Origin of the sequence: Actinophytocola sp. (assembly GCF_050699915.1) — a bacterium.
GTDB lineage: Bacteria > Actinomycetota > Actinomycetes > Mycobacteriales > Pseudonocardiaceae > Actinophytocola.
The window spans coordinates 1-53,760 of the sequence record NZ_JBOHGA010000015.1; the positions used below are offsets into that span (position 1 = coordinate 1).

Here is a 53,760-nt window from a genome sequence, read left to right on the forward strand (position 1 = left end):
GGCTTGTCCGTCTCGCGGACGATCCGGACCGCACCCTCACGGAACTCCCGGTCAAACTGCCTTCGCTTCTCCGACATGACACATGATCCTCATAGTCCATGCCTCCACGATCTTGGGGGAACCTCAGGGCAGTCCCTTGTCGGTGTGCTTGTCGGTGTCCTTGTCGGTGTGCTTGTCGGTGTCCTTGTCGGTGTGCTTGTCGGTGTGCTTGTCGGTGTGCTTGTCGGTGCTTGTCGGTGTGCTTGTCGGTGTGCTTGTCGGTGTGCTTGTCCGCGAAGTGGATCCAGGTTGCCATGCGGACCGTGGTGTTGCCCCACGACGTCGAGCCCGGCACCTCCGGTGTGTCAGACAGCCAGAAGTGCCCGGACGCCAACGGTTCCAGCCGCCGGGTGTCGAAGAAGACGGCGACGAACTCATCTCGGTGTCCGCCGCCGCGGCCCTGCCCGATCCAGTCGTAGTAGGCGGGCAGGTCGTGCTCCACGTCGCGCAGCTGTGGGTAGAGCCCTTCCTGGGTGCCCAGGATCGTGGGCCGCTCGCGGCGCAACAGCTCGGCCAGCACCGGACGCCTCCGCGACCAGGAATGCGGGCCGGTGTTCGGGCCAGTGTTCGAGGCGAAGCGCAGGTTGTAGGACATGACATGCAACCCGTCGCCTCCCGCCGGGCCGAACAACGACCTGGCCGGCCCACGATCGGCGGATGCCGGCATCGCGAACGGCAGACACAGCACGACGGCTAGGACGACGACGGCACCAACCGGCCGAGACAGTCCACAGTGGAGGACACGGTGTGCGGCTCGGCGACGATGCTGCGACATGGGGCTGCTTCGGAGGCCGACCGGTGAAGGCTTGGCGGACTGCGCCCGAAATCGGTCAGCGTCACCCGATCGTGACGCGCGACTCGAACGCGCATCGCTTCGCACCGCCCGACCAATCCAGGACACCTGCGGCGACGAACCGTGAGGGGGCCACGCTGGCCTCAACAGGCACGATCCGGCCGTGGAGGAAGCACATGCAGACAGGTGACGTCGTCGCGGATTTCGAGCTCATCGACGACAGCGGCGATCCACGCACCCTGTCCGGGCTGCTGGCGTTGGGGCCGGTCGTGCTGTTCTTCTACCCGGCCGCGATGACCGCCGGGTGCACCGCGGAGAGCTGCTACTTCCGCGACCTCACCGCCGAGTTCGCGGCGCTACGCGCGCAGCGGGTAGGGATCAGCCCGGACTCCAGCACCACGCAGTCACAGTTCTCGCTGATCAACGATCTCGACTACCCGTTGCTGTCCGACCCCGACGGCGCGGTCGCCACCCGGTTCGGCGTCCGCCGCGCCTTCGGGCCGCTGCGCACCCGCCGCCGCACCTTCGTCATCGGCACCGACCGGCGGATCCTCGCGGTCATCAAGAGCGAGTTCCGGGTGGCCGTGCACGCCGACCGGGCGCTCGCCGTCCTACGCACCCACGCGCCGACCTGACCGGACCGGTTCGACGCGGCCGGCGGTGTCAGGTGAATGACGCGGTCAGGTGAGTGACGCGGTGATGACGGGCCGATCTGTCGGGCGGCTGGAACCACCGACGGGTTCGACGGTGATCGCAATCCGCTCGGTGTCGGCGATGCCGGGAATCTCGACAGCCGCGTTCCCACCGGGAAGCAGCCCGGCCGAGCGGTAGTCGAGGGTGACCTTCCAGATCTGGTAGGCCCGCCCCGGCGGCGGCTGCGGCACGCCCTCGGTGAGCAGAACGAGCCGGTCCTGCCGGCGGGACACGACGAGCGTGACCCGACCCGCCGACGAGTCGGCCCGCACAAGCCGGACGTCGTCCGCACCCATGACCGCCGACAGCGCCGACACCGGCCTGCCCTCCTCGAGATGCGGGTAGCGGGCCAGCGCGACACCAAGCGAGGTCGCGACGACCAGCAACACCGCCGCCGCGGCCGCGAACACACGCACCAGCCGATCCGACCGGCCGACACGCACCCGACCGCCCTGACGCACCGCCCGGATCCGTGCGAGCACGCGCGCCTTCACCGCCGGTGGTGGCGGCATGGCCACCGCGCTACCCAAGCGGGTCGCGGTTGCCCGGAACTCGCGCACCTCCCGGCCACAGGACTCACACCCGTTCAAGTGAAACTCGAACGCGCGCCGCTCGTCGTCGGGGACGGCGTCGAGTACGTAGGCACCGGTCAAGCTGTGCAGGTCAGCGGTCACGTGCCGATCCCGGTCATGCGCACACACCTGTGTGGCTCCTGTGTGGACCGTCAGAGGTACGCGGCGAGCCGGTCGACGATCGTCGAACGCGACGGGGCGCCCGGGATGGACACTGCGGGCTCGCCGCGCACGAACAACGTCATCGTCGGAATCGACATCACCCGGTAGTCGGCGGCGATCTCCGGGTTCTCGTCGATGTCGACCTTCACGACGGTGACCTGCCCGGCGTGCTCCTCGGCGATGCCGGCCAGCACCGGCGCGAGCGCCTTGCACGGACCACACCACGGCGCCCAGAAATCGACCAGCACCGGCAGGTCACTGTTCAACACATCGGCCACGAACGTGTCCGTCGTGACGGGCTTGATCTCCACGAGCTCTCCTCAGGTCGCATCGGTCATCCCGTATTCGCAGGTGAACCGGCCGCGGATGGGTGCGCCTTGCCACAAGCCGCACCGGGCCGGCCAGATGAGCCATCGGATAACAGGTCGGTCACGGCGAATTATTCGCCCCATCCGGCTCGACCACGGCTCCGAACCCTCGGACATCGCGCCCCAGATCAACTGAGGACGCACGACCGGTCGGGCCGACGCGGCCCGGCATGCCAACACACAGGAGAGTTCACCAGCATGAAGCGCATGATTCGTCGCGGGACGCTGGCAGTCGGTGTCGCGTTCATCGCATTCCTCGGCACCGCCTGCAGCAGCTCCGACGAAGGAGCCTCGAACGACAGCGGCAACGCCGACACGGCGACCGAGGCGCCCGCGCCCGCTGAGTCCACCTCGGACAGTCCCGACATGGCCGACCCCGCCGCCGACCTCGTCGGCCCGGGCTGTGCGGGCTACGCAGAGCAGGTGCCCGACGGCGCCGGCTCGGTCGCCGGCATGGCCCAGGACCCGGTCGCCGTCGCCGCCAGCAACAACCCACTGCTCAAGACCCTCGTGCAAGCGGTGTCCGGCAAGCTGAACCCGAAGGTGAACCTGGTCGACACCCTCAACGGCGGCGAGTTCACCGTCTTCGCGCCGGTCGACGCCGCGTTCGCCAAGATCCCGCCCGCCACCATCAACACCCTCAAGACCGACGACGCGCTGCTGACCAAGATCCTCACCTACCACGTGGTGCCCGGCCAGCTCGCGCCCGACCAGGTCGTCGGCCAGCAGGCCACCGTCGAGAAGGGCATGGTCGACGTCACCGGCTCCGGCGACAACCTGAAAGTCAACGACGCCAACGTGATCTGCGGCGGCGTACACACCGCCAACGCCACCGTCTACCTCATCGACTCGGTGCTCATGCCGACGAGCTGACACCGAAGGTGTCACCCGAATGCCGTGGCCGCCGGACCCGAAGACGGGTCCGGCGGCCACACCTTGTACAGCGGTTCACACAACCTGCGACCGCCTTCACGCCCATAGTCACCACCAATAGGCACCCGGCACATGTCGACCATCGCGCGCGGAACCACTGAAGGGGATAATCGGCGAATGCTTGCCGAGCCACCGCTCGCTGACCAGCCGCTGGGGTACGGTCCGTCCGGTATCGCCGCAGTGGAGTCACACCGCGACGCCATCGTCTTGAAACTCACCGGTGACCTGGACGCGGTGAAGGCACGCCAGGTGGCCCAGGTGATCGACGCCATCCTCGACCGGAGACCACGAACCCTGATCTTGGACCTGAGCACGGTGACGTTCGTGGCATCGGCGGGGACACACCTCCTGGTCGACGCACATCAGCAAACCGGCGCGGCAATACGGCTACAGATCGTCGCAACCGACGACGCTCGGGTCTCGAGAACGGTTCCGACCGATTCCACCGGCGCGATCACGTTCCATTCCACCCTTGACGACGCACTCGCCACCGACTGAACCCAACTGACCAGCGTCTGACCAGCGTCCGGAGACCGACTCCGAGCCGTTCGCGCACACGTCGTAGGGCCAAGGATGGCACCGTGCTCTCCAGCGAGGGGTTTCTACCTCGCGGACACTGATACGCACGGTTGACCGGCGGCGTCAGGAGCGATCGCGACCGCTCAGCACCACGTGTGACCCGAGGCGTCGCGTCCCTAGCGATCGCCGCTCTTGACCGGTGATCGAACGGCGGCGACGTCGAAGATCAGGTCGGGGCGGTTCCAGGTGACCGCCACGCCCCCGCTCAACCCCCGACACCGCGCTGCGTGACCGCGATCGATCTTTACCAGGAACGTCTGTGTCGCGGTCTACTCCGTCGACGGCAACGGCTCCGGGTCGTCGCTGCGCGTCTGTCCGACAGGGTGGACAGGGCCGACGAGACCCCACGGGTACCTTCATCACGGTGCGCCGTGCTCACGGCTTTCGGATGAAAGAGTTGAATGTCTGAGTCTGACTCAACGCCCGGCGACGTGGTGCTGTCCGTCCGCCTGTTGCGTGACGAGCGAGGGTCGGTCCTGGCCGTCGACGGCGAGGTCGACCTGGTGAGTGCGGACCGGTTCCGAACCGCGCTGGACGAGGCTCGCCTGGCTCGGCCGGCCGTCCTCGTCGTCGACCTGAGTGGTGTCACCTTTCCTCGGGTCCGTCGGGTTGAGTCACCTGGTCGATGCCAAGTTGGCCGCGGGTCCGGGGGTGCTGCGTGTCGTGGCAAGGAACGGACCGCGGCGGGCGATCGAGATCACCAGTCTGGATGAGATGCTGAGCGTCGCTGACACGGTCGACGACGCCTTCGACGTGCACTGATAGGCCATCCGGGCCGCCGTCGATTGTTCGATCGCATGTGAGTGCCGCCGGGTGGGGCATGATGCCGAGTATGGATACCTCGCCGTCCGCCGGTGGACACTCGGCCAAGCCGAACTCCGGCATCGTCAAGGACACGCGGCGGCTCGGGGACGCCGTCGTGGTGGACTTGGCCGGCGACGTCGACGCGCTCGCCGCCCGGGAACTGACCGCGGCCGTGGCCGCCGCGTTGGAGCATCGCCCCCGAACCATCGTCGTCGACCTGAGCAAGGTCGATTTCCTCACCTCCCCAGGTCTGGCCGCGTTGGTCGAGTCGCACCAGATGGCCGGTCAGGACACCCGGCTCCGGATCGTCGCGACCGGATCGGCGACCCTCCGTCGGTTGACGATCACCGGACTCACCGACGAGCTCGCCGTGTTCCCCACGCTCGAGGAAGCGTTGACCGCCTGACCGCCGACCGGAACGGCACACGATTTCTGGGGCTAGGTGATCGAGGTGACGGGCACATCGAGTGGCCGGATCGCGGACTTTCGCTACCGCGGCGACGCGTCGATCGACCAGCTGTCGTCGCTACGTCGCGACCTGATCGACTGGTCACGCCGGGCCGGCCTGGCCCAGGAACAGGTGCAGGCCGTCGCGCTCGCCGGGTACGAAGCGCTGGCGAACGCCGTCGAGCACGCCTTTCCCGACCGTCCTGACGGCGTGATCGAGCTACACGCGACGATGGGTGTTGAGCGACTGACGGTCACGGTCACCGACTGGGGCCGTTGGCGCGAACCACCGGCCGATCCCGGCGTTCGTGGCCGCGGGCTCGTCCTGATCCGCAACCTCTGCACCAACGCCGAGATCGTGGCCACTGACGCGGGCACGACGGTGACGATGAACTGGGATCTCGAGGTATAGACATCGGCGAGCCAGGCAACCCCGTCGGGACGCCGATGTCTACCCGCAGGAGACAGGTATCCGTCCCAATCGCCGGCCGGTCATCGCGCACCCTCCAGATCAAGTGACGACGCGCTGTCCGCCGGGATGGTCCGCCGCGGGGATTCGGCCATGTTCGCGCCACTGCCGTAGCACAGTGCGTCCGTAGTTGTTGGTACCCGCGACCCGGTCCAGCTCGGCACCGGTCGGCATGCGTCCACCAGCCACCTCACGCCTGTAATGCGTCCACATGACCTCCTGGGCGGTGACTGGCTCGGCCGTTTCTTCAGAGGTCGGCGCACCGTTCGCGAGAGTGATCACCTGCCCGATCTCCCGGCCACCTCCATCGCCACTCTCGCTGTCGACCAGGGCGACGCCCTCGCTACCTCGGACCGTCTCGGCAGTGGTCAACTCACTCTCGCCCGCGGTCGCGTCGGTCTCGGTGCGCCCCTGGGAGCGCGGGCCATGGGCCAAGAGCTCGACAGCCAGGAGCAGCGCAACCGGCGGCCACCCGGCCACCAAGACCGGCCGCCACTCCAGCGCGGGCGCAGCCGCGATGTTCGCCGCCAACGACATCACGATGCCCAGCCAGAACGACAACCACACCGCCACCCGACCCCGACCACTGGCCTGCTCGCCGACCCTGAGCACCCCCACAGTCGCCAACACCAACAGACCATCAACCGACAGCGGCCACAACACCGCACCAACCGGATCGGAACCCCCGCCCAAGGCGAACTCCCGCTGATGCTGAAACGACGCATACGCAGCCACACCCGCCACCAGCAAGGTGCACCCGCGCCGCACCCACTCATCCAGACCCGCCCGCCCACGCGACCGGACCACCTCGCCCGTCGCAGTCATCAGGCCCCACCCTGACCACGCCGACGACGCGACACCGCCACCGTCGCAGAAACCAGCAGCTCACGACGGGTACGGATTCGTGCGGATGCTGTTCGAATCGCGCCGGGGGCACCCTCTCCCACCAGCTCTGAGCAGCCCTCTGTCCGGTCGTCACCAGGGCTTCGTCCCCGAGTTATGCCACTTCCCAGGTTACTGGGAGGTGTTGTGCGCCATAGATGCCTTGGTGGGGTGCTCGGAGCGGCACGTCCTCCGGTGGGGCGGACAAGCGCAGTGTCGGGAAGCGAGTGAACAGGGCGGGGTAGGCGACGTTCATCTCGACTCGGGCCAGTTGTTGGCCCAGGCACTGGTGGATGCCGTGGCCGAAGGCCAGGTGGCCGGTGGCCTTTCGGTGAAGGTCGAGGGTGTCGGGGTTGGCGAATCTGGCCGGGTCGCGGTTTGCGGACTGGATCGAGATGGTTATCGACTCGCCTGCCTTGATCTGGTGGCCCGCCAGCTCTACGTCCTCCAGCGCCGCCCGGATTCCGGTGTGGGCTATGGACAGGTACCGCAGCAGTTCTTCCACCGCGGCGGCCGGGTCGGCTTGCAAGGCGGCGATCTGCGCCGGATTTCGCAGTAGGGCGAAGGTTCCCAGGGCGAGCATGTTGGCTGTGGTGTCCAGGCCGGCGGCCAACAGGAACGTGCCTACGCCGGCTAGTTCCTCGTCCGTGAGGTCACTCGTCGTCAGGTCGCTCAGCACGTCATCGGTCGGCCTGGTCCGCTTGGCTTGGACCAGCTCCTCCACATACGACTGCAGCGCGCTGTACCCGGTGAACTGCTCGTGCGGTGTGGAGTCCGGGTTGGACATCGTCGCCATGTAGCCCCGGAACGTCTCTCGGTCGGCGTACGGGACACCCAGCAGCTCACAGATCATCACGGCCGGCACAGGGTGCGCGAAGGCCTCGACCAGGTCCACCGGCGGGCCCTGCCGCCGCATCTCATCCAGGTGCTCGGTGGTGACCTGCTCGGCGCGTTCGGTTAGCTGCCGCATCCGGCGGACGGTGAACTTGCTGGTCAGCAGCCTGCGGTAGCGGGTGTGCTCGGGCGGGTCCATGCCGGTCATGTCCCCGACCGGCGCGGGAGGCAGCTCGTCGATGCCCAGCCCCGGGATCGGGTAGTGCGCCAACTCGTACCGTGAGCTGAACCGCCGATCGGCCAGCACCGCTCTGGCCAGCTCGTGGCTGGTGACCAACCACCCCACATGGCCGTCGGGGTAGGTCAGGCGGGCCAACGGGCGCTGCGAACTGAGTCGGGCCAGGTCTGTGGGCGGGTCGAACGGGCAGCCCGCCGGACGCGTCAGTGGCAGCTCTGCCAAGGGGTCCTTCATCATGGCTCCCAATCAATCGGTGCGGTTGAACAGCTTCTTCGACCACAGGTATCCACCGAGCGCGATGACGGCGCACCAGCCGAGCGCGAGCCATGCGTTGTCGCCCAACGGCTTGTCCATCAGCAACCCTCGCAGGGTCTCGATGATCGGCGTGAACGGCTGGTACTCGGCGAACCAGCGCAGCCCGGCGGGCAGCGAGTCGGTTGGCACGAACCCGCTGCCGAAGAAGGGCAGCAGCACCAACGGCATCGGCAGGTTGCTCGCCGACTCGACGCTCTTGCTCACCTGTCCGAGCGCGACGGCCAGCCAGACGAGCGCGAACGTCACCACGACCAGGAATCCGGTCGCGGCCAGCCACTCCCCCGGGCCCGCGGCGGGTCGGAAGCCGACCAGCAGCGCCACCCCGATCACGAGCGCCACGCTGAACATCGCCTGGATCACGCTGCCGATGACGTGCCCGGTCAGCACCGAGACACGGGCGATGTGCATGGTGCGGAACCGGGCGATGACGCCTTCGGTCAGGTCCATCGCGACCGAGATCGCCGTCCCCTGGACGGTGGCCGTCACGGTCATCAGGATGATCGCCGGCGCCACGTAGTTCGCGTACTCCGCGCGCCCGCCGGACGCGCCCGCGAGCCCCGCGCCCATCGTGCCGCCGAGCACGTAGACGAACAGCAGCAGGAAGACGATGGGCATCCCGACGAGCAGCACCGTCATCGACGGGTACCGCACGATGTGCTTGAGGTTGCGGCGCAACATCGTCGCCGAGTCGCGCAGTGGGTAGAACCGGAGGGCCGGGCGGTCGAGAACGCTCATCGTGCGCTCACCTTCTCGTTCGTGGAGTTTCCGGTCAGGGCGAGGAAGACGTCGTCGAGGTCCGGCGTGTGCACGGACAGCTCGCTGACCTCGACGGCCCGGTCCTCGAGCCGGTCGAGCAGGTCCTTCAGCGCGCGGACGCTGCCGTCGCTGGGCACCCGCAGGGCGAACGAGCCGTTGTCGCGGGACAGCTGACCCAGGTCGCCCACGGCGGCCTCGACGCCGGGCGCGTCGGCGAGCCGCAGCAGCACGTGGCCACCGGGGATCCGGCGCTTCAGCTCGGCCGCGGTTCCCTCGGCGACCAGCCGCCCGTGGTCGAGGACCGCGATCCGGTCGGCGAGCTCGTCGGCCTCCTCGAGGTACTGGGTGGTGAGGAAGATCGTGACCCCGCCGGCCACCAGGTCGCGGACGATCTGCCACATGCCGCGCCGGCTGCGCGGGTCCAGGCCCGCGGTCGGCTCGTCGAGGAAGATCACTCGCGGGCTGCCGACCAGGGTCATCGCGAGGTCGAGCCGCCTGCGCATGCCGCCTGAGTAGGTCGAGGCCGACTTCCCGGCGGCGTCCGCCAGGTCGAACTGGTCGAGCAGGTCGGCGGCACGGCGGCGGCCTTCGGCCCGGCCGAGGTGGTTCAGGTCCGCCATCAGACGCAGGTTCTCCTCGCCGGTGAGCAGGTTGTCCACCGCCGAGAACTGACCGGTGACGCCGATCGCGGCCCGCACCGCGTCGGGCTCGGCCGCGATGTCGTGGCCGTCCACCCGCGCGCTGCCACCGTCGGCCTTGACCAAAGTGGACAGAATCTTGACCGTGGTGGTCTTCCCGGCACCGTTCGCGCCGAGCAGCGAGAAGACAGTTCCCGGTGGCACGTTCAGGTCGAGACCGTCGAGCACGACGTGGTCGCCGAACGACTTGCGCAGCCCGGTGGCCGCGATCGCCGAGTGTGTAGTCATGGCTGTTTCCCTTTCAGCGCAAGGAGAACGGGTCAGGAGCGGCGGATCGTGATGTCGCCGAATGAGGTGTGGGCGCGCACTTCGACGGTCTCGCCGGCTTCCTCCGGCTTGCGGTCGGCGCTGCTGAGCAGGTTGCGCATCTTCCCGAACTTGGTGTCCGCCTCGAGCCAGGCGGCGGTGCCCTCGGCGATGCCGACCTCGAGATCGCCCATCGAGGTGGCGAGCACGACCGAACCGCGGGCCACCTCGCCGAGGCGAACGCTGCCGTTGGCCGTCTTGGCCTCGACTCCCGCACCCGCGCGGTCGACGGAGATGGCGCCGTTGGCCGAACGCACCCGCACGTCGCCGGTGACCGCGTCGATCTCGGTGTCGCCGTTGGAGTTCTTGACGACCGCGGTGCCGTCGACCTCGCCGACGGTGACCTTCCCGGATCCGGTGTGGATCTCGGCGTTGCCCGCGACGCGGTCCACGACGACGTGACCGGCCGAGGTGTCCAGGCGCAGTGCACCGGTCTGCTCGAGCCGGACATCCCCGGCGGAGGTCTTGAACCTGCACTCGCCGAGCCGGCCTGTGCAGCGGAAGTCGCCCACCTGCACCTCGCCGGACACCCGCGAGCCGCTGGGCAGTTCGACGGACACGTCGACCGACCGCGTCTTGCGGGAGAAGTCGAAGGGCCGCGCCTTCGGCCCGGTGACCAGCAGGGTGCCGTTCGCGTACTCGGCGCGGACCTGGCTCGCGGCCTTGACGTCGGACTCGTCGGACTCGTCGCTCGGGCGGACCTCGACGACCGTGTCGGTTCGGTCGCTCGCGCTGATCCACACGTCGCCGACGACGCCGAGCTCGAGCGTGACGGAGATCGGTTCGGGTGTTTCGAAAGTAGGCATGGGTGTCCCCTCATCTTGTGTCTGGTTGGCGTCCTCGCAGGTCGAGGACGTGTGGTGCTCGGCGCGGGTTAGTGCACCCAGCCGGTCAAGCGCTGCCGGCCCCTGTTGCCGCCGTGCTCCGGACGCTGGTCGCGGTCCGGCTGCCGCAGCGCGGTCGAAGCCGCGCGGACCAGCCAGGCGTTGACCGAGCGCCCCTCGTTGGTGGCGGCCTCCTCGATCGCGGTCTTGAGCTGTTCCGGGAGGCGGACGTTGATGCGCGCGCTCGGGCCGTCCTCGGCGAACAGCGCACGGTCTTCCGTGCTCGCCGGTTCGGCCGTGTCGCCGAGCGGCTCGTTCGACGGCGTGGTCACGACGAAGTCGGGATCGCGGCCACGCAGCCGCAGCTCCACCGAACCGGGCGCCAGGTCACTGGTGATCTCGTCCGCGGCGGCCGACAACGCCTCCAGCAGCGTCATCCGGATCGCCGACTCGAGCGGCCCGGTCAGGCGCTCGACCAGCGCGCGCGCCTCGTCGCCGCCGGCTTCGGCAAGAGTGGCGAACTCCTGCCCGAGCTTGTTCACGTACGAGGTCAAGTCCATGGTGCCACTATGGCACACGAGTGGCACCGTTGCAAGGAGACTTGGCTCAGAGTGCTGCCACACGTGGCACCAGTCAGCGTCTCAGCCGCCGAGCTCCTAGCGGCTACTCCCCCGTCGGGCCGTCGGACAGCTCCGCCACGATGTCCAGCTGGCCCAGATGCCGGGCGTACTCCTGCAGCAGATGGAACAGCACCCGCTCCAAGGTGGCCGGCTCGCCAGTGCCCGGCCAGCCGGGTCCGGGAGCCCCGATGGTCGACAAGTCGGTCGACGAGACGACCGCGCTGGTGTGCTCCGCCTGGGTCTCCAGAGCGGCCACCAGCTCGGCGAGCGGCTCGGGGGCGTGCCAGCGGCCGGACTCCTCGTCGCCCCAAGGGGAATCCACGGAGCGGCCCTCGAAGCGCCACTCGATCCAGCGGAACTCCACATACCGCAGGTGCTTCAGCAGCTCCACCGGCCTCCAGCCGGACGGCAGGCGGCTCGTGCGTTGGGAACTCGCGGGCAAGGCGCGCACCTTCTCGATCACTCGCGTGCGCAGGAAGTCCAGGTAGCCCAGGAAGACCTCGGCCCGGGACGACGCCGGTGCGTTCGGCTCAGGGAACGGTGTCATCGGCGAACCTTGTCGGTGAGCTCGACCAGCACGCGATCCAGCTCGGCCGGGCTCATCGGCTTCGGGAGGTACGCGTCGAAGCCCGCGGCCAGCGCCCGCCGCTTGTCGTCCTCCTGGATGAACCCGGACACCGCGACGAGCACGAGTCCCTGCGTCTCGGGCTGGGCGCGCAGGTGCCGGGCGACCTGCAGCCCGTCGATGTCCGGCAGCCCGATGTCACAGAGCACTACGTCGAACGGCGTCGACGCCGCCGTCTCGAGACCGTCCAGGCCGGTCGTGACGACCGTGACCGTGTCGCCCCGGCGCTCCAGCAGCGCCCGGTACGTGTACCCGAGGTCCGCGTTGTCCTCGATCACCAGGATCCGCAACGGTTCCCGGTGCACGGGGACCACCGGGGCGGGACCATCCACATCGGACGAAACGGCCAGCGGCAGCCGGACCCGGAACTCCGCGCCCATGCCCTGGCCATCGCTGTGCGCGGTCACCGTGCCACCGTGCAGCTCGCAGATCGTGCGGACGATCGCCAGCCCGAGGCCCAGCCCGCTGACGGCGGTCGTGCCGACCGGGGCCACCCGGGTGAACACCTCGAACAGCGAGTCGGTCAGCGCCGGGGCGAAGCCGATGCCGTCGTCCGACACCGTCAGCAGCGCCGAACCGTCCTCGGCGGCGAGGGAGACGACGATGGTCGCGCCCGGCTCGGTGTACTTGCCGGCGTTGCTCACCAGGTTGCCAAGCAACTGAGCGAGCCGCATCCGGTCGCCGTCGACGGGCACCGGCAGGGGTGGCACCAGGATCCGCAGCGTGCGGCTGCCGGCGGCGAACTCGGCACCGACATCCGCGGCGGTGTCTTCGACGACCTCTCGGAGGTCTACCCGCCGCCGGTCGAGCTCGAGCCGGCCGGTCAGCGCCCGGGTGGCGTCGAGCAGGTCGTCGGTCATCCGGGTCAGCGTGGCCGTCTGCCGCTCCAGCACTCCCAGCGACGGGTGGCCGGCCGGCACGTCGAAGCCCAGCAGCTCGACCGCCGCATGGATGGCCGCGAGCGGGTTGCGCAGCTCGTGGGACAGCGTCGCGATGAACCGGTCCTTCGCCTCCTGCTGCGCACGCAGCTCGGCGGTGGTCGTGGCGAGCTCGCTGTTGGCCTCGCGCAGCCGCCGGTTCATGTCCTGGACCTCGCGGGCGCGGGCGAACAGGTCGGCCTCGAGCTCGGAGACCCGCGCCAGCGCGCCAGGCGGTGCCCGGCCCGCGGAGCGGACGAACTCGGTGACGTCCAGCACCCGGTGGATGATGTGGGTGATCGTGCCGTCGTCGGCCCGGATCGGCGTGTTGATCGGGCTCCAGTACCGCTCCTCGAACCGCCCGTCCGACCCGACCGGAATGTCGTAGCGCTGCAGGGCCATGGTGTCCGGCTCGCCCGTCGCGAGCGCCGTCTCCAGCGACCGGCGCAGGTTGCGCACCCCGTCGGCGGACCCGTCGTCCGGGTTGTCCGGGAACGCCGAGAAGATCGGCTGGCCGACGAGGGTCTCCCGGCGGGTCTTCGTCGCGGTCAGGTACGCCTGGTTGACCGCGACGATCGTCAGGTCCGGCGCGAGCACCAGGTAAGGCGTGGGCGCGGCGTCGAACAGTCCGCGGAAGTCGATGGACGACTCGGTCAAGCCGTCACCTCTCAGGTGTCGAGGCGGTACCCGAAGCCGCGCACGGTGGTGATTCTGGGCGCCTGGACGTCGGCGCCGGCGAGCTTGCGGCGGATCCGGTACACGTGCTCGTCGACGGTCGCCGGCGCCTGCCACTCCACCGAGGACTCCCAGACGTCGGCCAGCAGCTGCTCGCGGGAGTACACCCGGCCGGGCGTGGTGGCGAGGAACTCCAGCAGCGAGTACTCCCGCGGCGTCAGCTCGATCTGCTCGCCGGCGGCGCGGATCACGTGCGCACCGGTGTCGATCACCAGCCCGCCCAGGTGGATGACCGGCGGAGACGCCGCGTCGGCGCCGGACCGTCGCAGCACCGCGCGGATCCGGGCGACGAGCTCGCGCAGCGAGAAGGGCTTGACGAGGTAGTCGTCCGCACCGAGCTCGAGTCCGACGACGCGGTCGGTCTCCTCGCCTCGCCCGGTCACGACGATCACCGGGAGCATGTCGCGCTGCCGCAGCGTCCGCAGCAGGTCCAGCCCGTCCCCGTCGGGCAACCCGAGGTCCAGCACGACCAGCTCGAAGTGCTGCTCCCCCAGGCAACGCAGCGCCGACCGTGAGTCGCCGGCGTGCGTGAACTCGAAGCCGGTCCGGGCCAGGTAGGCAGCACACATGGCCACCAGGTCCTGGTCGTCCTCGATCATCATGATCGTCGGACGCCGACCGGCTGCTGTCCCGACCGTGCCGTCGCTGGGTTCCACGTTGATCCGATGTTGAGGTGTCAACGGACGAAAAGACCAGGTTGGCACGCTATCAAGGAGGTAGTGCAACCGGGACGTTCGTGACCCGATCGCCACTCACGCCACGAGGAGACCCGGCCAATGTCCACATTCGACGCCGACCTCCGGGAACCCGCGCCGCATGGCGTGGTAGACCTCGCGGTGAACCGTCTTTTCCAGGTCGGCCTCGACCTGCACCAGGCGCTGGCGCAGGTGCACCCGCAGCACAACGCCCAGGCGGGGCAGCGGATCCGCACGGCGATCGGCCGGGTCGACGAGACCATCGACGAGCTCCGGCACGCCGCCATGCTCACGGGCGGCGCGCACCCGTGACCGTGCGTGTCCTGCTGGTCGACGCTCCCGAACCGGCTCGGGCGGTCGCCGAGCGCCTCGCGGACGAGGCCAGCCTGGAGGTCGTCGAGCAGGCCGGCTCGGTCGCCGAGGCGCTGGACTCGGTGTCCCGGCACGCCGCGGATGTCGCGCTGCTGGCCACCCGGCTGCCGGACGGGAACGGCCTGGAGCTGTGCCGCGAGCTGCGCAGCCAGGCGCCCGGTCTGCGCTGCCTGCTGCTGACCTCACGGGCCGACGACGACACGCTGTTCGACGCGATCATGGCCGGCGCGGCCGGCGTCGCGCCGCGGTACGGCGCCGATCTCGCGGAAAGCCTGCGACTCGCCGCGTCCGGCGGACCCGTCCTCGACCGGCGCACCACCTTCGCGCTGCTGGGCCGGCTGCGCCGCGAGCGCGAGACCCGCGACCCGCTCGCCGGGCTCACCTACCAGGAGCGGGCCGTGCTCGGGCTGATCGGCGAGGGGCTGTCGAACCGCCGGATCGCCGCGGCGCTGCGTATCGCCGACAAGGTGGTGAAGACACACGTGTCGCACCTGATGGGCAAGCTCGGTCTGAGCCGGCGCACGCAGCTCGTCGAGTTCGCGGCCCGGCTCGGCAAGACCGGCGGGCCGCCGGAGGCGGCCGGCTGATCAGCTGTCGGCCAGCGGGACGCGCCAGGTCAGGCGGGTGCCGCCGGCCGGCCGGGAGGCGACCACGCAGCTGCCCCCGCACTCGCGGGCCCGGCGCTCCAGGTTGTGCAGGCCGCTGCGGGCCACGTCGGCCGGCATGCCCACGCCGTCGTCGGTCACGTCGACGACGAGGTCCGCGCCCGCCTCCACGGTGACGGTGATGTCCGTGGCCCGCGCGTGCCGGACGGCGTTGCTGATCCCCTCGCGCAGCGCGGCGAGCGTGTGCTCGGCGAGCGTCTCCGACACCAGCGAGTCGACGGCCCCGGAGATGCGCACCGACGGCGAGATGCCGCTCCCGGCGCTGGCCTCGGCGACGACGTCGAGCATCCGGCGGCGCACGCTGGCCGGGTCGGCCTCGTGCACGGTGTGCAGGTCGAAGATCGAGGTGCGGATCTCGCGCACGGTCTCGTCGAGCTGGCCGACGACCCGGGTGACGCGGCCGCGCGCGCTCGGGTCGGCGATGCGCCGGACGATGCCCTGCAGGCTCATGCCGGCCGCGAAGAGCCGCTGGATGACGTGGTCGTGCAGGTCGCCGGCGATCCGATCTCGGTCGGCGAGCACGTCGAGCATCCGCTGCTGGCGCTGCTTGTCCGCCAGCTCCAGTGCGAGCGCCGCCTGGTCGGCGAACGACGCCAGCAACGAGAGGTGCTCCTTCTCGAACCGGCCGCCGCCCTTGTTCCGCAGCACCAGCAGCAGGCCGCTGATCACGGTCGCCGAGCCGAGTGGCGCCGCGTGGGCCGGGCCGAAGTCGCCGAGCATCGAGCCTTCCTCGCCGGCCGTGTGGGTGAAGTCCGCGAACGCGGTGGGCGTGCCCTCGGCGAGCACCGCGGCGAAGGCGGGCTCGGTGGCCGGCACGGTCAGGCCGATCAGCTGCTCGGCGCGGGCGCCGGCGCCGGCCCGGACCGCCAGCGTTCCGCCGGTCTCGTCGGCCAGCAGGATCAGCGCGCAGTCCGAGGCGGACAGCTCACGAGTTCGCCGGGCGATGAGCGTGAGCGCGTCCGCGCTGGAGGCACCGCCCAGCAGCAGCGAGTTGACCTCGCCGGACGCCTGCTGCCAGCGCTCCCGCAGCCGGGCCTCCTCGAACAGCCGGGCGTTCTCCACCGCGACACCGGCCGCCGCGGCGAGGGCCTCCAGCACCACGACGTCGTCGGCGGTGAACTCGGCCTCGCCCTTCTTCTCGGTGAGGTAGAGGTTGCCGAACACCTCGTCGCGCAGCCGGATCGGCGTGCCGAGGAAGCTGCGCATCGGTGGGTGGTTGGACGGGAAGCCGACCGACGAGTGGTGCGCGGTCAGGTCCGGCAGCCGGATCGGGAACGGGTGCTGGATCAGGTGGCCCAGCAGCCCCTTGCCCTCCGGCAGGTGGCCCATCTCGTCCCGGGTCGCCTGGTCGATGCCGACGTACACGAACTGCGACAGTCCCTCGTCGCTGACCACGCCGAGCGCGCCGTAGCGGGCGTCGACCAGGTCCACCGCGGCCTGCACGATCCGCTGCAGCGTGCCCTCGAGCTCGAGCCCGGTGCTGACCGCGACGACCGCGTTCAGCAGTCCCTGCACGCGGTCCCGGGTGCTGGTGATCTCCGTCAGCCGGTCCTGCAGCTCGCTCAGCAGCTCGTCGAGGCGCAGGCCCGCCAGCGGTGCCCCCATGGATCTACTCCGTGTCTCTTCCGCCCGCGCATCGTCCGACATGACCACTCCCGACCCATGATGGACCAGTGTCTCGCGGTCCGCGGCCGATTGGCACTCCTGCTATCGAGGGAGATCATGACGTCGTTACGGCCGAACGAGCGTCCGCTCAGTCGCCCGGGACTTGGCCGCGCGCAGGACGAAGTGCCCGGCGACCGCCACGACCAAACCCGAGGCGACCACGAGCGCGATCGGCGCACCCCCGTTCAGCACCGTGATCACCACGAACGCGTCGAACAGCGCCACGAGCGTGAAGCCGACCAGGTCCACGTAGCGGGGCGATCCGGCGGGCAGCCGGCGTGCGGCGAGCGCCAGCCACACCATGACCAGACCCAGCACGACGAACGAGCCGAACAGCGCGCGGGACAGCCCGTCGAGCCGGCCCCACTCCTGCGCCACCGCCGCGGCGAGGAAGGCCACGCTCGCGACCAGCGACCACAGGTAGGTCCGGAACAGGGATCGGGAGCGGTGCGCGAGCAGGCCGGCGAGCAGGGCGACGGTCCCGGTGGCGGCGTGCAGGGTGATGAGGACGGTGTGCCACATGTTGACCTCCCACTGTGATAGGTCCAGCGTCGACCTGGCATAGTGGAATGTCAAGCAAGTCAGGCGAGCTTGCCCAGCGCGTCCTCGATCGTCCGGTGGAAGGTCGGGTAGGCGTAGATCATCTGCCGCAGCAGCTTCGTCGGCACCTCGGCGTGCACCGCGACGACGAGCGCGCCGAGGATCTCGCCGCCACTGGGGCCGGCCGCCGTTGCGCCGACGAGCACGCCGCGGTCGGCGTCCTCGACGAGCTTGATGAACCCGTCGTTGCCGGTCTTGTGGATGAACCCGCGCGTGGAGGCCGAGATCGGAGTGGCCGCGGTCCGCACCCGCAGGCCCTGCTCGCGGGCCGCCGCCTCGGACAGGCCCACCGCGCCGATCTCCGGGTCGGTGAACGTCACCCGCGGCACGGCCCGGTAGTCGGCGAGCTCCGGGTCGTCCTCGCCGAGGATGTCCGCCGCGGCGATCCGCGCCTGGTACATCGACATGTGGGTGAACGCGCCCTTGCCGGTGATGTCGCCGACCGCCCACAGGCCCTCGGCGGCACGCATCCGCTCGTCGGTGGACACGCCGCGGGCCGACTCGTCCAGGCCCATCGCGCCGATGCCGAGCGCGGCCATGTCGGTGCTCCGGCCGGCGGCCACGAGCAGCCGGTCGGCGTTGAGCGTCTCGCCGTTGTCGAGCTTCACGGAGAACTGGCCGTCGAACTGGACCCGTGCGGCGGACAGCCCGGTGCGCACGGTGATCCCCTCCGCGGCGAACACCTCGGCGAGCAGCCGCGCGGCCTCCGGCTCGTCGACCGGCACGAGCCGGTCACCGCGCTGCACCACGGTCACCGCGGCGCCGTACCGGGAGAAGACCTGCGCGAGCTCGCAGCCGACGGGGCCGCCGCCGAGCACGATCAGCGAGCCGGGCACCTCCTCGACGGCGACCGCGTCCCGGTTGGTCCAGTACGGCGTCTCGGCGAGCCCGTCGACCGGCGGCACGGCCGGGTCGGTGCCGGTGTTGAGCACTATCCCCTTGCGGGCGTGGAAGACCTGCGCACCGTCCGATGTGGACACAGTGACCTCGCGGTCGCCGGTGATCTTGCCTCGGCCGCGCACGAACGTCCCGCCGGCGTCGGTGAACCGGTCGACCGCGACGGTGTCGTCCCAGTTGTCGGTCGCCTCCTCGCGGATTCGGGTGGCGACGGGCGCCCAGTCGCGCTCGACGGTCACCGAGCCGGCGAGCGTGTCGACCCGCCGGGCCTCGCCGAGCGCGTCCGTGGCTCTGATCATCATCTTCGTGGGCACACAGGCGTAGTACGGGCACTCGCCCCCGACGAGCCGCGCGTCCACGCCGACGACGGACAGGCCCGCCCTGGCCAGCCGCGCGCCGACGTCCTCGCCGCCCGGACCCAACCCGATGACGACGACATCCACCTCGGTACCCGGCATCTCGACTCCCTCGGGCTCGGTTGCGATGTGCACGGTGCGTGCACAGCACAGCATGCTCTCACCGTGATCGCGATGGCAGGCTTTGACCTTGGAGCGGGGTCCAGGAGTTGTCAGGCCGCGGGGCTTCCCAACCGCACCTCAGGGGAACGTGACGCGACCCGACCGCAAGTACGCGACCTGGCCGAACCCGACATCTCGAACGCGACCAGAAGTTCGAAGTCCGGGAGGCGGAACATCGCCGAGCTGGCCCGGCTCGCCGCGCTGCGGACCGACCTCGGCCGGATGCTCGACAGTCCGCCGACCGCGCCCTGCCCGGACCCCGCGCTCGGCACCTGGTCCGTGTCCCGATGAGGCCCCAATCCGGAGTGCTTGAATCGGGCTCGTCAGGGGACGAGCACGGCCGCCCCGTTCACCCGCCCCTCGGCGAGGTCGAGCAGCGCGCGGTCAGCCGTTTCGAGTGGGTAGTCCGTGGTCTCGACGTGCAACCGGTGCGCGCCGGCGAACGCGAGGAACTCCCTCGCCTGCGCGCGGGTGTTCGCGGTGACGCTGCGCAGCTGCCGGTCCTGGAACAGATGTCGTTCGTAGTTCAGCGGCGGAATGTCGCTCAGATGGATGCCGGCGATCGACAGCGTGCCGCCCCGGTCCAGCGCGGCCAGCGCCGGCAGCACCAGCTCGCCGGCCGGCGCGAAGAGGATCGCCGAGTCCAGCGGCTCGGGCGGCGCGTCCGCCGCGCCCTGCGCCGAGGCCGCACCCAGCTCCAGCGCCAGCCGCCGCGCGGCGTGGCTGCGGGTCATCACGTGCACGGTCGCTCCCCGCGCGATCGCCACCTGCGCGGCGAGGTGCGCGCTGCCCCCGAACCCGTAGACGCCGAGCCGACCGCCCGGCGGCAGCTCGGCCCGCGCGAGCGCGTGGTAGCCGATGATCCCCGCGCACAGCAACGGCGCGAGCGTGCTGTCGCTGTAGCCGAGCGGCAGCCGCAGCGCGTAGTCGGCCGGCACGACGGCGAGGTCGGCGTACCCGCCGTCGGCGTCCCAGCCGGTGTAGCGCGAGTCCGGGCAGAGGTTCTCCGCGCCACGGCGGCAGAACCGGCACGTCCCGCAGGTGGCCCGCAGCCACGCGATGCCCACCAGGTCGCCGGGCACGAACTCGCCGGCCCCGTTTACGACCTGGCCGACGACCTCGTGCCCGGGAACCACGAGCGGCCGGCGGACCGCCAGGTCGCCCTCGGCGACGTGCAGGTCGGTCCGGCAGACGCCGCAGGCGCGGACCCGGACCAGCAGCTCGCCCGGGCCGGGCGAGGGCGTCGGGACGTCGCGCAGCCGCATCGGGCCGGAGTCGGCCGGGCCGGGTCGTTCGACGCGCCATGCACGCATGTGGCCATAGTGCCGAAAGAGCCCGGGCCTTGGCCCGGGCTCTTCTGGTTGGTTGATCAGCAGTTCGGCGCGCTCCAGAAGCGGCTCGCCTTGTTGCCCACGTGGACGTGGTCGTTGTGGCCGGGGTAGCCCGGGCCGAGGAGCTCCTCGAACCCGGCCGTCTTGCCGGAGTTCCACATCGTGCACTGCGGCGGGTTGCTCAGCCCGAGGTCGGCCGCCTGCCCGTACATGTGCAGGCTGGTCGCCGAGCCGCCGACCGAGCTGTTGCACGCGACGCTGCGGAAGGCGGAGGTGACGTTGAGCGGGCGGTCGCCCATCTTCTTCCGCATGGCCTCCAGCTGCCACATGATCCGCCGGATGTTCTCCTTCGCCGTCGCCGCCGAAACCTTGCCGCCGTTGAAGTTGTTGGCGCCGCAGTTGTCGTCGAACTCGGAGTAGGCGAAGTGGATCGGTGTGCAGTCGCCGTCCTGCAGCTCATAGATCTTGTTGAACGTGGCCGGCCCGGCCACGCCGTCCGCGCCGAGGCCGTAGCCCGCTTGGAACCGCTTGACCGCGTTCGTGGTCGCGGGCCCGAACGCGCCGTCGAGCGAGATGTTCTCGCCGGACGCCGCCCAGCCCGCCACGCGGATCTGCAGCTGGGTGACGTCCGCGCCGCTCGCTCCTTGCGAGAGGTTGCGGTTCCAGGTGAAGCACTCGTCCGCCGCGGCCTCGGGCGACGCGACCACGGCGATGGTGACCGTGCCGGAGACCACGAGGACGAACGCGGCGAGGAGGTAGACAAGACGCTTGCGCATAAACGCCTCCACAGGGAAATGCGACGGTGCAGGGGGTCCGTCGCCGCCGACGATCGTGGCAGCGTAGATCTACCTAAGTCAACGGATAGTTGGACAATTTCCGCCAATCCGTCACTTTTGCACAAGCCGCCGAGCGGCGACGTCCGCTCCGTCGGTGTGCACCGCGCCGGCCACCGACTCCGCCGCGTGCGCGCAGCCCAGGGCGTGGTCGAGTGCGGTGGTCATCGAGTCGGTGGTCGGGGCGGTCGGCGGGTGCGCGGCGCCGATCCCGAGGTCGCGGACCCGCTGGGCGAAGAAGTGCTGGTCGTAGTGCTGGGGCACGACGACCTGTGGCGCCCCGGCCCGGGCCGCCGCGGTGGTGGTGCCCGCGCCGCCGTGGTGCACGACGGCCGCGACCCGCCGGAAGAGCGCCTGCTGGTTGACCTCGCCGACTGCGATGCAGTCGGGTTCGTCGTCCACCACCGTGAGCTCGGCCCAGCCCCGGGAGGCGACCAGCCGGCGGCCGAAGGCGCGGGCGGTCGCCACCATCGTCTCGGTGAGGCCCTCCGGCACGCGGCTGCTGCCGAAGCCGAAGTACACCGGCGGTTCGCCGGCGTCGAGGAAGTTCGTCAGCTCGGCCGGCAGCGGCCGGTGGTCCGGCAGGATCCAGGCACCCGGCTGGAACACGTCGAGGCCCGGCGTCCGCGGCCACGGCGCGAGTGTCGGGTCGGCGGCGAGCCACGGCGCGGCGGTGAACACGTGCGCGGACACGTCGTCGACCGGGGCCAGGCCGAGGTCCGCCCGGTGCGCGTCGAGCGGCTCACGCCAGATCTCGTTCTGTCGCCGCGCCTCCGCGGCCCAGAGCTCGCGGTTGTCGACCGTCCCGTCCGCGGGGGTGTCGCCCAGCATCGCCAGGACCGGCGGTGCGTGGTGCGGGGACGGCAGGGCCGCCGGGCAGAAGCTCGCGTACACGTAGCGGATCCCCCGGTGCTCGGCCACCGAGCGCGCGGCGAGCTGCAGCGCCGTGGCGGCCACGATCACGTCGCAGTCCCGCGCCGCCGCCGGGAGCGTCTCGAACTGGGCGGCCACCGTGCCGGCCACCGTCTGCCGCCGCTGCTCGGGCGTGGACGACATCCGCGGCGGTGCCGCCTTCGCGGTCCCGCGCAGCGACGGACCGATCGGCACGAACGGGATCCCGTGGCCCTCGATCCACTCGCCGAAGTCGGGCGGCGCGCACACGCGGACCTCGGCGCCGTGCTCGCGCACCCGCAGCGCCAGCGCGACCAGCGGCTGGACGTCCCCACGCGACCCGATCGTCGACAGCAACACCCGCATCGGACTCCCCCTCGTGTGACGCCTCCAGGGCACGAAGTCTGAGCCGCCACCGGGGTCTTGCCGCAAGCCCACCCATGCGCTATACGTTCCAATGGGACGTTTCAGCGGGGGCGCGAGCCGTAGTCGCCGAACGGGTCGTCCCGTTCGCGGACCGCCTGGCGAAAGCCCGTCTCCTGGGCTCGGGCCACGAAGTCCCTGCCCTCCTGGGTATGCCGCGCCACGCCGTCGAACAGCCGGCCCAGCGTCGTCGCCGAGCGCAGGCCCATGTTCTCCGCGGTCTGGTTGCACGCGAGCTTCAGCATCTCCAGCTGGTTGCCCGGCAGCATGGCCATCCGCCGGGCCAGCGCCGTCGCGTGCTCGAGCAGGTCCGCGTCCGGCACGCACTCGCAGACCAGACCGATCTCCGCCGCCCGGGGCGCGCGGATCTCGTCGCCGGTCAGCAGGTAGCGCTTCGTCTGCTCGAAGCCCAGGCGGTACACCCACATCGGCGTCGTCGGGACGCCCCAGACCCGCGCCGGCGGGTAGCCGAACGTCGCACCCTCCCCCGCCACGATCAGGTCCGCGCACAGCACCAGGTCCGTGCCACCCGCGATGCACCAGCCGTGCACCGCCGCGACGGTCGGCTTGGCCGCGTACCAGAGCTTCAGATAGACGTCCACAAAGGAGCTCAGCAGCCGGTAGTCCCGCGCGGAGTCCCACGTCCGCTCGTCGGCCTGCGCGTCGGTCGACCAGTCCAGGCCGTACCCGGCGCAGAAGGCCGGCCCCTCCGCGCGCAGCAGCATCACCCGCACCGCCGGGTCGGCGTCCGCCTCGTCGATCGCCGCCGCCAGCTCGTCCCGCAGCTGCGGGGTGATCGTGTTGTACTCCTCCGCCCGGCACAGCACGATCGAGCGGACCCCGGCCTCGGTCTCGGTCCGAACCGCCTGGCCCGTCACTTGAACCGGGCGCGCTCGACGATCGCGGCGGTGTCCACTCCGGACGGCAGGGTGCCGAACGCGACGCCCCAGTCGCCACCGAGGCGGGACGCGCAGAAGGCGTCCGCGACCGCCGGGTGGCCGTACCGCACGAGCAGGGATCCCTGCAGCACCAACGCCATCCGCTCGACCAGCCGGCGCGCGGCGGTCTGGGCGGCGACCGGGTCGGACAGCCTGCTGAGTTCCACCTTGAGCCGCTCGACCGACCCGTCCAGCCGGCGGTCGGCGCCCGCGGAGCGATCGACCTCGGCGAAGAACGCCTCGGTGCCCGACACCATGGCGCGCAGCACGTCGAGCGCGGCCACGTTGCCCGAACCCTCCCAGATCGAGATGAGCGGCGCCTCCCGGTAGAGCCGCGGCATGCCCGACTCCTCCACGTACCCGTTGCCGCCCAGGCATTCCAGCGCCTCGGCGGCGTGCGTGGACGCCCGCTTGCACACCCAGTACTTGCTCACCGCGAGCCCGAGCCGGCGGAAGGCCGCCTCCTGCTCGTCGCCGGCCGCGGCGCGGTCGGTGGCGCCGGCGAGCCGCATGGCGAGCGTGGTGGCCGCCTCGGACTCGATCGTGAGGTCGGCGAGGACGTTGCCCATCAGCGGGGTGTCGACGAGGTAGCTGCCGAACGCCTGCCGGTGGGTCGCGTGGTGCACGGCCTGCACCAGGCCCGCCCGCATCCCGGCGGAGCCGGCGAGCACGCAGTCCAGCCGGGTCATGTTGACCATCTGGATGATCGTGCGGACACCGTGGCCCTCCTCCCCCACGAGCCACGCGACGGCCTCGTCGTACTCGACCTCGGAGGAGGCGTTCGAGCGGTTGCCGAGCTTGTCCTTGAGCCGCTGCAGGTGCATCCGGTTGCGGGTGCCGTCGGGCAGCACGCGCGGGAGCAGGAAGCAGGACAGGCCGCCGGGTGCCTGCGCGAGCACGAGGAAGACGTCGCACATGGGCGCGGAGGTGAACCACTTGTGGCCGGTCAGCAGGTAGCTGCCGTCGTCCTGCGGGACCGCGCGGGTGGTGTTCGCGCGGACGTCCGAGCCGCCCTGCTTCTCGGTCATCGACATGCCGGCGGTCAGCCCACGCTTGGTCTCCGGCACGCGCAGGCCGGGGTCGTAGGTGGTCGCGGAGAGCAGCGGCTCGAAGCGCGCGGCGAGCTCGGGGTTGTGGCGCAGCGCGGGGACCACGGCGTAGGTCATCGAGATCGGGCACGAGTGTCCGCCCTCGACCTGGCTCCACAGCTGGAGCTTCGCCGCGCGGGCCACGTGCGCGCCCTCGCGGTCGTCGGCCCAGGGGGCGGCGTGCAGACCGCGCTCGACCGCGACCGTCATCAGCTCGTGGTAGGCGGGGTGGTACTCGACCTCGTCGATCCGGTTGCCGTAGCGGTCGTGTGTGCGCAGGACCGGCTCGTGCTCGTTGGCGAGGCGGCCCCACTCCTGGGCCTCGGCGCTGCCGGCGAGCTTGCCGAGCGCGTGCAGGTCGTCCTCGGCCCAGCCCGCGCCCTCGCGGCGCAGGCCGTCGAGGAGGGTCGGGTCGTCGGCCGTGTCGTGCCCGACGAGCGGGGGGACCTGGTTGGTTACGTCGTGGGTTGCCGGCATGGCGGTCATGTTACATTTCTCGTACACGTGATGCTAGGCTTGTAAGGACACGATGCCCGACATCTCCGGACTCCGCCCGCTGACCGCCCGGTCGGCGGTGCTCAGCACGCTGCTCGGCGCGCACCCGCCGCGGCTGCCGGCCCGCGGCCTGGTGCGGGTGGGCGAGCTGTTCGACATCGCCGAGGGCACCATCCGGGTGGCGCTGTCGCGCATGGTCGCGGCCGGTGACCTCGTGCACGTGAACGGCGACTACGAGCTGACCGCACGGCTCGTGTCCCGGCAGGCGCGGCAGGACGCGAGCCGCGCCCCGGCGGTCCGTCCCTGGTCCGGCGAGTGGGAGATCGCCGTGGTCCGGGCGGACCGCCGGCCGCCGGCCGAGCGCACTGCCTTCCGCCAGACGATGGCCGAGCTGCGGCTGGCCGAGCTGCGGGAGGGCACGTGGCTGCGCCCGGCGAACCTGGCCCGTCCGCTCGCGGTCGACTGCGTCTTGTTGCTCGGCCGCCCCGGCGACGACCCCGCGGCGTTGGCCGCGACCCTGTGGAACCTCGACTCGTGGGCGACCCGGGCCCGCCAGCTGCACACCGCCCTCGACGAGGCGCCGGCACTGCCGGCGAGCTTCATCCTCGCGGCGGCCGTACTGCGCCACTTCGTCGCCGACCCGCTGCTGCCGGAGTCGCTCCTGCCCGCCGCCTGGCCGGGTGAGGCGCTGCGATCCCGCTACGAGGACTTCGACAAGACGTTCCAGTCGGTCCTACGCACCCACCTGGGCGTCGACTGAGAGCCTCACCCGGCGACGAGGTCCCGGAGAAAGCTCGCGAGGGCAACCAACACACCGGCGACAGCAAGCCACAACATGGCGGAGTCGCGCCAAGCTCCCCGTGCGGGCGGCTCCGCGGACGAGCCCCTCGGCGCTCCCGCCTCCTGCCAACCGCTCGCCGGCGACGCGGCCGCCCGCACCACCGGTGGCGCGAGATCGACCCGCGGCCACATGAACGCGGGCAGTCCGAACGAGCCGCGCCGCACCACCCTCGGCAGTCCGCGCTTGAGCCCGAGGTGATGGCCACAGCTGCCCAGGAAACCGCGCGCACCCAAGGGACACGGTCGATGTTGGCGGGTCTCGACCCGGCACCTCGTGTGCCGCACCAGGAGCAGGTAGAACGAGAGTGTGAGGGCGACCCACCCGGCGGCGGCCCACTGCCCCTGCCACAAGGCATAGCCGAGGACGAGCGACAGCACGAGCCCCCAGGCCCGGAACGGCGCGGACGCGCCGCGCCGGCGCCTTCGACGTGCCACCCCGCCGACACCACCCTCACCGGCTCCGGTTCAACCTTCCATGCTGCGTACCGGCGCGAGCGCGCCGACACCGCCGGACGGGTGACCACACCGCACGTAGGCTCGCGGGCATGCAGCTCCGCCTCGCTCGGTTCGACGAAGCCGATCTGATCAACGAGCTCGCCATGCGATCCAAGGCGCACTGGGGGTACGACACCGACTTCCTCGCGGCCAGCCGGCGGGTCATGTACCTCTCCGGGCATCACGTGCTCGCCTACCGGACCGTCGTGGCCGAGGTGACGGGGGACGTCGCGGGGTTCTACACCCTCGCCGGAGAACCACCGACCGGCGAGCTGGGGCACCTGTTCGTCGACCCGACGCACATCGGCACCGGGGTCGGCCGCGCGCTCTGGCGACACGCCGTCGAGGCCTCGGTCGGGCTGGGCTTCGAGCGGTTCACCATCGACTCCGACCCGCACGCCGAGGCCTTCTACCTGGCCATGGGCGCCAAGCGCACCGGCGAGGCGCCGTCCGTGGCGATCGAAGGCCGCATGCTCCCGCGGCTCACCTACGGGACACTGGAGGGATGACCGGTTGGCAGTTCTGGGTTGACCGCGGCGGCACGTTCACCGACATCGTGGCGCTCGGTCCCGACGGAACGCTGACCACCCACAAGCTCCTCTCCGACAACCCGACCCGCTACGCCGACGCCGCGGTCGCCGGCATCCGCAAGCTGCTGGGGCTGACCGAGCACGACGACGTCCCGACCAAGGACGTCGACCAGGTCCGCATGGGCACCACCGTCGCCACCAACGCGCTGCTCACCCGCGGCGGCGAGCGCACCGCCCTGGTCATCACCAAGGGCTTTCGCGACGCGCTGCGCATCGCCTACCAGAACCGGCCCAAGATCTTCGCCCAGCACATCGAGCTGCCCGAGCTGCTCTACGAGCGCGTCATCGAGGTCGACGAACGCATCCAGGCCGACGGCACCGTCGTCCGCCCGCCCGACCTCGACGCCCTGCGGGCCGACCTCGACCGGGCCCGTGCCGACGGGATCGAGGCCCTCGCGGTCGTCTTCCTGCACAGCCATCTCCACTCCGCCCACGAGGAGGCCGCCGGCAAGCTCGCCGCGGCGCTCGGCTTCCCCCAGGTCTCGCTGTCCAGCGAGGTCAGCCCCCTGATGAAGCTGGTCCCCCGCGGCGACACGACGGTCGTCGACGCCTACCTCTCCCCCGTCCTGCACCGCTACGTCGACGCGGTCGCCGGCCAGCTCTCCGGCGTGCCGCTGATGTTCATGCAGTCCAACGGCGGGCTCGCGGAGGCCGGCCACTTCCGCGGCAAGGACGCGATCCTGTCCGGCCCGGCGGGCGGCATCGTCGGCATGGCACGGATGTCCCAGCTCGCCGGCTTCGACAAGGTCATCGGCTTCGACATGGGCGGCACGTCGACCGACGTGTCCCACTTCGCCGGCGACTACGAGCGCGTCTTCCACACACAGGTCGCCGGCGTGCGGCTGCGAGCGCCGATGCTCGCCATCCACACGGTCGCCGCCGGCGGCGGGTCGATCCTGCACTTCGACGGCAGCCGCTACCGGGTCGGCCCGGACTCGGCCGGGGCGAACCCCGGCCCGGCCTGCTACCGCGGGGGCGGCCCGCTGACCGTCACCGACGCCAACGTGATGCTGGGCCGCGTCCAGCCCGCGCACTTCCCGCACGTGTTCGGGCCGGACGGCGACGAACCGCTGGACGCGCGGATCGTCCGCTCGAAGTTCGGCGAGCTGACCGAACAGATCGGTGACGGGCGCGCGCCCGAACAGGTGGCCGAGGGGTTCCTGCGGATCGCGGTGGCGAACATGGCGAACGCGGTCAAGCGGATCTCCGTCGAGAAGGGCCACGACGTCACCGAGTACGTGCTGACGACCTTCGGCGGCGCGGGCGGGCAGCACGCGTGCGCGGTCGCCGACTCGCTCGGGATCCGCACGGTGCTGGTGCCGCCGATGGCCGGCGTCCTGTCCGCGCTCGGCATCGGCCTGGCGGACACGACCGCGATGCGCGAGCAGTCCGTGATCGCCCAGCTCGACGAGGACACCATGCCGCGGCTGGCCGAGGTCGCCGAGGAGCTGACGGCGACCTCGACCGCGGAGCTGCGCGACGAGGGCGTGCCGGCCGACCGCGTCCGGGTCACCCGCCGCGCGCACCTGCGCTACGACGGCACGGACACGACCGTGCAGGTCGAGCTGGCCGGGCTCGCGGACATGACGACGGAGTTCGAGACCGGCTACCGGCGCACGTACTCGTTCCTCATGGACCGCCCGCTGATCGTCGAGGCGGTGTCGGTCGAGGCGACGGGCCTGACCGAGCAGCCCGACCTCTCGCACGCGGCGATCGCCGCCGAGCCGGCCGAGCCCGGCAGCGTCGAGCTCTACTCCGGCGGCGAGTGGCGGCAAGCCCCGCTGTACCAACGGGAACGGATGCGCCCCGGCGAGTCGGTCACCGGCCCGGCGATCATCGCGGAGGCCAACGCGACGACCGTCGTCGAGCCGGGCTGGCGGACCTCGCTCACCGAGTCGGGCCACCTCCTGGTGAGTCGCGAGGCCGCCATGGCCGATGAGTCCGATGTGGACGCCAAGCGCGCGGACCCGGTGCTGCTGGAGATCTTCAACAACCTGTTCATGTCGATCGCCGAGCAGATGGGCACCGCGCTCGAGTCGACCGCCCAGTCGGTGAACATCCGCGAGCGACTGGACTTCTCGTGCGCGCTGTTCGACGCCGAGGGCAACCTGATCGCGAACGCGCCGCACATCCCCGTCCACCTGGGATCGATGGGCACGAGCGTCCAGGAGGTGGTTCGGCGCGCGGGCGCGGACATGCGCCCCGGTTCGGTGTACGCCGTCAACGACCCGTACCACGGCGGCACCCATCTGCCGGACGTGACCGTGGTGACGCCGGTGTTCTCCGGCGAGGACCTGCTGTTCTTCGTGGCCTCCCGCGGCCACCACGCGGAGATCGGCGGCATCACCCCGGGCTCGATGCCGGCGACGAGCCGGGACGTGCACGAGGAGGGCGTGCTTTTCGACAACTGGCTGCTGGTCGAGGACGGCCGGCTGCGCGAGGCGGAGACGCTCGAGCACCTGTCCTCGGCGCGGTACCCGTCCCGCGACCCGCAGACCAACCTCACCGACCTGCGCGCCAAGATCGCCGCGAACCACAAGGGCGTGGCCGAGGTCGGCAAGATGATCGACCACTTCGGACTGGACGTCGTCGGCGCGTACATGCGCCACGTGCAGGACAACGCCGAGGAGGCGGTCCGCCGGGTCATCGACGCCCTGGACGACGGCGAGTACCGCTACGAGATGGACTCCGGCGCGGTGATCGCCGTCCGCATCGAGGTCGACCGCGCCGCCCGCTCGGCGGTCATCGACTTCACCGGCACCTCCGCGCAGCTGGGCACGAACTTCAACGCCCCGACCTCGGTGGCGACCGCGGCCGTGCTGTACGTCTTCCGCACGCTGGTGGCCGACGAGATCCCGCTCAACGACGGCTGCCTGCGGCCGCTGCGGATGGTCATCCCGCCGGGCTCGATGCTGGCGCCGGAGTTCCCGGCGGCCGTGGTCGCGGGCAACGTGGAGACATCGCAGGCGATCACCGGCGCGCTGTACGCGGCGCTGGGCGTGCTGGCGGAGGGCTCGGGCACGATGAACAACGTCACGTTCGGCAACGACGAGTACCAGTACTACGAGACGGTCGGCTCGGGTTCCGGTGCGGGCAACGGGTTCCCCGGCGCGTCGGTGGTGCAGACCCACATGACGAACTCGCGGCTGACCGACCCGGAGGTGCTGGAGTGGCGCTTCCCGGTGTTCCTGGACGAGTTCGCGGTGCGCGCGGGCAGCGGCGGCGGGGGCCGGTGGCCCGGCGGTGAGGGCGCGGTCCGCCGGATCCGCTTCCGCGAGCCGATGACCGTGTCGACGTTGTCCGGTCACCGACGGGTGCCGCCGTACGGCATGGCGGGCGGCTCCCCCGGCGCACTCGGCCGCAACCGGATCCTGCGGGCGAGTGGGGAGGTTCGGGAGCTGTCCGGCTGCGACAGCGCCGACCTCGAGCCGGGCGACGTCCTGGAGATCGTGACCCCGGGCGGCGGCGGCTACGGTCGCGAGAGCACGGGCTGACCTTCCAACCCCGACCTGACCGACAGCCCGTCGGCGCCGTCTGTGCTCGATTCCGCGGTACCCGCACGTGCCGCCGGATCGGGCTCGCTCGGGTAGCGTGCCCCTGTGATCGGCTTGCCAGACCACGTGACGGCCTGCCTCTTCGACCTCGACGGGGTGCTCACCGGTACCGCTGAGCTGCACCGGGCCGCGTGGAAGGAGACCTTCGACGCGCTGCTGCGTGCCCGCGACGGCGCGGGGTTCGAACCCTTCTCCGAGTCGGACTACAACAACTACGTCGACGGCCGGCCCCGGTTCGACGGGGTGCGTGCCTTCCTCGCCGCGCGCGAGATCGTGCTGCCCGAGGGGGCGCCCGACGACCCCACGGCCGCGGAGACCGTGCACGGGGTCGGCAACCGGAAGAACGAGCGCGTCCAGCAGATCATCGCCGAGCGCGGGGTCAACCCCTACCCCGGCTCCGTGCGCTACCTCGAGGCCGCCCGGGCGGCCGGCATCAAGATCGCCGTCGTCACCTCGTCGGCCAACGGCGCGGCCGTGCTGGAGGCCGCCGAGCTGACCGACTACGTCGAGGCCCGCATCGACGGCGTCGTGATCGCCGAGCGGGGCATGCGCGGCAAGCCGGCGCCGGACTCGTTCCTCGCCGGCGCCGAGGCGTTGGGCGTCGACAAGGAGCACGCGGCGGTGTTCGAGGACGCCCTGTCCGGCGTGCAGGCCGGCAAGACCGGCGGCTTCGGCTACGTCGTCGGCGTCGACCGGGTCGGGCAGGCCGATGCGCTGGCGGCCCACGGCGCGGACGTCGTGGTCACCGACCTCGCCGAGCTGCTGGACGAAGGGGCGGGTGCATGAACCACGGCTTCCAGGTCTCCCCGTGGGAGCTGCGCTGGAACACCCTCGACCTCGACGCGCTCGAGAGGACCGAGTCGATCTTCGCGCTCTCCAACGGCCACATCGGGCTGCGCGGCACCCTCGAGGAGGGCGAGCCGCGCGGCCTGCCCGGCACCTACCTCAACGGCTTCTACGAGCAGCACCCGCTGCCCTACGCCGAGGCCGGCTACGGCTACCCGGAGGACGGCCAGACGGTCGTCAACGTCACCGACGGCAAGATCATCCGACTGCTCGTCCAGGACGAGCCGCTCGACATGCGCTACGGCCGCGCCGTCGAGCACCACCGGGTGCTGGACTTCCGCACCGGGACGCTGCGCCGCGACACCGTGTGGGAGTCGCCGACCGGTCGCCGGGTCCGGGTGCGCACCGAGCGGCTGGTGTCGTTCACCCAGCGCGCGGTCGCCGCGATCCGCTTCGAGGTCGAGCCGATGGACGGCGACGTGCAGCTGGTCGTGCAGTCCGACCTGCTCGCCAACGAGCCGGTCGAGGCACACAGCAAGGACCCCCGGGTCGCCGCCACCCTGTCCGCGCCGCTGGTCGCCGAGGAGGTCGCGGCCCAGGACTATCACGCCGTGCTCGTGCACCGCACCGGGCAATCGGGGCTGCGCCTGGCCGCGGCGATGAACCACGAGCTGGAGACCGACAACGGGCTGCGCTGCGAGATCCACGCCGAGGACGACCTCGCCCGGCTCACCGCCGCGGTCGACGTGCCGGCGGGCTCGACCCTGCGCGTCACCAAGTACCTCGGCTACGGCTGGTCGGCCCGCCGGTCCGCGCCGGCGCTGCGCGCGCAGGTCCACGCCGCGCTCTCCGGCGCGATGCAGACCGGCTGGAGCGGGCTGCTCACCGAGCAGCGGCGGTTCCTCGACGACTTCTGGGCCACCGCGGACGTCGAGATCGACGGCGACGACGAGCTGCAGCAGGCGGTCCGGTTCGCGCTGTTCCACGTGCTGCAGGCCGGGGCCCGCGGCGAGAGCCGGGCGATCCCGGCCAAGGGCCTGACCGGCCCCGGCTACGACGGGCACTCGTTCTGGGACTCCGAGACGTTCGTGCTGCCGGTGCTCACCTACACGATGCCCGAGGCCGCCCGCGACGCGCTGCGCTGGCGACACTCCACATTGGACAAGGCGCGGGACCGGGCGGAGGCGCTCGGGCTGGACGGCGCCGCGTTCCCCTGGCGCTCGATCAACGGCGCCGAGTGCTCGGCGTACTGGCCGGCCGGCACCGGGGCGTTCCACGTCTCCGCGGACGTCGCCGACGCCGCGGTCCGCTACCTCGCCGCGACCGAGGACACCGACTTCGAGCGCGACCACGCCGTCGACCTGCTCGTCGAGACCGCCCGGCTGTGGTCCTCGCTGGGCCACCACGACGTGCACGGCGGCTTCCGCATCGACGGCGTCACCGGGCCGGACGAGTACACGGCCGTGGTGGACAACAACGTCTACACGAACCTGATGGCGCAGCGGAACCTGCGCGAGGCCAGCGACATCTGCGCGCGCCAGCCCGAGGCGGCCGCGATGCTCGGCGTCACCGAGGAGGAGACGAAGGCCTGGCGCAACGCCGCGGACAACATGGTCGTGCCCTACGACGAGGTACTCGAGGTGCACCCGCAGTCGGAGCGGTTCACCGAGCACGCCGAGTGGGACTTCGAGAACACCCCCGACGCGCACTATCCCCTGCTGCTGAACTACCCGTACTTCGACCTGTACCGCAAGCAGGTGGTCAAGCAGGCCGACCTGGTCATGGCGATGTACCTGCGCGGCGACGCGTTCACCGCAGAGCAGAAGGCGCGCAACGTGGCCTACTACGAGCCGCGGACGGTGCGGGACTCATCGCTGTCCGCGTGCCCGCAGGCGGTGCTCGCGGCGGAGGTGGGGCACCTGGACCTGGCGTACGACTACTTCGCCGAGGCGGCGTTCACCGACCTGCACGACCTGCACCACAACGTGCGCAACGGGTTGCACATCGCCTCGCTGGCCGGCTCGTGGGTCGTCGCGGTCGCCGGGTTCGGCGGCATGCGCGACCACAACCGCCGGCTGAGCTTCGCCCCGCGGCTGCCCCGGGCGATCACCCGACTGGCTTTCCGGATGACCTACCGGGACAGCCGCTTCGCTGTGGAGATCAACCAGGACGAAGCGAACTACGTGTTGCTAGATGGACCGGAGCTGTCCGTGACCCACCACGGCGAGGACCTCACGATCACCGCCGAGCCGGCGAGCCGACACGTCCCGCCCGCACCGGAGCTCCCGACGCCGACCCAACCGGCCGGCCGGGCGCCGCGCCGCAGGACGCCGACGCGCCGTTCCTAGAGCAGGACGACTTCTCTGGTGCCATCGGGACCCGTGACGGTCAGCTGCTCACCACCTTCCTTGACTGCGCGGTAGACGAAGTCCCCATAGCCCACCAGGCGCCGCAGCGCCTCGGTGAGCGTCACGCCCTCGTTCTCGATCACGTTCTCCAACGCGCGGACCATCTCCGGTGAGATGGCCACGTTGATCCGCTTGGGTTCCGTGCGAGGGCGGCTCTGCTGTACGGCTTCGACGTCCGGGCGGTTACCCGACATGACCACATCCTGATCTGTGCGCATAGCGAGCACTTCCTGACGACTGATCGGCCCTGCTGTGATCCCGCCCCGGACACGCCTCCGTTGGCTGGCTGTCCGCCGCCACTAGGCAGCTCACCAAGTTTGACACGTGCAATACAGGGATGCAACACGTACTACCCACACGATAGCCGTTGTTTATGTGGCGCTCTGGGGTTATTCTGCTCTATAGAGTGACGTTCGCATGGCGAACACCCCGCTCCGGTCCCGCTTCCGGCGGCGCCATCGCATCGCCGGCCCACACCTAAGGAACGGCGAATCATGCAGGACACCAGCCCGGCAGCGAGCCAGCGTCCCGAGCCGATCACCGGCCGCGGCGTCGAGGGCGAGGCGCGGGTGGAGGTCACCTGGTTCGAAGACTGCGTCGACCAGCCCGTCGACAAGCCGCTCATCGCGCTCCTGCCACTGCCGGACTCGTCATGAGCCCGGCACCCGACCCGGCGCGTCTGTTACGCCGGTTTCGCAGGCCACCCGCCGGCGTGGTCGAGGAGGACGGCACCTGGGTCGACCGCGCCGTGCCTGGCAACCGAGAGCTGATCGCGCGCGGCCGCGAGCTCGAGCTGAAGGCGCAGCATGCGGAGATCGAGGCGAAGACCGCCGCACGCCGGCACTACCTGCGCATGCAGACGTGGGTGCTGATCGGGGTCGGCCTGCTGATCCTGCTGACGATCCTGGCGCTCGTGCTGGGCCTGTGGGTGCAGGCGATCAGCTCGTCGTTCGCCACCGAGCTCGCGCGGATCACGCTGCCGATCCTGCTCGGCGCGGCCGCGACGATCGTGGGCGCGTACTTCGGCGTGGGCGCGAACATCAACCCAGGGCGTGACTACCAGACCCGTCGGTCGCGCCGGCGCGGCGGCTCCGGGAGCCCTCCCGACGAGGGCTCCTAAGGTGTGAGGCGGTCGACGCCACGCACCGACAGGAGCTCCGATGCCGATTCCGCGGCGGGTTGGGAAGTCACTCGGCGCCGTGGCCGCGACGGTCCTGTGCCTGGTCCTTCTCGGCGGCGGCGGCGCGCTCATCTGGTTCGGCGTCGACATGTTGGACGAGTTCGAGCCGCAGAACATCACCTACGGCTCGCCGACCAACCCCCGGATACCCGACGACGAGCAGCGCACGGACTACATCCTCGACACGGTGCTGCTCGTCGGGGTCGGCTCCGTCCTGGTGGTCGGGACGACGATCGCCGCGTGGAGCGCCCTCAAACCCTCATCGCGCTGACCCCGGGCACGCGCCTCAGCGCTGCACCGGGATGAGCAGATACAGCGGAGTGTCGACAGGACCGTCGGCCGCGTCGAACCAGGTGTCGTCTATCGGTTCGATGCCGCTCACTATCAGCTGTACGTCCGGACGGGGACGGGCCGGGCACGGGTCGGCGAGGTCGCCGTGCATGCGCCAGGTAACCGGATGTGCGCGGTACGGAGCGGAGCTAGTGTCTGGCATTTGCGTGTCGCCCTCCTCGGCGCCAAGTTACGAGGATAACGCGGTGTCGACACTGGGACAACAGTCCGTAAGTGTCGATTACGTGTAGTTCCCGTGTTGCACTTGCGCCAGGACGGCACATACACTTAACCCGTTTGGCCCCTACCTACCATCACGGGATGTGATCATGTCGGCTAAGAGCGCAGGAGCCGAGTCCACGCAGAGCCAGCGCGCGGAGCCGAAGCGGATCAACGTGGCGGTATCTCCGGACACTGTCACCGCTCTGGAGCACGTCATCGAGCGAGAGGGCGTGACCCTCACCGAGGCCCTGCGCCGTCTCATCGGCTACGGCGACTTCGTCTACCGCGCCGTCCGGGAGAACCGGGAGCAGCTGATAGTCAAGGGCCCGGACGGCGCACGGGAAGTAGTCCTCCTCTAGCCGCCGGGCCCGTCCTCACTCCGTCGCGAAGCTGGTACCCAGTTCCTGCCAGTCGAGGACCGGCGCGGCCAGGTCCCGGATCGTGGCCAGCAGTCCCAGGCGCGCGGCCCGCACCTCCGGATCGTCCGCCATCACGAGGATGTCCTCGAAGAACGTGTTGATCGGAGCCGTCAGGCCCGTCGCCGAGGCGACGAAGTCCGACAGCGAGTGCGGCCCAGCGCCCAGCGACTCGCTCACCTTCACCAGCGCCTGGTGCAGCGCACTCTCCGCCGGCTCGGTCAGCCGGGCCGGCTCGTAGCTCGCCTGCGTCTCCGCCGGCACGATCCGGCGCACCCGCTGCAAAGCCGCCACCAGCGTGGCGAAGTCGGCGTCGCCCACCCGCTGCTCGATCTCCGCCAGCGTCTCGTCCGCGGTGGCCGGGGGCAGCGCCACCACAGCCGCCACGTGCCGGTGGTCGTGCCCCGCGTCGAGCAGCTGCTGTTCGAACCGGCGCGTCACGAACTCGGCCACCTCGTCCGGCACCGCCGCCGAGATCTCGATGCCCTGAGCCCGCACGTGTGCCACGGCCGCCGACAGGCCCTGCGCGAGCGTGATCGACCGCAGCGACGGGTGCGCCCGCAGGATCGAGATCACCCCGGCCGCGGCTCGCCGCAGGCCGAACGGGTCCGAGCTGCCGGTCGGCGCCGCGCCGACCGCGAACAGGCCGATCAGCATGTCGAACCGGTCCGCCAGTGCCAGCACCGCGCCCGGCAGCGACGTGGGCGGCAGGTCGGCCGCCGACCGCGGGCGCTCCATGTCGTACAGCGCCTGCGCGACCGCCTGCGGCTCCCCCGCCCGCAGCGCGTACTCCCGCGCCATCACGCCGGCCAAGCTGGTCAGCTCGACCACCATCTGCGAGCCGAGGTCGAACTTCGCGAGCGCCGCCGCCCGCGACAGCGTCTCCCGGTCCGCGGCGGACAGCGTCGAACCGAGGTCGGCCGCGACCGCCGCGATCCGGTTCGCCCGGTCGGCCATCGAGCCAAGGCGCTCCTCGAACGCCAACCGCGCCAGCTCCGCCTTCATCGCCGCCGGCGCCACCTTCAGGTCCGCCCGCCAGAAGAAGCTCGCATCCTCGTACCGCGCGCGCAGCACGCCCTCGTTGCCGGCCCGCACCGCGTCCGCGTCGCACGCACCGTTCGCCACCGCCACGAAGTGCGCCAGCAGCTCCCCAGACGCCGACCGCACCGGCAGGTACCGCTGGTGCTTGCGCATCACGGTCGTCAGGATCTCCTGCGGCAGCTCGAGGTAGGACTCCGCGAACCCGCCCAGGATCGCGTTCGGCTCCTCCACCAGGTTCGTGATCTCGTCGAGCAGCGCCGCCTCGCCCTCGAGGTCGATCGTCCCGCCGACCGACTCGGCCAGCTTCTGCGCCGCGCCGACGATCACCGCGCGCCGGTCGGCGATGGCCGCCGTGATCCCGTGCCCGGACAGGAACTCCAGGTACCCCGACGCCGACGGCACCTCGACGAGCGGCTCCGCCGCGGTCCGGTGCACCCGGGTGGTCCGGCCGGCCGACAGGGCCGACACCGCGACCGGCACGAGCTCGGTCCCGAGCAGCGCGACCAGCCAGCGCACCGGCCGGCTGAACGAAAGTTTCGGGTCGTTCCACCGCATGTTCTTGTCCGCCCGCAGCTCCGCGACGAGCCCGCCGAGTACGCCGCTGAGCACCTCGAGGGCGCCGCGGCCCACGTCGGTCTTCGTCACGCCGACGTGCTCGACGCCGTCCACCTCGACCCGCTCCAGCGCGGACACCTCGACACCCTGCCCGCGCGCGAAGCCCTGCGCGGCCTTGGTCGGCTCGCCGGCGGCGTCGAAGGCGGCCGTGGTCCGCGGGCCGCGCACGAACCGCTCCGCGTCCGGCTCGGCCGGCGCCACGTCCGGGACCAGCGCCACCAGCCGTCGCGGGGTCGCGTGGACCTCGACCTGGCCGTGCGCCAACCGGGTGGCGGCGAGCTTGTCGGCGAGCGCCTCCCGCACCGCGCGGGCGGTCCTGCCGACCTCGCCGGCGGGCAGCTCCTCGGTGCCGATCTCGAACAGCAGCGGCGCCGGGGCGGACACCTCGGCGAATGACGTGGGCGCCGGTGCCGGGTCCAGCACGGGGCTCAGGCCCAGCGGGTGGCCGAGCTCCTCGCGCCGCGCCGCCCAGAGTGCCGACACCTCGCGCGCGAAGCCACGCATCCTGGCGAACGCACGCGCCCGCTCGGTCGTGCTGATCGCGCCGCGCGCGTCCAGCACGTTGAACGTGTGCGAGCACTTCAGCACGTGTACGTGCGCGGGCACCGGCAGTCGCGCGTCGAGCATCCGGCGCGCCTCGGCGGCGTAGTCGTCGAACAGCCGGCGCTGGGTGTCGACGTCAGCGTCGTCGAGGTAGAACCGGCTCATCTCGTACTCGGCCTGGCCGAACGCCTCGCCGTAGGAGATGCCCGGCGCGTAGGCGATGTCCTTGAAGTGGCTAACGTTCTGCAGCGCCATGATGATGCGCTCGACGCCGTAGGTGATCTCCACCGACACCGGGTCGACGGTCATCGCGCCGGCCTGCTGGAAGTAGGTGAACTGGGTGATCTCCAGCCCGTCCAGCCAGACCTCCCAGCCCAGCCCCCAGGAGCCGGTCGCCGGGTTGGCCCAGTTGTCCTCCACGAACCGGATGTCGTGGGCGTGGATGTCGACGCCCAGCGCCTCGAGGCTCGCCAGGTACTGCTCCTGCGGGTCGCCCGGGTCCGGCTTGAGGATGACCTGGAACTGGGTGTGCGTCTGCAGCCGGTTCGGGTTCTCGCCGTACCGGGAGTCGTCGGGCCGCACGCTCGGCTCGACGTAGGCCACCCGCCACGGCTCCGGACCAAGCACGCGCAGGATGGTCGCCGGGTTGAGGGTGCCGGCACCGACCTCGGTGTTGAACGGCTGCACGATCATGCAGCCGCGGTCGGTCCAGTATCGGGTCAGCGCGAGCAAGGCGTCCTGCATGGTTAGCACTGGACAACCCTAATGTTTGCGAGCGATGGACGAGTCGATGGGCCGCCGCGGGCCGATACGTCACACTCGACGGGTGCTGCAGGTGCTCGCCGCGGTGGTGGCGCTCGTCCTGGTCGTGTTGACGCTCGCCTACGTCTTCCAGCGCTCACTGATCTACCTGCCCTCGACGGACCCGGTGCCCCGCGCCGACACGGTCCTGCCCGGCGCCCGCGACGTGCGGCTGGAGACGGCCGACGGGCTGGAGCTGGGCGCCTGGTACGTGCCGGCGACCGGCCGCGACCTCGGCGTGACGGTGCTGCTCGCGCACGGCAACGCGGGCGACCGGGCGCTGCGGGCACCGCTGGCCGCGGCGCTCGCGGCGCGCGGGATGTCCGTGCTGCTGTTCGACTACCGCGGCTACGGCGGCAACCCCGGCGACCCGACCGAGGACGGGCTGGCGCTGGACGTGCGCGCGGCGCGGTCGTACCTGGTGGACGAGCTGGGGGTGCCGCAGGAGCGGCTGGTCTACTTCGGGGAGAGCCTCGGCTGCGCGGTCGTCACCGAGCTCGCCGCGGAGCACCCGCCGGGCGGGCTGATGCTGCGCTCACCGTTCACCGAGCTGGCCGACGTGGCGGGCGAGCATTACCCGTTCCTGCCGGTCAGGCTGCTGTTGAAGGACCGCTACCCCCTCGCGGAGCGGATCCGCGACGTGCGCGTGCCGACCGTCGTGGTCTACGGGTCGGCGGACTCGGTCGTACCAGCAGAGCAGAGCCGGACCGTGGCGCGAGTGGCGGGCGGACCCGTCACGTCCATCGAGCAACCCGGCGCCGATCACAACGACGCCGAGCTGTTCGACGACCCCCGACTGGTCGACGCCGCGGCCCGGCTCTCCGTAGAGGTGGCCGGTTAGGCCACGTGTTCCCCTCGGCGCTTGCGGTGGGCGTACGCCGCCCGGCGCTCGCTCTCGTCCAGGCCACCCCAGATGCCGTACGGCTCGAACACGGTCAGTGCGTGGTGCCGGCACTCGACGATGACCGGGCACCCCTTGCAGATCTCCTTGGCACGGGCGATGCGCTGCTCACGTGCCTGGCCACGCTCGGCGCGCGGGTGGAAGAACATGTCGCTGTTCTTGCCCCGGCAGGCGCCCAACCGCTGCCAGTCCCACGTCTCCGACACAGGTCCCGGCAGCCTCGTCATGTCGACCATGGATCTGCTCCTTCAGAATCGCGCCTGGGCGTGCAATCGGGTGGTACCCAGCTCGTTCGCGGCGCAAACCAAAAAGATGCCGGACTGGTGCATCGTTCGGCGAAGGGGTCATGATGATCGGGTACGAACGGCGGCGGGGAGGGCAGTAGCAGTGGCGAGACCGATCTGGAGCGGAGCGATCAACTTCGGTCTGGTGACCATCCCGGTCGAGCTGTACAGCGCGACCGAGGACCACACCATCAGCTTCCGGCAGTTCGAGCGGGGGACGTCGGACCGGATCCGCTACAAGCGGGTCAACGAGCGGACCGGCAAGGAGGTGGCGTTCTCCGACATCGTGAAGGGCGCCGACCTCGGCGGCGGGGAGTACGTGATCATCGAGCCGGACGAGCTGGACGCGATCGCGCCCGGGCGCTCGCGGACGATCGACATCAACACGTTCGTCGAGCTCGACGACATCGACCCGGTCCACTTCCAGAAGACCTACTGGCTGGCACCGAGCAAGGACGAGTACGGCAAGTCCTACTCGCTGCTGCTCCAGGCCATGGAGAAGACCAACCGGGCCGGCATCGCGACGTTCGTGATGCGCGGCAAGGAGTACCTGACCGCCGTGCGGGCCGGTGACGGGATGCTGGTGCTGAACACGCTGCTGTTCCCCGAGGACATCCGCGACCCGGCCAAGGAGCTCAAGTCGCTGCCGGAGATCACCACCGCGCGCGGCAAGGAGATCGAGATGGCGACCAGCCTGATCGACTCGATGACCGACGAGTGGCGGCCCGAGGACTACCACGACACGTACACCCAGCAGGTCGAGAAGCTGATCGAGGACAAGCGCGAGGGCAAGGAGATCGTCGCCGAGACGGCGCCGTCGGAGCCGACGAAGGTGGTGGACCTGTTCGAGGCGCTCTCCAAGAGCGTCGAGGGCCGCAAGAAGCGCCGCGACACGCCCGCCGAGTCCTCGTCGTCGTCCTCGTCGGAGAACCTGTCCGGTCTGTCGAAGGCCGACCTCGACAAGCTGGCCCGCGACCTCGACATCAAGGGCCGCTCCAAGATGAGCCGTGACGAGCTGGAGAAGGCCGTCACGACGGCGAGGAGCGCGGGCGCCGCCTAGCGTTCCCGAGATTTGTCAGGGGTCGGTGGTTCGGTGTCGCCATGACGCCGACCGTCGAACTGCTCGACCTGCCTGCCGGCTACGGCACACCGAAGAAGCCGCTCGGCTGGGCCGCCGTGCGGCGGGAGCTCGAGCAGGCCACCGCCTACTGGCTCGCCACCGTCCGTGCCGACGGGCGGCCACACGTCGTCCCGCTCGACGGGTTATGGGTCGACGACGTGTGGTTCTACGGCGGCAGCGAGCACTCGGTCCACCGTCGGACCGCGCTCGCCCGTCCCGCCGCCACCATGCACCTCGCCGACCCCATGCGCGCGGTCGTCGTCGAGGGCGAGGGCTTCTGAACCGCCTCCCCGGAATTCAAAGTGTTGGTTGCGACCCAGCGGATAGTGCGGAAGGGCGCGTGGTGGGTGGCTGGGTTACGTCACGGTCCCCTGAGGTTCTGTGGGGTGGGCCAAACGTGCCTCAGCGCTTGTAGAACGGCAGCTTGACGACCTCGACCGGCGAGGCCTTGCCGCGCACGTCGACCGCCAGCTTCGTGCCCGGCTGCGACAGCGCGGGCGGCACGTAGGCCATCGCGATCGGGTGGCCCAGTGTCGGGGACAGTGCGCCACTCGTCACGGTGCCCACCGGGGTCTCGCCGTCCACGACCGGGTAGTCGTGCCGCGGTGCGCGCCGGCCCTCGCCGATCAGGCCGACGAGCGTCGACGCCGCCTCGACCTTGCTGCGCTGTTCCAGCGCGGCCCGGCCGACGAAGTCCGCCGACTTCTCGAACTTCACCACCCGACCCAGGCCGGCGTCGAACGGGCTCATCTCGACCGTGAGCTCGTTGCCGTACAGCGGCATGCCCGCCTCGAGTCGCAGCGTGTCGCGGCTCGCCAGGCCGGCCGGCGACAGGTCGGACCCGCCCGCGGCGGTCAGCGCCTGCCACACGTCCGCCGCGTGCGGCGACTCCGCGTAGACCTCGAAACCGTCCTCACCGGTGTAGCCGGTCCGAGCGAGGAGCACGTCATGCCCAGCGATCCGCGTCGGCGTCGAGGCGTAGTACTTCAGCGCGTCGAGGTCCGCGTCGCACACCTGCCCGATGATCCCGGCCGATCGCGGCCCCTGCGCCGCGATCAGCGCGCAGTCCCGCGAGCGGTCCGCCACCTCGACCGTGAAGCCCTCGGCGCGGGTGCGCAGCTCCGCGGCCACGACCGCCGAGTTCGACGCGTTGGCCACCACCATGAAGTGGTCCTCGCCGATCCGGTACACCACGAGGTCGTCGAGCACGCCGCCGTCGGCGTCGCACATCATCGTGTACCGGGCGCGGCCCACCTTCACCCCGGACAGGTTGCCGACCAGGGCGTAGTCCAGCGCCCGCGCCGCCTCCGGGCCGGTGAGCTCGATCTCGCCCATGTGCGACAGGTCGAACAGGCCGGCTGCCTCGCGCACCGCCTTGTGCTCGGCCAGCTCGCTCCCGTAGCGGAGCGGCATCGACCACCCGGCGAAGTCGGTGAAGGAGGCCCCGAGCGCGGCGTGCACCTCGTGCAGCGGAGAGGGTGTGCTCATGGAAGCGATCCTGCCCGTTCGGCCGCGCTCCCGAAACAATGGGGGTATGCGACCCTGGCTACTTCTTGCCGGGGCGGCGTACGCGGCGCTCGGTGCCACCTTCACCAGCCACAGCATCCCCGCGCTGATCGCCGTCCTGGTGCCCGGCGTGGCCACGCTGGTCGCGGTGGCCGTGCTCCGCCGCCCGCGCGGGCCGACCGCCCCGGTCACCCCCGGCCACCGGGCGTGGCTGGTCTGGGCGGTCTGCTTCACGGTGTGGGAGCTGGCCGCGCTGTTCCTCGGCGAGCTGTCGTTCAGCCTGCTGATGGACCCGGTGCTGGAGATCTACCCGCTGCGCGTCGCAGGCTGGGCGCTGTGGCTGTCCGCCGGCTGGCTGCTCGTCCGTAGGAGGTGACGGGATGCTGTCCTGGTTGCTGGGCACCGGCTTCGTGCTGCTCGCGCTCGCCGCCATCGCCGTCGATGTGCACGCGCGCCGCACGGCCCGCCCGACGGCCGGGGACCTGCTGGCGATCGCGGTGGCCACCAAGGCGGGCCGGCTGCTGATGGTCGCCCTCTGGCTGTGGGTCGGCTGGCACTTCCTGGCTCGGTGAACGGGGGCTACTTCGGGTACATCGTCAGGGCGGGGTCGAGCGCGATCTCCTTCAGCTGCTCGCGGGTGAGCGGCATCTGCGTCGTGTCGGGCGGTCCGGGGTACTTGCTCGACGTGGCCTTGTCCGACACCTCGGCGAGGACGAACGTCTGGTCGGCCCGCAGCACGTCCACCCGATACGACGCGGACTGCTGTCCCCTGCCCAGCTCCGTCGTCATCACCACGTCGCCGTTCGGGGTGGTCTCCGTGTCGCACGAATCCTGGTCGGGGTTCTCGGTCGAACTGTCGCACTCCAGGTAGTTCTCGGAGCCGGCCCGGGCGATCAGGAAGAAGACGTTGCCGACGCCGTTCGGCGACCGCACACTCGCGCGCGAGATGTACTCGTCCTCGCCGCCGACGCACGTGTCCGGGGTTTCCCGCAGCTCGGAGTACCAGTGGTAGGTCTCGAGCGGCCCGAGCCGTTGTCCGGCCCGGTTCTTCGCGTCAGGGTTCGCCTCCAGGGTCGCGCCCTCGGGCAGCCTCTCCGAAACGGAGTCGGTCAGCACGGCGGTCAGCCGGTTCTCGGTCACCGCGGGCTTCTCCGGCTGCGGCGGTGCCGTCGGGGTCATGCCCGCGCATATCGACTCGCTGGTGGGCGTCGTCGTGGTGCTGCTCGGCGGCTTCGCCGGGACGAAGCCGTCCGCGTCGCCGTCGGACTGCGCCACCACGGCCACGCCGAACAGCACCACCGCGACGACGGCGACCGCCGCCAGCGCCGGGCTCGCCACCCGGCGAACGCGGACCGCGCGGCGCCCGCGCGCGATCACGGTGTCGACGTCCACACTGGACGGTGGCGCCTCCCCGATCGCCTCGTCGAACAGTTGCTTGTTCATGTCCCTGTCTCCGTTGCTAATCACGGGCGGCCGCCTCTGCCTGTGACCGGAGCGTGTCGAGCCCCCGCGCGGTCTGGCTCTTCACGGTTCCGGTCGAGCAGCCGAGGATCTCGGCGGTCTCCTCCACCGAGAGGTCGCAGTAGAGGCGCAGCACGACCGCGGCGCGCCGCCGCGGTGGGAGGCCGGCCAGCAGGTCGAGCAGCTGATCCCGGTCGACGACCCGAAACTCGGCGACGGATGTCTCGAGCTCGGGTAACCGCTCGGTGGGTTCCTCGCGACGCCGCCAAGGTCGGCGCTTCTCGTCCAGCCACACGCGCAGCAGGATCCGCCGCACGTAGGCGTCGACGCCGGGACTCGGCGCCACCCGCGACCAGTGCCGGTAGAGCTTCCCGATGGTGATCGACACGAGGTCGTCGGCCAGGTGCCAGTCCCGGCACAGCAGGTACGCCACCCGCCGCATGACATCCATCCGGCTGGTCACGTACTCGCGGTACGCCGCCTCCTCGGACCCCTTCACCCCGGACCTCCCTGTGCTCGCCCCTTCAAGATGACCAACGCACCGGCACCGCACCCGGGTTGCTCGCCGCGCTGATCCACTGCCCAGCGACTGGGCGAGCGCCGACCAACTCCACGATCAGACCCCCGAACCGAGAGCACCGCTCTCGAACAGAGCAGCGATCTCCAAGAGAGGGCGATCTCCAAGAGAGCAGTGCTCTCGTCGATAGCGGGTGGAGTCGGCCAGCAGCTCGGTGGTCACAGCTCGGTGTCACTGAAACCGACGTTCGCGAGCCCGTAAGGTTGCGAGAGCAGCGCTTCACCGACCAGCACGCGCACCCGCGCGAGAGCACCGCTCACACCCCAGACACGCCGCTTCCGAGAGAGCACCGCTCACCCACCGGCACGCGAACCCGCGCGAGAGCCCTGCTCACCCCACCAGACACGCAACTCCCGAGAGAGCGCCGCTCACCCACCAGCACGCCGCTCGCGCGTACCGCCCGTTCGCGAGAGCAGCGCTCACCCACGAGCAAACTGCTTGCGAGAGCAGTGCTCGCTTTCGAGGGCGACGGTGGCGAGGGAGCTGATTCAGTCCAGCCGGAAGCCGAAGGGCAGCTCGAGCCGGTGGGCGGCCAGCAGGTCCGCGTCCGCGAGCAACTCTCGCGTCGGCCCGTCCGCGACGATCAGGCCATCGTCGATCAGGACGCTGCGCGGGCACAGCTGCAGGGCGTACGGCAAGTCGTGAGTGACCATCAGCATCGTCCGGTCGAGACCGAGCAGGACCTCCGCCAGCTCGCGACGAGCGACCGGCTCCAGGTTCGCCGACGGCTCGTCCAGAACCAGGATCTCCGGGTCACAGGCCAGCACCGTCGCGAGCGCCACCCGTCGGCGCTGCCCGCCGGACAGGTGCATGGGCGAGCGGTCCAGATGCGCAACCATGCCGACGGCATCCAGCGCCGAGCGCACGCGAACGGAGAGCGCCGCACCGGACAGGCCGAAGTTCGCCGGGCCGAACGCCACGTCCTCGCCGACCGTCGGCATGAACAGCTGGTCGTCGGGATCCTGGAACACGATCCCCACCCGCCGCCGCACCTCGCGCAGCGTGGACTTCGACACCTGCAGGCCCGCCACCGAGATCCGTCCCGCACCACCGGACAGCACACCGTTCAGATGCAGCACGAGCGTGGTCTTGCCGGCACCGTTCGGGCCGAGCACGGCCACCCGCTCCCCCGGCTCCACCCGCAGGTCGATCCCGTACAGCGCCTGGTGCCCGGACGGGTACGCATACGCCAGCCGCTCGACGAGCAGCGCCGGCGGCCGAAGATCGGTCACCGGCGCATCGAGGGCCGGGTCGCTCGTCACGGCAGCCATACTGCCGTGCCCAACACGGAAGCCGTCAGCAGCACCGGCACCAGTCCAACGACCCACGAGCCAGGCGCGGCAACCCCGCCGGCATCGGGCATCGTGCCGGTCCAGCCTCGGGACACCATCGCCAGGTGCACCCGCTCCCCCCGCTCGTAGCTGCGCACGAACAGCGCGCCGATCCCCCGCGCCGTCGCGCCGACCTGCCACAGGAACCGCGGGTCGTGGCCGCGCGAGATGCGGGCCGTACGCATCCGCCGGGCCTCCGCGACGATCACCTCGAGGTAGCGCAGCATCAGGGTCGCGATCGTCGTCAGCGCCGCCGGCACGCGCAGCCGCTGCAGGCCGACGATCAGCTCGCGCGGGGTCGTCGTCGCCGCCAGCGTCAGCGACGCCAGCACGCCGATCGTGCCCTTCGCGAGGATGTTCCAACCCGCGAGCGCACCCGGCTCGGACAGGCTCAGCCCGAGGAGCTCGAACCGCGGCCCGCCACCCAGGAACGGCATCACCAACGCGATCACCACGAACGGCACCTCGATCACCGCCCGGCGCACGAAGTGCCCGACCGGCACCCGGGCCACCGCCCAGATGCCCAACAGCAGCAACAGATACAGCCCGAACGCCCAGAACTCCGTGCGAGGCGTCGCCACCACGCAGATCACGCCGAGCAGCGCGGCGACGATCTTCACCTGTGCCGGCAGCCGGTGCACCGCCGAGGTGCCCTGCCGGTGCAGCACATGCGTGGCGCTCATGACCGAGAGCGGGAACGGGAACGGGGCCGCAGCAACCAGAACAGCCCGCCGGCCACGACGAACGTGGCCAGCACCCCGAGCACGCCGGCGAGGCCGGTGAACCCCGAGTCACCGCCCACCGCGTAGTCGGCCAGCGGGCTGTCGGCCATGCCGTGCTCGCCCGCGTTGCGCGCGATGCAGTCGCCGCGCAGTTCCTCACCGGCATCCGTCTCGACCACCTCGCACCCCTCGATCGTGGCGGAGTCCAGGCCGTCCGGGTTGGAGTCGGCGAAGTACGACAGCGCGCCCGCGATCACCAGCGCCACCAGGGCGAACCCGGCGAAGAACAACCACAGCCGCTTCACGACGCGCTCCTCTCGGGCGCGGCGACCGGTGAGTCGCGCAGCTCCAGCGGCCTCGCCGTGCCACGCAGCAGATACACCAGGTCCGGCCGGGAGGCGGCCACCGCGGTCACGGTCAGCGCCGTGATCACGCCCTCACCGATCCCGATCAGGGCGTGCAGGCCGAGCATCGTCCCGGTGACCGCGCCGAGCGAGAACGCCGGGTCGCCGCCGATCGCGAACTCCAGCACGAAGCCCAACGACGCGACGACGGTGTTGACGAACGCCGCCAGGAAGGCGACCGCCGCGAGCCCGTACCGACCGCGGGTGGCGAACCGGCGCAGCGCGACCGCGACCGCGAACCCGGCGAGCAAGCCGATGAACGCCATGTTCGTGATGTTCGCGCCGAGCGCGGTCAGCCCGCCGTCGGCGAACACCAGTGCCTGCACCACGAGCACGATGCTCACGCACAGCGCGCCGACCCACGGTCCGGCGAGGATCGCGGCGAGCGCGCCACCGAGCAGATGGCCGCTCACACCGGGCAGAATCGGGAAGTTGATCATCTGAGTGGCGAACACGAACGCCGCGACGAGGCCTGCCATCGGCGCCGTCCGGTCGTCGAGGTCGCGCCGGGCGCCGACGAGTGCTGCCGCCACGCCGAGCACCGCCACACCGCCGAAGATCATCGAGGTGGGAGCGTCGATGAGGCCATCGCTCATGTGCATGGCTACTGGGGAGGACACGAGTTTCACAGTATGAGCTTCGTAGCCCTATCGCCAGAGGTTTGCAACAAAGTGGAATTTGCGACGAAGCCTACGATCGGTGACGTGAGCACGGCGGCCCCCGCGTTGAGCTACGCCGAGCGCCGGCCGAGCGAGCCGGTGCGCGGACTGCTGACCAGGAACTACCTCGGCTTCACCCAACCGGCCACGGAGGGTGAGCGCTGGCTCGCCACGCCGACCCCGACCGTCACCGTGATCGTCAACACCGGCGCCGCGTTCGGCGGGCTGCCCGGCGCGTTCGCCACCGGCCTGTCCGACACCCCCGACGTCGTCGAGCAGTTCGGCGCGATCGAATGCGTCGACCTCAAGCTGACCCCGCTCGGCGCGTACACACTGCTGGGCGTGCCCATGGACGAGCTGGCGGGCCAGGTCGTCGAGCTTGCCGCGGTGCTCGGCCCGGACGGCGACCGGCTGACCGAGCGGCTCGCGAACACGCCCGGCTGGGCCGACCGGTTCGCCGTGCTCGACACGTTCCTCGCCGACCGCGCCGGCCGCGGCCCGGCGCCGGCGAACGAGGTGGCGTGGGCGTGGCGACGGCTGGTCGAAACCGGCGGGGCCGAGCCGATCGGCGCGCTGGCCCACGAGATCGGCTGGAGCCGCCGGCACCTGGTGACCCGGTTCCGCCAGCAGGTCGGCCTGCCACCGAAGACCGTCGCGCGGATCATCCGGTTCGAGGGCCTGCTGCGCCGCGTCGGGCGAGCGGGCCAGGCGGAGTGGTCGCGGATCGCCGCCGAGTGCGGGTACTACGACCAGGCGCACATGAACCGGGACTTCCGCGAGTTCGCCGGCACCACGCCGACCGATTACCTCGGCCGGCTCCCGCAGCGGCTCGCGCAGGAGGTCACATCCGTCCAATACGCCTGGGTGCCGGCGGATTAGCGTCTTGCACATGATCATTCCAGCGATGCGCTACGAGGACCCGGACGCCGCCGTGGCCTGGCTCGCCGAGGCGTTCGGCTTCACCGAGCACAACATCCACCGCGACGACGCGGGCAAGGTCACCCACGCCGAGCTGCGCGCCGGCAGCGACGAGGCCAGCGACATGATCATGGTCAGCGGCCCACGCGAGGCCGGCTGGCTCGGCGGGGCCGCCGCCGACCCGCTCGCCTCGCCGATCTGCATCTACCTCGTGGTCGACGACCCGCAGGCGCACTTCGAGCGCGCGAAGGCGGCCGGCGCCACGATCGTCATGGATCTCCAGCACATGGACTACGGCTCGCACGAGTACGCCGCACGCGATCCCGAGGGCAACCTGTGGTCGTTCGGGACCTACCGGCCCTGACGGATCACCGGCCCCGATCGGTCACTGACTCCGCACGACCCGGCCGATCAGCGCGGCGGCCGTCACCGACGTCTGGTCGTCGACCCGCCACGCCGGCCAGATCGGCCGCCGGTAGGAGACCTCGACGACCAGCGACTGGTAGCGCGCCGACACCACCGCCACGTCCGCCGAGCCGTCCGCCTTCGCGGCCCTGTGGTCGAGGCAGGCCTCGTCCGCGCCCGACACCTCGATCGCCTTGTGGCGCGAACCCTGGCAGGGCAAGCTGATCCTCATCGTCGACCGCGCGGCCTCCTCGTCCTGGGCCGCGGTCGCCTTCACGGACAGCGCCGCCGGTTCCGCCCGCGGGTCGGCGGGGTCGGACTCGGCGAGGGCCCAGTCGCACGCCGACTCCGTGGCGTCGACCACCACCTCCGGCCCGCGCCCGGCCTTCGTCGGCTTGCCGGGCACGAGCCCGGCGAGCTGTCCCGGGGTGAGCAGCTCGCAGCCGGGCGGCAGCGACAGGGTCGTCACCTGCTGCTCGGGCTCCTGGGCGATGTCGATGGTCGGGGTGTTCTCGGCCGGGTCGTCGGGCAGCCCGAGGACGAGGCCGACCGCCACGCCGGCGGCGATCACGCAGACGATCGCGACCACGACCAGCGCGGTCCGCCGCCGCGACCGCGGCGGGTCGTCGATGTCGTCGGTGTCGTCCGGGTGGCCGGTCTGTCGTAGGTCGCTCATGCCCTCAAAGGAACGCGTTCAGGCCGGTCAACGACCGGCCGATCAGCAGCTTCTGCACCTGGCTCGTGCCTTCGTACAGTGTCATGACCCGGGCATCACGCAAGATCTTCGCCACGGGGTACTCGTCGAGGTAACCGTAGCCCCCGTACACCTGGATGGCGAGGTTTGCCGCCTCGACGGCGTTCTCGCTCGCGTACAGCTTCGCCATCGACGCCTCCGTGCGGAACGGCTGCCCTCGGTCCACCAGGTCCGCGACCCGCCAGACCAGCAGCCGCGCGGCGTCCGTGCCGACGGCCATGTCGGCCAGCATCTGCTGCACCAGCTGGAAACCCGCGATCGGCTTGCCGAACTGGTGGCGCTCCCCCGCGTACTTGGTCGACGCCTCCAGCGCGGCCCGAGCGAGCCCGACGCAGCCGGCGGCGACCGACATCCGGCCCTTGTCCAGCGCCGCCATCGCGATCTTGAAGCCCTGACCCTCCTCGCCCAGCCGCGCGGTGTCCGGGACGCGAACCGAGTCGAGGATCAGCTCCCCGGTGGACTGCCCGCGCAGGCCGAGCTTGCCCTTGATCTCCCGGTGCTCGAACCCGGTCGAGGCCGTCGGCACGAGGAACGCGGTGACCCCGCGCGGGCCCGGCTCGCCGGTGCGGGCGAACACCAGGGCGAGGTCGGCCCAGGTCCCGTTGGTGATGAACATCTTCGAGCCGGACAGCACCCAGTCCGACCCGTCGCGCACCGCCTTGGTCGACAGGTTGCCGGCGTCGGACCCGGTGTCCGGCTCGGTGAGTCCGAAGCAGGACAGCGACTCCCCCGAGCACAGCCGCGGCAGCCACTCCCGCTTCTGCTCGTCGGTGCCGAACGACAGGATCGTCTTGCCGACGAGCCCGAGCGACACGGACACGATTCCGCGGATGGCCGAGTCGCCGCGCCCGATCTCCTCCATCATCAGGCAGTAGGCGAGGTGGTCGCCGGCCGAGCCGCCGTACTCCTCGGGCACGGTCATGCCGAGGAACCCGATCTCGCCGAGCTTGCCCACGATCGACCGGTCGACCTGCTCGGCCCGGTCCCAGTCGCGCACGTGGGGGACGACCTCACGGTCGACGAAGTCGCGCGCGAGGTCACGCAGCGCCGCCTGCTCTTCGCTGAGGGACAGATCCATGCCGGCGACCTTACCTAAGCGGCCGCTTAGGTAACAGCCGCTCCGTGGATGGCGACCCATTGCTGCAGCGAGTACTCGGTCATCGTGATGAGCGTCTGCTTCACCGACTCCCGGTCCCGAGCGTCGCACGGCACGATCGGTATCCGCTCGTCGATCGCCAGCGCGTCGCGGACCTCGTCGATGCCGTGGGTCTGCTTGCCGTCGAAGCAGTTCAGCCCGATCACGTAGGGCAGCCCGCGGTCCTCGAAGAAGTCGATCGGCGAGAACGAGTCGGCGAGGCGGCGGGTGTCGGTCAGCACGACCGCGCCGATCGCGCCGCGCACCAGGTCGTCCCACATGAACCAGAACCGCTCCTGGCCGGGTGTGCCGAACAGGTACAGCACCAGGTCCTGCTCGAGGGAGACCCGGCCGAAGTCCATCGCGACCGTGGTGGTCCGTTTCCGCGGGGTCGCCTCGAGGTCGTCGATGCCCATGCTCGCCTCGGTCATGACCGCCTCGGTGGTCAGCGGCATGATCTCGGAGACCGACCCGACGAACGTCGTCTTGCCCGCGCCGAAGCCGCCGCCGACGACGATCTTGACCGATGTCATCGAGGTGGTCGCGGTCTCGTCAGAGGCCTCAAAGCCGACGGAGTCCACTCAAAACCCTTTCCATCAACATCAGGTGTGCCTTGTTGGCACCACCGGTAGCCGTCTTGTGCACGATGACCAACCCGAGGTTGGCCATGTCCCCCAGCAGCACCTTGGCCACGCCGAGCGGCACGCCCAGCAGCGTCGCGACCTCGGCGACCGATCGGGGCTCGGTGCACAGCACCGCGACGGAGCGGTGCTCGGTCTGGGTGAGGGCATCGATGTCCTCACCCAGCTCGCTGGTCGTGACCAGGGCCTCGATCCGCAAGTCCATAGTGGACTTCGTGCGGCCGCGGGTCCACGCGTACGGGCGCACGATGGCCGCGTCCGCCGCGTCCGCGAGGTCCGCCTCCAGCGCGTCCAGTTCCGGCCGCGAGGCCCGCCGAGGCTGCGGGCTCGGCCGGGGCCGCGGCCAGGCCGGCCAGTCGATCCGTCGCACGACCTCCGCGCTCGGAATCGGCCCGGTCGCCGGCTCGCCGTAGTCCTCAGTGGACTTCCTGCGCCGGTTGCGCTTGCCGCCGGTGAGCTCGTTGACCAGGTCGGCGAAGGACTGTTCAGGCTCGTCCGGCGGCTCGGCGCCGTCCTCGTCGGGCGGCTCGTCAGGTCCGAAGAAGCCGGTCACGCCGGCTGCCCAACCATCCTCCCGCCGGCGCCCTGCAGCTGGGCGCGAAGCTCAGGGGTGAGGATCTGGCCGACGCGGTCGACCAGCAGCGTTATCTCGTACGCCACCTGGCCGATGTCACAGACCGGCGCGGCGAGCACGGCGAGGCAGGATCCGTCGCTGATCGCCATCAGCAGCATGATCCCGCCCTGCATCTCGACGATCGTCTCCTTGACGTTGCCAGCCTCGAAACACCGTGCGGCGCCCTGGGTGAGGCTGACGAGCCCGGAGGCGACGGCGGCCAGTTGGTCGGCTCGGTCGACCGGCAGCCTGGCCGACGAGGTGAGCAGTAGACCGTCGGCCGACACGACCACGGCATGCGCTACTCCGGGGACACGCTCGGCGAAGTCGTTGACCAACCACCCGAACTGACTCGGTTGGGTGTGCGGGCTCATTCACTCTCCTGTTGCTTGTTCTCGGGGTAACCGTTCGGTGTTCCTCGCTCGGCGAGACTGCGCCGTCCGCGGGACAGCCCCTTCTGGAAGCTGCCGAGCCGGCCGCGCAGCTCCTCGGCGCGGTCCATCCGCAGGGGGCCGGTCTGCGTGGCGCCGGCCTGGGCGCCGGCGGGCTTCACGCTGCCCGGCACCAGGTTCTGCCCGGCGGTGCGCCGGGGAAGGCCACCGGAGGTGAAGTCCACCGGGGTTGACGTGGACACGGCGTTGGCCGCACGCCACCCCACGTCGGCGGCGAACCGCCATCCGGCACCGGACAGGTCCAGGCGGGCCGGGTCGTCTTGGGCTGCGCCGGACTGGGCTGCGCCGGGCTGTGGCAGCGGAGTGCCGTTGGCCTGAACCACCGGCATGGGACCGGATCGGCTCTCCTGCGCGGAACCCGGCTGGGTCGCCGGACCTTTGCCCGACGGGGGCACCAACCCGGAGCCGAACTGGCTCGCCGCGGCGGAACCGTTCTGGTTCACCGGCGCGCTGCCGGTCTGGTTCGCCGGCTGGAATGCGGGAGCGGTGCCCGGCTGGAGCTCCGGCCGGGAGCCGAACTGGTTCGCTGTGCCGAAACCCTGCCCGGTCTCGTCGGCGGACTGATCAACCGGCGCGGGACCTGGCTGACTACCCGGTCCGTCGCCCGGCTGGGGCGCCGGCCGGTTTGGCCGCGCGGAGCCCGGCTGGGCCGCCTGCCCGGCGCCCGACTGCGGCGCCGATCCGGTGTCCTGCTTGCCCGCCGGTCCGAAACTCGGCTGGGTCGCCTGCTCGGCGCCCGACTGTGGTGCCGGGCCGAAGCTGGGTTGGGCGGCCGGACCAGGGCCCGACTGCGATGCCGAGCCGGAGTCGAGACCGACCGCCGGACCGGAGCCCGACTGCGGCGCCCGGCCGGAGTCGAGGTCGACCGCCGGACCGGAGCCCGATGCCCGGCCGGAGTCGAGGCCGACCGCCGGGCCGGAGCCCGGCCGCGATGCCCGGCCAGAGTCGAGGCCGACCGCCGGGCCGGAGGCCGGCTGTGGTGCCGGGCCGGAGGCCGGCTGTGGTGCCGAGCCGGAGCCCGGCTGCGTTGCCGAGC

General features: G+C 71.0%; 60 protein-coding genes and 1 pseudogene. 23 read left to right on the forward strand and 38 right to left on the reverse strand.

Annotated features, from left to right (window positions below):
• A partial coding sequence (locus tag ACRDSK_RS04640) for an endonuclease/exonuclease/phosphatase family protein (RefSeq protein ID WP_431438644.1) occupies positions 1 to 814 on the reverse strand: 814 nt, incomplete at its 3' end.
• Between the two features lie 194 nt (positions 815 to 1,008).
• On the opposite strand from ACRDSK_RS04640, the gene ACRDSK_RS04645 reads away from it, so the two are divergent.
• Entirely contained in the window at positions 1,009 to 1,467 is a 459-nt protein-coding gene (locus tag ACRDSK_RS04645; RefSeq protein WP_431438645.1) for a peroxiredoxin, read from the forward strand.
• 45 nt (positions 1,468 to 1,512) lie between these two features.
• Here ACRDSK_RS04645 and ACRDSK_RS04650 read toward each other — a convergent pair whose 3' ends face one another.
• Positions 1,513 to 2,199 (reverse strand): anti-sigma factor, encoded by a 687-nt coding sequence (locus ACRDSK_RS04650; protein WP_431438646.1) that lies wholly within the window; start codon positions 2,197 to 2,199, stop codon positions 1,513 to 1,515.
• Between the two features lie 50 nt (positions 2,200 to 2,249).
• Positions 2,250 to 2,570 (reverse strand): thioredoxin, encoded by a 321-nt coding sequence (gene trxA, locus ACRDSK_RS04655; protein ID WP_431438647.1) that lies wholly within the window; start codon positions 2,568 to 2,570, stop codon positions 2,250 to 2,252.
• Positions 2,571 to 2,825: 255 nt separating this feature from the next.
• Here trxA and ACRDSK_RS04660 point away from each other — a divergent pair, with 255 nt between their 5' ends.
• The 4 genes from ACRDSK_RS04660 (at position 2,826) to ACRDSK_RS04675 (ending at position 5,802) form a co-directional block, all read left to right on the forward strand.
• Positions 2,826 to 3,500, forward strand: coding sequence for a fasciclin domain-containing protein (locus ACRDSK_RS04660; protein WP_431438648.1), 675 nt, complete (start codon positions 2,826 to 2,828; stop codon positions 3,498 to 3,500).
• 132 nt (positions 3,501 to 3,632) lie between these two features.
• A complete protein-coding gene (locus ACRDSK_RS04665; protein ID WP_431438649.1) occupies positions 3,633 to 4,058 on the forward strand; it encodes an STAS domain-containing protein in 426 nt (141 codons plus the stop codon).
• 913 nt (positions 4,059 to 4,971) lie between these two features.
• Positions 4,972 to 5,349 carry an STAS domain-containing protein gene (locus ACRDSK_RS04670; protein WP_431438650.1) on the forward strand — a complete coding sequence of 126 codons (378 nt, stop codon included), beginning with the start codon at positions 4,972 to 4,974 and terminating at the stop codon, positions 5,347 to 5,349.
• Between the two features lie 45 nt (positions 5,350 to 5,394).
• The gene (locus ACRDSK_RS04675) at positions 5,395 to 5,802 is read left to right on the forward strand and encodes an ATP-binding protein (RefSeq protein WP_431438651.1); all 408 of its coding nucleotides are present in this window, start codon (positions 5,395 to 5,397) and stop codon (positions 5,800 to 5,802) included.
• Between the two features lie 99 nt (positions 5,803 to 5,901).
• Here ACRDSK_RS04675 and ACRDSK_RS04680 read toward each other — a convergent pair whose 3' ends face one another.
• The 9 genes from ACRDSK_RS04680 to ACRDSK_RS04720 all read right to left on the reverse strand — a co-directional run bounded on the left by ACRDSK_RS04680 (position 5,902) and on the right by ACRDSK_RS04720 (position 14,265).
• Positions 5,902 to 6,684, reverse strand: coding sequence for a DUF2637 domain-containing protein (locus tag ACRDSK_RS04680; protein ID WP_431438652.1), 783 nt, complete (start codon positions 6,682 to 6,684; stop codon positions 5,902 to 5,904).
• A gap of 172 nt (positions 6,685 to 6,856) precedes the next feature.
• Positions 6,857 to 8,050 (reverse strand): cytochrome P450, encoded by a 1,194-nt coding sequence (locus tag ACRDSK_RS04685; RefSeq protein WP_431438653.1) that lies wholly within the window; start codon positions 8,048 to 8,050, stop codon positions 6,857 to 6,859.
• Between the two features lie 9 nt (positions 8,051 to 8,059).
• Positions 8,060 to 8,863, reverse strand: coding sequence for an ABC transporter permease (locus ACRDSK_RS04690; protein ID WP_431438654.1), 804 nt, complete (start codon positions 8,861 to 8,863; stop codon positions 8,060 to 8,062).
• Entirely contained in the window at positions 8,860 to 9,810 is a 951-nt protein-coding gene (locus ACRDSK_RS04695; RefSeq protein WP_431438655.1) for an ATP-binding cassette domain-containing protein, read from the reverse strand. The genes ACRDSK_RS04690 and ACRDSK_RS04695 overlap by 4 nt, the downstream gene beginning before the upstream one ends.
• 32 nt (positions 9,811 to 9,842) lie before the next feature.
• Positions 9,843 to 10,694: a DUF4097 family beta strand repeat-containing protein gene (locus ACRDSK_RS04700; protein WP_431438656.1), complete on the reverse strand. Its 852-nt coding sequence runs from the start codon at positions 10,692 to 10,694 to the stop codon at positions 9,843 to 9,845.
• A gap of 68 nt (positions 10,695 to 10,762) precedes the next feature.
• Positions 10,763 to 11,272 (reverse strand): Arc family DNA-binding protein, encoded by a 510-nt coding sequence (locus ACRDSK_RS04705; RefSeq protein ID WP_431438657.1) that lies wholly within the window; start codon positions 11,270 to 11,272, stop codon positions 10,763 to 10,765.
• A 103-nt stretch (positions 11,273 to 11,375) separates the two neighbouring features.
• Positions 11,376 to 11,879: a DUF664 domain-containing protein gene (locus ACRDSK_RS04710; RefSeq protein ID WP_431438658.1), complete on the reverse strand. Its 504-nt coding sequence runs from the start codon at positions 11,877 to 11,879 to the stop codon at positions 11,376 to 11,378.
• A complete protein-coding gene (locus ACRDSK_RS04715; protein ID WP_431438659.1) occupies positions 11,876 to 13,531 on the reverse strand; it encodes an ATP-binding protein in 1,656 nt (551 codons plus the stop codon). The genes ACRDSK_RS04710 and ACRDSK_RS04715 overlap by 4 nt, the downstream gene beginning before the upstream one ends.
• 11 nt (positions 13,532 to 13,542) lie before the next feature.
• Positions 13,543 to 14,265, reverse strand: coding sequence for a response regulator transcription factor (locus ACRDSK_RS04720; RefSeq protein ID WP_431438660.1), 723 nt, complete (start codon positions 14,263 to 14,265; stop codon positions 13,543 to 13,545).
• 120 nt (positions 14,266 to 14,385) lie between these two features.
• On the opposite strand from ACRDSK_RS04720, the gene ACRDSK_RS04725 reads away from it, so the two are divergent.
• Complete coding sequence (locus ACRDSK_RS04725) at positions 14,386 to 14,616, forward strand: hypothetical protein (RefSeq protein WP_431438662.1); 231 nt, start codon at positions 14,386 to 14,388, stop codon at positions 14,614 to 14,616.
• Positions 14,613 to 15,263, forward strand: coding sequence for a response regulator (locus ACRDSK_RS04730; protein WP_431438663.1), 651 nt, complete (start codon positions 14,613 to 14,615; stop codon positions 15,261 to 15,263). Before ACRDSK_RS04725 ends, ACRDSK_RS04730 begins: the two co-directional genes overlap by 4 nt.
• On the opposite strand, the gene ACRDSK_RS04735 is transcribed toward ACRDSK_RS04730, so the two are convergent.
• The 8 genes from ACRDSK_RS04735 to ACRDSK_RS04770 form a co-directional block, all read right to left on the reverse strand.
• The gene (locus tag ACRDSK_RS04735) at positions 15,264 to 16,946 is read right to left on the reverse strand and encodes a GAF domain-containing sensor histidine kinase (RefSeq protein ID WP_431438664.1); all 1,683 of its coding nucleotides are present in this window, start codon (positions 16,944 to 16,946) and stop codon (positions 15,264 to 15,266) included.
• Positions 16,947 to 17,072: 126 nt separating this feature from the next.
• A complete protein-coding gene (locus ACRDSK_RS04740; RefSeq protein ID WP_431438665.1) occupies positions 17,073 to 17,528 on the reverse strand; it encodes a hypothetical protein in 456 nt (151 codons plus the stop codon).
• 59 nt (positions 17,529 to 17,587) lie between these two features.
• On the reverse strand, positions 17,588 to 18,961 hold the full coding sequence (locus ACRDSK_RS04745; protein ID WP_431438666.1) for a dihydrolipoyl dehydrogenase family protein: 1,374 nt from the start codon (positions 18,959 to 18,961) through the stop codon (positions 17,588 to 17,590).
• A gap of 383 nt (positions 18,962 to 19,344) precedes the next feature.
• Complete coding sequence (locus ACRDSK_RS04750) at positions 19,345 to 20,334, reverse strand: zinc-binding alcohol dehydrogenase family protein (protein ID WP_431438667.1); 990 nt, start codon at positions 20,332 to 20,334, stop codon at positions 19,345 to 19,347.
• 56 nt (positions 20,335 to 20,390) lie between these two features.
• Positions 20,391 to 21,128: a D-Ala-D-Ala carboxypeptidase family metallohydrolase gene (locus ACRDSK_RS04755; RefSeq protein WP_431438668.1), complete on the reverse strand. Its 738-nt coding sequence runs from the start codon at positions 21,126 to 21,128 to the stop codon at positions 20,391 to 20,393.
• A gap of 111 nt (positions 21,129 to 21,239) precedes the next feature.
• Positions 21,240 to 22,442, reverse strand: a complete 1,203-nt coding sequence (locus tag ACRDSK_RS04760) for a glycosyltransferase (protein ID WP_431438669.1) — start codon at positions 22,440 to 22,442, stop codon at positions 21,240 to 21,242.
• A gap of 101 nt (positions 22,443 to 22,543) precedes the next feature.
• Positions 22,544 to 23,377 (reverse strand): crotonase/enoyl-CoA hydratase family protein, encoded by an 834-nt coding sequence (locus ACRDSK_RS04765; RefSeq protein ID WP_431438670.1) that lies wholly within the window; start codon positions 23,375 to 23,377, stop codon positions 22,544 to 22,546.
• Positions 23,374 to 25,002 carry an acyl-CoA dehydrogenase family protein gene (locus ACRDSK_RS04770; protein ID WP_431438671.1) on the reverse strand — a complete coding sequence of 543 codons (1,629 nt, stop codon included), beginning with the start codon at positions 25,000 to 25,002 and terminating at the stop codon, positions 23,374 to 23,376. The genes ACRDSK_RS04765 and ACRDSK_RS04770 overlap by 4 nt, the downstream gene beginning before the upstream one ends.
• A 52-nt stretch (positions 25,003 to 25,054) precedes the next feature.
• Between ACRDSK_RS04770 and ACRDSK_RS04775 the strand changes: the two genes are divergently transcribed.
• Complete coding sequence (locus ACRDSK_RS04775; RefSeq protein ID WP_431438672.1) at positions 25,055 to 25,780, forward strand: PaaX family transcriptional regulator C-terminal domain-containing protein; 726 nt, start codon at positions 25,055 to 25,057, stop codon at positions 25,778 to 25,780.
• 5 nt (positions 25,781 to 25,785) lie between these two features.
• Here the strand turns inward: ACRDSK_RS04775 and ACRDSK_RS04780 are convergent, their stop codons facing one another.
• Positions 25,786 to 26,295, reverse strand: coding sequence for a hypothetical protein (locus ACRDSK_RS04780; RefSeq protein WP_431438673.1), 510 nt, complete (start codon positions 26,293 to 26,295; stop codon positions 25,786 to 25,788).
• 110 nt (positions 26,296 to 26,405) lie between these two features.
• Between ACRDSK_RS04780 and ACRDSK_RS04785 the strand changes: the two genes are divergently transcribed.
• From ACRDSK_RS04785 to ACRDSK_RS04800, 4 genes are all read left to right on the forward strand, one after another.
• Entirely contained in the window at positions 26,406 to 26,864 is a 459-nt protein-coding gene (locus ACRDSK_RS04785; protein WP_431438674.1) for a GNAT family N-acetyltransferase, read from the forward strand.
• Positions 26,861 to 30,439 (forward strand): hydantoinase B/oxoprolinase family protein, encoded by a 3,579-nt coding sequence (locus ACRDSK_RS04790; RefSeq protein WP_431438675.1) that lies wholly within the window; start codon positions 26,861 to 26,863, stop codon positions 30,437 to 30,439. The genes ACRDSK_RS04785 and ACRDSK_RS04790 overlap by 4 nt, the downstream gene beginning before the upstream one ends.
• Positions 30,440 to 30,544: 105 nt before the next feature.
• On the forward strand, positions 30,545 to 31,285 hold the full coding sequence (locus ACRDSK_RS04795; protein WP_431438676.1) for an HAD family hydrolase: 741 nt from the start codon (positions 30,545 to 30,547) through the stop codon (positions 31,283 to 31,285).
• Entirely contained in the window at positions 31,282 to 33,633 is a 2,352-nt protein-coding gene (locus tag ACRDSK_RS04800; protein ID WP_431438677.1) for a glycoside hydrolase family 65 protein, read from the forward strand. The genes ACRDSK_RS04795 and ACRDSK_RS04800 overlap by 4 nt, the downstream gene beginning before the upstream one ends.
• Here the strand turns inward: ACRDSK_RS04800 and ACRDSK_RS04805 are convergent.
• Positions 33,630 to 33,887 (reverse strand): hypothetical protein, encoded by a 258-nt coding sequence (locus ACRDSK_RS04805; protein WP_431438678.1) that lies wholly within the window; start codon positions 33,885 to 33,887, stop codon positions 33,630 to 33,632. The genes ACRDSK_RS04800 and ACRDSK_RS04805 overlap by 4 nt on opposite strands.
• A 300-nt stretch (positions 33,888 to 34,187) precedes the next feature.
• On the opposite strand from ACRDSK_RS04805, the gene ACRDSK_RS04810 reads away from it, so the two are divergent.
• The 3 genes from ACRDSK_RS04810 to ACRDSK_RS04820 are packed head-to-tail and all read left to right on the forward strand — an operon-like array spanning position 34,188 to position 35,144.
• A complete protein-coding gene (locus tag ACRDSK_RS04810) occupies positions 34,188 to 34,349 on the forward strand; it encodes a hypothetical protein (RefSeq protein WP_431438679.1) in 162 nt (53 codons plus the stop codon).
• A complete protein-coding gene (locus ACRDSK_RS04815) occupies positions 34,346 to 34,813 on the forward strand; it encodes a hypothetical protein (RefSeq protein WP_431438680.1) in 468 nt (155 codons plus the stop codon). The genes ACRDSK_RS04810 and ACRDSK_RS04815 overlap by 4 nt, the downstream gene beginning before the upstream one ends.
• Before the next feature lie 40 nt (positions 34,814 to 34,853).
• A complete protein-coding gene (locus tag ACRDSK_RS04820) occupies positions 34,854 to 35,144 on the forward strand; it encodes a hypothetical protein (protein ID WP_431438681.1) in 291 nt (96 codons plus the stop codon).
• Between the two features lie 15 nt (positions 35,145 to 35,159).
• On the opposite strand, the gene ACRDSK_RS04825 is transcribed toward ACRDSK_RS04820, so the two are convergent.
• Positions 35,160 to 35,366: a hypothetical protein gene (locus ACRDSK_RS04825; protein WP_431438683.1), complete on the reverse strand. Its 207-nt coding sequence runs from the start codon at positions 35,364 to 35,366 to the stop codon at positions 35,160 to 35,162.
• Between the two features lie 166 nt (positions 35,367 to 35,532).
• Between ACRDSK_RS04825 and ACRDSK_RS04830 the strand changes: the two genes are divergently transcribed.
• A complete protein-coding gene (locus ACRDSK_RS04830) occupies positions 35,533 to 35,784 on the forward strand; it encodes a hypothetical protein (RefSeq protein ID WP_431438684.1) in 252 nt (83 codons plus the stop codon).
• Positions 35,785 to 35,799: 15 nt separating this feature from the next.
• On the opposite strand, the gene ACRDSK_RS04835 is transcribed toward ACRDSK_RS04830, so the two are convergent.
• Positions 35,800 to 38,784: a glycine--tRNA ligase gene (locus tag ACRDSK_RS04835; protein ID WP_431438704.1), complete on the reverse strand. Its 2,985-nt coding sequence runs from the start codon at positions 38,782 to 38,784 to the stop codon at positions 35,800 to 35,802.
• Between the two features lie 82 nt (positions 38,785 to 38,866).
• On the opposite strand from ACRDSK_RS04835, the gene ACRDSK_RS04840 reads away from it, so the two are divergent.
• Positions 38,867 to 39,682, forward strand: a complete 816-nt coding sequence (locus tag ACRDSK_RS04840; RefSeq protein WP_431438685.1) for an alpha/beta hydrolase — start codon at positions 38,867 to 38,869, stop codon at positions 39,680 to 39,682.
• Here ACRDSK_RS04840 and ACRDSK_RS04845 read toward each other — a convergent pair.
• Entirely contained in the window at positions 39,679 to 39,978 is a 300-nt protein-coding gene (locus tag ACRDSK_RS04845; protein WP_431438686.1) for a WhiB family transcriptional regulator, read from the reverse strand. The two genes, ACRDSK_RS04840 and ACRDSK_RS04845, sit on opposite strands and share 4 nt — an antisense overlap.
• 151 nt (positions 39,979 to 40,129) lie before the next feature.
• Between ACRDSK_RS04845 and ACRDSK_RS04850 the strand changes: the two genes are divergently transcribed.
• Both ACRDSK_RS04850 and ACRDSK_RS04855 read left to right on the forward strand, forming a co-directional pair.
• Positions 40,130 to 41,086, forward strand: coding sequence for a Ku protein (locus ACRDSK_RS04850; RefSeq protein WP_431438687.1), 957 nt, complete (start codon positions 40,130 to 40,132; stop codon positions 41,084 to 41,086).
• Between the two features lie 41 nt (positions 41,087 to 41,127).
• Positions 41,128 to 41,427 (forward strand): pyridoxamine 5'-phosphate oxidase family protein, encoded by a 300-nt coding sequence (locus tag ACRDSK_RS04855; RefSeq protein ID WP_431438688.1) that lies wholly within the window; start codon positions 41,128 to 41,130, stop codon positions 41,425 to 41,427.
• A 121-nt stretch (positions 41,428 to 41,548) separates the two neighbouring features.
• Here the strand turns inward: ACRDSK_RS04855 and gcvT are convergent, their stop codons facing one another.
• Positions 41,549 to 42,634, reverse strand: coding sequence for a glycine cleavage system aminomethyltransferase GcvT (gcvT, locus tag ACRDSK_RS04860; protein ID WP_431438689.1), 1,086 nt, complete (start codon positions 42,632 to 42,634; stop codon positions 41,549 to 41,551).
• Positions 42,635 to 42,680: 46 nt separating this feature from the next.
• Between gcvT and ACRDSK_RS04865 the strand changes: the two genes are divergently transcribed.
• Positions 42,681 to 43,028 carry a hypothetical protein gene (locus ACRDSK_RS04865; RefSeq protein WP_431438690.1) on the forward strand — a complete coding sequence of 116 codons (348 nt, stop codon included), beginning with the start codon at positions 42,681 to 42,683 and terminating at the stop codon, positions 43,026 to 43,028.
• A gap of 4 nt (positions 43,029 to 43,032) precedes the next feature.
• Positions 43,033 to 43,224 (forward strand): DUF6186 family protein, encoded by a 192-nt coding sequence (locus tag ACRDSK_RS04870; RefSeq protein ID WP_431438691.1) that lies wholly within the window; start codon positions 43,033 to 43,035, stop codon positions 43,222 to 43,224.
• A gap of 7 nt (positions 43,225 to 43,231) precedes the next feature.
• On the opposite strand, the gene ACRDSK_RS04875 is transcribed toward ACRDSK_RS04870, so the two are convergent.
• The 6 genes from ACRDSK_RS04875 to ACRDSK_RS04900 form a co-directional block, all read right to left on the reverse strand.
• Positions 43,232 to 44,095: a hypothetical protein gene (locus ACRDSK_RS04875; protein ID WP_431438692.1), complete on the reverse strand. Its 864-nt coding sequence runs from the start codon at positions 44,093 to 44,095 to the stop codon at positions 43,232 to 43,234.
• A 16-nt stretch (positions 44,096 to 44,111) separates the two neighbouring features.
• Positions 44,112 to 44,612 (reverse strand): SigE family RNA polymerase sigma factor, encoded by a 501-nt coding sequence (locus ACRDSK_RS04880; RefSeq protein WP_431438693.1) that lies wholly within the window; start codon positions 44,610 to 44,612, stop codon positions 44,112 to 44,114.
• 566 nt (positions 44,613 to 45,178) lie between these two features.
• A complete protein-coding gene (locus tag ACRDSK_RS04885) occupies positions 45,179 to 45,922 on the reverse strand; it encodes an energy-coupling factor ABC transporter ATP-binding protein (RefSeq protein ID WP_431438705.1) in 744 nt (247 codons plus the stop codon).
• A 26-nt stretch (positions 45,923 to 45,948) separates the two neighbouring features.
• Positions 45,949 to 46,704: a cobalt ECF transporter T component CbiQ gene (gene cbiQ / locus ACRDSK_RS04890; protein ID WP_431438694.1), complete on the reverse strand. Its 756-nt coding sequence runs from the start codon at positions 46,702 to 46,704 to the stop codon at positions 45,949 to 45,951.
• Positions 46,701 to 47,048, reverse strand: coding sequence for a PDGLE domain-containing protein (locus ACRDSK_RS04895; protein ID WP_431438695.1), 348 nt, complete (start codon positions 47,046 to 47,048; stop codon positions 46,701 to 46,703). The genes cbiQ and ACRDSK_RS04895 overlap by 4 nt, the downstream gene beginning before the upstream one ends.
• Complete coding sequence (locus tag ACRDSK_RS04900; protein WP_431438696.1) at positions 47,045 to 47,743, reverse strand: energy-coupling factor ABC transporter permease; 699 nt, start codon at positions 47,741 to 47,743, stop codon at positions 47,045 to 47,047. Before ACRDSK_RS04900 ends, ACRDSK_RS04895 begins: the two co-directional genes overlap by 4 nt.
• Before the next feature lie 108 nt (positions 47,744 to 47,851).
• Between ACRDSK_RS04900 and ACRDSK_RS04905 the strand changes: the two genes are divergently transcribed.
• Both ACRDSK_RS04905 and ACRDSK_RS04910 read left to right on the forward strand, forming a co-directional pair.
• Entirely contained in the window at positions 47,852 to 48,685 is an 834-nt protein-coding gene (locus tag ACRDSK_RS04905; protein WP_431438697.1) for a helix-turn-helix domain-containing protein, read from the forward strand.
• 10 nt (positions 48,686 to 48,695) lie between these two features.
• Positions 48,696 to 49,088 (forward strand): VOC family protein, encoded by a 393-nt coding sequence (locus tag ACRDSK_RS04910; protein WP_431438698.1) that lies wholly within the window; start codon positions 48,696 to 48,698, stop codon positions 49,086 to 49,088.
• Positions 49,089 to 49,109: 21 nt separating this feature from the next.
• On the opposite strand, the gene ACRDSK_RS04915 is transcribed toward ACRDSK_RS04910, so the two are convergent.
• The 6 genes and pseudogenes from ACRDSK_RS04915 to ACRDSK_RS04940 form a co-directional block, all read right to left on the reverse strand.
• A complete protein-coding gene (locus ACRDSK_RS04915) occupies positions 49,110 to 49,805 on the reverse strand; it encodes a hypothetical protein (RefSeq protein WP_431438699.1) in 696 nt (231 codons plus the stop codon).
• 4 nt (positions 49,806 to 49,809) lie between these two features.
• Positions 49,810 to 50,961 (reverse strand): acyl-CoA dehydrogenase family protein, encoded by a 1,152-nt coding sequence (locus tag ACRDSK_RS04920; RefSeq protein WP_431438700.1) that lies wholly within the window; start codon positions 50,959 to 50,961, stop codon positions 49,810 to 49,812.
• 26 nt (positions 50,962 to 50,987) lie between these two features.
• Positions 50,988 to 51,599 carry a GTP-binding protein gene (locus tag ACRDSK_RS04925; protein WP_431438701.1) on the reverse strand — a complete coding sequence of 204 codons (612 nt, stop codon included), beginning with the start codon at positions 51,597 to 51,599 and terminating at the stop codon, positions 50,988 to 50,990.
• Complete coding sequence (locus tag ACRDSK_RS04930; protein WP_431438702.1) at positions 51,580 to 52,212, reverse strand: DUF742 domain-containing protein; 633 nt, start codon at positions 52,210 to 52,212, stop codon at positions 51,580 to 51,582. Before ACRDSK_RS04930 ends, ACRDSK_RS04925 begins: the two co-directional genes overlap by 20 nt.
• Positions 52,209 to 52,646 carry a roadblock/LC7 domain-containing protein gene (locus ACRDSK_RS04935; RefSeq protein ID WP_431438703.1) on the reverse strand — a complete coding sequence of 146 codons (438 nt, stop codon included), beginning with the start codon at positions 52,644 to 52,646 and terminating at the stop codon, positions 52,209 to 52,211. Before ACRDSK_RS04935 ends, ACRDSK_RS04930 begins: the two co-directional genes overlap by 4 nt.
• Positions 52,643 to 53,760, reverse strand: a pseudogene (locus ACRDSK_RS04940) (hypothetical protein); the annotation flags it as partial. The gene ACRDSK_RS04935 and the pseudogene ACRDSK_RS04940, both read right to left, overlap by 4 nt.

What these genes read in the sequence shown, in the direction of transcription:
- ACRDSK_RS04870 (WP_431438691.1), top strand. Translation starts at nt 43,033, where the DNA reads ATGCTGTCCTGGTTGCTGGGCACCGGCTTCGTGCTGCTCGCGCTCGCC.
- ACRDSK_RS04900 (WP_431438696.1), bottom strand. Translation starts at nt 47,743, where the DNA reads ATGAGCGATGGCCTCATCGACGCTCCCACCTCGATGATCTTCGGCGGT.
- ACRDSK_RS04710 (WP_431438658.1), bottom strand. Translation starts at nt 11,879, where the DNA reads ATGACACCGTTCCCTGAGCCGAACGCACCGGCGTCGTCCCGGGCCGAG.
- ACRDSK_RS04865 (WP_431438690.1), top strand. Translation starts at nt 42,681, where the DNA reads ATGCGACCCTGGCTACTTCTTGCCGGGGCGGCGTACGCGGCGCTCGGT.
- ACRDSK_RS04755 (WP_431438668.1), bottom strand. Translation starts at nt 21,128, where the DNA reads ATGCGCAAGCGTCTTGTCTACCTCCTCGCCGCGTTCGTCCTCGTGGTC.
- ACRDSK_RS04805 (WP_431438678.1), bottom strand. Translation starts at nt 33,887, where the DNA reads ATGTCGGGTAACCGCCCGGACGTCGAAGCCGTACAGCAGAGCCGCCCT.
- ACRDSK_RS04785 (WP_431438674.1), top strand. Translation starts at nt 26,406, where the DNA reads ATGCAGCTCCGCCTCGCTCGGTTCGACGAAGCCGATCTGATCAACGAG.
- ACRDSK_RS04705 (WP_431438657.1), bottom strand. Translation starts at nt 11,272, where the DNA reads ATGGACTTGACCTCGTACGTGAACAAGCTCGGGCAGGAGTTCGCCACT.
- ACRDSK_RS04745 (WP_431438666.1), bottom strand. Translation starts at nt 18,961, where the DNA reads ATGCCGGGTACCGAGGTGGATGTCGTCGTCATCGGGTTGGGTCCGGGC.
- ACRDSK_RS04665 (WP_431438649.1), top strand. Translation starts at nt 3,633, where the DNA reads ATGTCGACCATCGCGCGCGGAACCACTGAAGGGGATAATCGGCGAATG.
- ACRDSK_RS04920 (WP_431438700.1), bottom strand. Translation starts at nt 50,961, where the DNA reads ATGGATCTGTCCCTCAGCGAAGAGCAGGCGGCGCTGCGTGACCTCGCG.
- ACRDSK_RS04825 (WP_431438683.1), bottom strand. Translation starts at nt 35,366, where the DNA reads ATGCCAGACACTAGCTCCGCTCCGTACCGCGCACATCCGGTTACCTGG.
- ACRDSK_RS04875 (WP_431438692.1), bottom strand. Translation starts at nt 44,095, where the DNA reads ATGAACAAGCAACTGTTCGACGAGGCGATCGGGGAGGCGCCACCGTCC.
- ACRDSK_RS04770 (WP_431438671.1), bottom strand. Translation starts at nt 25,002, where the DNA reads ATGCCGGCAACCCACGACGTAACCAACCAGGTCCCCCCGCTCGTCGGG.
- ACRDSK_RS04695 (WP_431438655.1), bottom strand. Translation starts at nt 9,810, where the DNA reads ATGACTACACACTCGGCGATCGCGGCCACCGGGCTGCGCAAGTCGTTC.
- ACRDSK_RS04810 (WP_431438679.1), top strand. Translation starts at nt 34,188, where the DNA reads ATGCAGGACACCAGCCCGGCAGCGAGCCAGCGTCCCGAGCCGATCACC.
- ACRDSK_RS04735 (WP_431438664.1), bottom strand. Translation starts at nt 16,946, where the DNA reads ATGGGGGCACCGCTGGCGGGCCTGCGCCTCGACGAGCTGCTGAGCGAG.
- ACRDSK_RS04690 (WP_431438654.1), bottom strand. Translation starts at nt 8,863, where the DNA reads ATGAGCGTTCTCGACCGCCCGGCCCTCCGGTTCTACCCACTGCGCGAC.
- ACRDSK_RS04685 (WP_431438653.1), bottom strand. Translation starts at nt 8,050, where the DNA reads ATGATGAAGGACCCCTTGGCAGAGCTGCCACTGACGCGTCCGGCGGGC.
- ACRDSK_RS04835 (WP_431438704.1), bottom strand. Translation starts at nt 38,784, where the DNA reads ATGCAGGACGCCTTGCTCGCGCTGACCCGATACTGGACCGACCGCGGC.
- ACRDSK_RS04670 (WP_431438650.1), top strand. Translation starts at nt 4,972, where the DNA reads ATGGATACCTCGCCGTCCGCCGGTGGACACTCGGCCAAGCCGAACTCC.
- ACRDSK_RS04725 (WP_431438662.1), top strand. Translation starts at nt 14,386, where the DNA reads ATGTCCACATTCGACGCCGACCTCCGGGAACCCGCGCCGCATGGCGTG.
- ACRDSK_RS04790 (WP_431438675.1), top strand. Translation starts at nt 26,861, where the DNA reads ATGACCGGTTGGCAGTTCTGGGTTGACCGCGGCGGCACGTTCACCGAC.
- ACRDSK_RS04775 (WP_431438672.1), top strand. Translation starts at nt 25,055, where the DNA reads ATGCCCGACATCTCCGGACTCCGCCCGCTGACCGCCCGGTCGGCGGTG.
- ACRDSK_RS04740 (WP_431438665.1), bottom strand. Translation starts at nt 17,528, where the DNA reads ATGTGGCACACCGTCCTCATCACCCTGCACGCCGCCACCGGGACCGTC.
- ACRDSK_RS04915 (WP_431438699.1), bottom strand. Translation starts at nt 49,805, where the DNA reads ATGAGCGACCTACGACAGACCGGCCACCCGGACGACACCGACGACATC.
- cbiQ (WP_431438694.1), bottom strand. Translation starts at nt 46,704, where the DNA reads ATGAGCGCCACGCATGTGCTGCACCGGCAGGGCACCTCGGCGGTGCAC.
- ACRDSK_RS04800 (WP_431438677.1), top strand. Translation starts at nt 31,282, where the DNA reads ATGAACCACGGCTTCCAGGTCTCCCCGTGGGAGCTGCGCTGGAACACC.
- ACRDSK_RS04660 (WP_431438648.1), top strand. Translation starts at nt 2,826, where the DNA reads ATGAAGCGCATGATTCGTCGCGGGACGCTGGCAGTCGGTGTCGCGTTC.
- ACRDSK_RS04760 (WP_431438669.1), bottom strand. Translation starts at nt 22,442, where the DNA reads ATGCGGGTGTTGCTGTCGACGATCGGGTCGCGTGGGGACGTCCAGCCG.
- ACRDSK_RS04815 (WP_431438680.1), top strand. Translation starts at nt 34,346, where the DNA reads ATGAGCCCGGCACCCGACCCGGCGCGTCTGTTACGCCGGTTTCGCAGG.
- ACRDSK_RS04680 (WP_431438652.1), bottom strand. Translation starts at nt 6,684, where the DNA reads ATGACTGCGACGGGCGAGGTGGTCCGGTCGCGTGGGCGGGCGGGTCTG.
- ACRDSK_RS04645 (WP_431438645.1), top strand. Translation starts at nt 1,009, where the DNA reads ATGCAGACAGGTGACGTCGTCGCGGATTTCGAGCTCATCGACGACAGC.
- ACRDSK_RS04845 (WP_431438686.1), bottom strand. Translation starts at nt 39,978, where the DNA reads ATGGTCGACATGACGAGGCTGCCGGGACCTGTGTCGGAGACGTGGGAC.
- ACRDSK_RS04700 (WP_431438656.1), bottom strand. Translation starts at nt 10,694, where the DNA reads ATGCCTACTTTCGAAACACCCGAACCGATCTCCGTCACGCTCGAGCTC.
- gcvT (WP_431438689.1), bottom strand. Translation starts at nt 42,634, where the DNA reads ATGAGCACACCCTCTCCGCTGCACGAGGTGCACGCCGCGCTCGGGGCC.
- ACRDSK_RS04910 (WP_431438698.1), top strand. Translation starts at nt 48,696, where the DNA reads ATGATCATTCCAGCGATGCGCTACGAGGACCCGGACGCCGCCGTGGCC.
- ACRDSK_RS04935 (WP_431438703.1), bottom strand. Translation starts at nt 52,646, where the DNA reads ATGAGCCCGCACACCCAACCGAGTCAGTTCGGGTGGTTGGTCAACGAC.
- ACRDSK_RS04855 (WP_431438688.1), top strand. Translation starts at nt 41,128, where the DNA reads ATGACGCCGACCGTCGAACTGCTCGACCTGCCTGCCGGCTACGGCACA.
- ACRDSK_RS04820 (WP_431438681.1), top strand. Translation starts at nt 34,854, where the DNA reads ATGCCGATTCCGCGGCGGGTTGGGAAGTCACTCGGCGCCGTGGCCGCG.
- ACRDSK_RS04750 (WP_431438667.1), bottom strand. Translation starts at nt 20,334, where the DNA reads ATGCGTGCATGGCGCGTCGAACGACCCGGCCCGGCCGACTCCGGCCCG.
- ACRDSK_RS04830 (WP_431438684.1), top strand. Translation starts at nt 35,533, where the DNA reads ATGTCGGCTAAGAGCGCAGGAGCCGAGTCCACGCAGAGCCAGCGCGCG.